The organism is Coriobacteriia bacterium, assembly GCA_014859305.1.
In the GTDB taxonomy this organism is placed as follows: domain Bacteria; phylum Actinomycetota; class Coriobacteriia; order Anaerosomatales; family Kmv31; genus Kmv31.
Genome location: JACUUM010000005.1, coordinates 1 through 55,543, shown reverse-complemented (window position 1 = coordinate 55,543; position 55,543 = coordinate 1). Strand labels below are relative to the sequence as shown.

58 protein-coding genes and 2 pseudogenes (1 of these 60 cut by a window edge) are annotated in these 55,543 nt (G+C 71.2%); 49 read left to right on the top strand and 11 right to left on the bottom strand.

Annotated features, from left to right (window positions below):
* The 3 genes from IBX62_01890 to IBX62_01880 form a co-directional block, all read left to right on the top strand.
* On the top strand, positions 1-223 hold the 3' portion of the coding sequence (locus tag IBX62_01890; protein MBE0475838.1) for a hypothetical protein. 20 nt of this gene lie to the left of the window's left edge; the window shows 223 of its 243 coding nt (coding positions 21-243); the start codon falls outside the window, past its left edge; its stop codon occupies positions 221-223.
* A 29-nt stretch (positions 224-252) separates the two neighbouring features.
* Positions 253-477, top strand: a complete 225-nt coding sequence (locus tag IBX62_01885; GenBank protein MBE0475837.1) for a hypothetical protein — start codon at positions 253-255, stop codon at positions 475-477.
* 124 nt (positions 478-601) lie between these two features.
* A complete protein-coding gene (locus IBX62_01880; protein MBE0475836.1) occupies positions 602-1,354 on the top strand; it encodes a hypothetical protein in 753 nt (250 codons plus the stop codon).
* On the opposite strand, the gene IBX62_01875 is transcribed toward IBX62_01880, so the two are convergent.
* The 3 genes from IBX62_01875 to IBX62_01865 form a co-directional block, all read right to left on the bottom strand.
* Complete coding sequence (locus IBX62_01875; protein MBE0475835.1) at positions 1,351-2,676, bottom strand: DUF1015 domain-containing protein; 1,326 nt, start codon at positions 2,674-2,676, stop codon at positions 1,351-1,353. The genes IBX62_01880 and IBX62_01875 overlap by 4 nt on opposite strands.
* Positions 2,677-2,816: 140 nt before the next feature.
* Positions 2,817-3,143 carry an AzlD domain-containing protein gene (locus tag IBX62_01870; GenBank protein ID MBE0475834.1) on the bottom strand — a complete coding sequence of 109 codons (327 nt, stop codon included), beginning with the start codon at positions 3,141-3,143 and terminating at the stop codon, positions 2,817-2,819.
* Positions 3,140-3,784 carry an AzlC family ABC transporter permease gene (locus IBX62_01865; GenBank protein MBE0475833.1) on the bottom strand — a complete coding sequence of 215 codons (645 nt, stop codon included), beginning with the start codon at positions 3,782-3,784 and terminating at the stop codon, positions 3,140-3,142. The genes IBX62_01870 and IBX62_01865 overlap by 4 nt, the downstream gene beginning before the upstream one ends.
* A gap of 203 nt (positions 3,785-3,987) precedes the next feature.
* Here IBX62_01865 and IBX62_01860 point away from each other — a divergent pair, with 203 nt between their 5' ends.
* On the top strand, positions 3,988-4,350 hold the full coding sequence (locus tag IBX62_01860; GenBank protein MBE0475832.1) for a hypothetical protein: 363 nt from the start codon (positions 3,988-3,990) through the stop codon (positions 4,348-4,350).
* A 34-nt stretch (positions 4,351-4,384) separates the two neighbouring features.
* Here IBX62_01860 and IBX62_01855 read toward each other — a convergent pair whose 3' ends face one another.
* Positions 4,385-5,074, bottom strand: coding sequence for a rhomboid family intramembrane serine protease (locus IBX62_01855; protein ID MBE0475831.1), 690 nt, complete (start codon positions 5,072-5,074; stop codon positions 4,385-4,387).
* Positions 5,075-5,171: 97 nt separating this feature from the next.
* Here IBX62_01855 and IBX62_01850 point away from each other — a divergent pair, with 97 nt between their 5' ends.
* The 10 genes from IBX62_01850 to ruvB all read left to right on the top strand — a co-directional run bounded on the left by IBX62_01850 (position 5,172) and on the right by ruvB (position 13,867).
* Complete coding sequence (locus tag IBX62_01850; GenBank protein MBE0475830.1) at positions 5,172-5,747, top strand: LemA family protein; 576 nt, start codon at positions 5,172-5,174, stop codon at positions 5,745-5,747.
* A gap of 9 nt (positions 5,748-5,756) precedes the next feature.
* Entirely contained in the window at positions 5,757-6,641 is an 885-nt protein-coding gene (locus IBX62_01845) for a M48 family metallopeptidase (protein ID MBE0475829.1), read from the top strand.
* A 33-nt stretch (positions 6,642-6,674) separates the two neighbouring features.
* A complete protein-coding gene (locus IBX62_01840) occupies positions 6,675-7,490 on the top strand; it encodes a prolipoprotein diacylglyceryl transferase (protein ID MBE0475828.1) in 816 nt (271 codons plus the stop codon).
* Between the two features lie 278 nt (positions 7,491-7,768).
* Entirely contained in the window at positions 7,769-8,830 is a 1,062-nt protein-coding gene (locus IBX62_01835) for a DUF3048 domain-containing protein (protein ID MBE0475827.1), read from the top strand.
* 314 nt (positions 8,831-9,144) lie between these two features.
* Positions 9,145-10,056 carry a pyridoxal 5'-phosphate synthase lyase subunit PdxS gene (gene pdxS, locus IBX62_01830; protein ID MBE0475826.1) on the top strand — a complete coding sequence of 304 codons (912 nt, stop codon included), beginning with the start codon at positions 9,145-9,147 and terminating at the stop codon, positions 10,054-10,056.
* Positions 10,050-10,640 (top strand): pyridoxal 5'-phosphate synthase glutaminase subunit PdxT, encoded by a 591-nt coding sequence (gene pdxT, locus IBX62_01825; GenBank protein MBE0475825.1) that lies wholly within the window; start codon positions 10,050-10,052, stop codon positions 10,638-10,640. Before pdxS ends, pdxT begins: the two co-directional genes overlap by 7 nt.
* 126 nt (positions 10,641-10,766) lie before the next feature.
* A complete protein-coding gene (locus IBX62_01820; GenBank protein ID MBE0475824.1) occupies positions 10,767-11,525 on the top strand; it encodes a YebC/PmpR family DNA-binding transcriptional regulator in 759 nt (252 codons plus the stop codon).
* Positions 11,526-11,615: 90 nt separating this feature from the next.
* Positions 11,616-12,200, top strand: coding sequence for a crossover junction endodeoxyribonuclease RuvC (gene ruvC / locus IBX62_01815; protein ID MBE0475823.1), 585 nt, complete (start codon positions 11,616-11,618; stop codon positions 12,198-12,200).
* Complete coding sequence (gene ruvA, locus IBX62_01810; protein ID MBE0475822.1) at positions 12,197-12,787, top strand: Holliday junction branch migration protein RuvA; 591 nt, start codon at positions 12,197-12,199, stop codon at positions 12,785-12,787. The genes ruvC and ruvA overlap by 4 nt, the downstream gene beginning before the upstream one ends.
* Complete coding sequence (gene ruvB, locus IBX62_01805) at positions 12,788-13,867, top strand: Holliday junction branch migration DNA helicase RuvB (GenBank protein ID MBE0475821.1); 1,080 nt, start codon at positions 12,788-12,790, stop codon at positions 13,865-13,867.
* A gap of 56 nt (positions 13,868-13,923) precedes the next feature.
* Here the strand turns inward: ruvB and IBX62_01800 are convergent, their stop codons facing one another.
* Together IBX62_01800 and IBX62_01795 are read right to left on the bottom strand one after the other, a co-directional pair.
* A complete protein-coding gene (locus tag IBX62_01800) occupies positions 13,924-14,418 on the bottom strand; it encodes a NapC/NirT family cytochrome c (protein MBE0475820.1) in 495 nt (164 codons plus the stop codon).
* Between the two features lie 78 nt (positions 14,419-14,496).
* Positions 14,497-14,847, bottom strand: a complete 351-nt coding sequence (locus tag IBX62_01795; protein ID MBE0475819.1) for a hypothetical protein — start codon at positions 14,845-14,847, stop codon at positions 14,497-14,499.
* 149 nt (positions 14,848-14,996) lie between these two features.
* Here IBX62_01795 and IBX62_01790 point away from each other — a divergent pair, with 149 nt between their 5' ends.
* The 5 genes from IBX62_01790 (at position 14,997) to IBX62_01770 (ending at position 18,441) form a co-directional block, all read left to right on the top strand.
* Positions 14,997-15,584, top strand: coding sequence for an isochorismatase family protein (locus IBX62_01790; GenBank protein ID MBE0475818.1), 588 nt, complete (start codon positions 14,997-14,999; stop codon positions 15,582-15,584).
* Between the two features lie 102 nt (positions 15,585-15,686).
* On the top strand, positions 15,687-16,532 hold the full coding sequence (folD, locus tag IBX62_01785; protein ID MBE0475817.1) for a bifunctional methylenetetrahydrofolate dehydrogenase/methenyltetrahydrofolate cyclohydrolase FolD: 846 nt from the start codon (positions 15,687-15,689) through the stop codon (positions 16,530-16,532).
* Positions 16,533-16,591: 59 nt separating this feature from the next.
* Positions 16,592-17,341 carry a hypothetical protein gene (locus IBX62_01780; protein MBE0475816.1) on the top strand — a complete coding sequence of 250 codons (750 nt, stop codon included), beginning with the start codon at positions 16,592-16,594 and terminating at the stop codon, positions 17,339-17,341.
* A gap of 209 nt (positions 17,342-17,550) precedes the next feature.
* Complete coding sequence (locus IBX62_01775) at positions 17,551-17,754, top strand: cold-shock protein (protein ID MBE0475815.1); 204 nt, start codon at positions 17,551-17,553, stop codon at positions 17,752-17,754.
* 105 nt (positions 17,755-17,859) lie between these two features.
* Positions 17,860-18,441: an epoxyqueuosine reductase QueH gene (locus tag IBX62_01770; GenBank protein ID MBE0475814.1), complete on the top strand. Its 582-nt coding sequence runs from the start codon at positions 17,860-17,862 to the stop codon at positions 18,439-18,441.
* 108 nt (positions 18,442-18,549) lie between these two features.
* On the opposite strand, the gene IBX62_01765 is transcribed toward IBX62_01770, so the two are convergent.
* Positions 18,550-18,786, bottom strand: a complete 237-nt coding sequence (locus tag IBX62_01765) for a hypothetical protein (protein MBE0475813.1) — start codon at positions 18,784-18,786, stop codon at positions 18,550-18,552.
* Positions 18,787-18,978: 192 nt separating this feature from the next.
* Between IBX62_01765 and queA the strand changes: the two genes are divergently transcribed.
* Positions 18,979-20,052, top strand: coding sequence for a tRNA preQ1(34) S-adenosylmethionine ribosyltransferase-isomerase QueA (gene queA, locus IBX62_01760; GenBank protein MBE0475812.1), 1,074 nt, complete (start codon positions 18,979-18,981; stop codon positions 20,050-20,052).
* A gap of 28 nt (positions 20,053-20,080) precedes the next feature.
* Here the strand turns inward: queA and IBX62_01755 are convergent, their stop codons facing one another.
* Together IBX62_01755 and IBX62_01750 are read right to left on the bottom strand one after the other, a co-directional pair.
* Entirely contained in the window at positions 20,081-21,130 is a 1,050-nt protein-coding gene (locus tag IBX62_01755) for a hypothetical protein (protein MBE0475811.1), read from the bottom strand.
* A complete protein-coding gene (locus IBX62_01750; GenBank protein ID MBE0475810.1) occupies positions 21,131-21,685 on the bottom strand; it encodes an RNA polymerase sigma factor in 555 nt (184 codons plus the stop codon).
* Positions 21,686-21,880: 195 nt separating this feature from the next.
* Between IBX62_01750 and tgt the strand changes: the two genes are divergently transcribed.
* The 9 genes from tgt (at position 21,881) to IBX62_01705 (ending at position 33,341) form a co-directional block, all read left to right on the top strand.
* Complete coding sequence (gene tgt, locus IBX62_01745; GenBank protein ID MBE0475809.1) at positions 21,881-22,999, top strand: tRNA guanosine(34) transglycosylase Tgt; 1,119 nt, start codon at positions 21,881-21,883, stop codon at positions 22,997-22,999.
* Positions 23,000-23,093: 94 nt separating this feature from the next.
* A complete protein-coding gene (yajC, locus tag IBX62_01740; GenBank protein MBE0475808.1) occupies positions 23,094-23,375 on the top strand; it encodes a preprotein translocase subunit YajC in 282 nt (93 codons plus the stop codon).
* The gene (locus tag IBX62_01735) at positions 23,376-24,056 is read left to right on the top strand and encodes an HD domain-containing protein (protein ID MBE0475807.1); all 681 of its coding nucleotides are present in this window, start codon (positions 23,376-23,378) and stop codon (positions 24,054-24,056) included.
* A gap of 79 nt (positions 24,057-24,135) precedes the next feature.
* The gene (secD, locus tag IBX62_01730) at positions 24,136-25,431 is read left to right on the top strand and encodes a protein translocase subunit SecD (protein MBE0475806.1); all 1,296 of its coding nucleotides are present in this window, start codon (positions 24,136-24,138) and stop codon (positions 25,429-25,431) included.
* On the top strand, positions 25,424-26,329 hold the full coding sequence (gene secF, locus IBX62_01725; GenBank protein MBE0475805.1) for a protein translocase subunit SecF: 906 nt from the start codon (positions 25,424-25,426) through the stop codon (positions 26,327-26,329). Before secD ends, secF begins: the two co-directional genes overlap by 8 nt.
* 93 nt (positions 26,330-26,422) lie before the next feature.
* Positions 26,423-30,109 (top strand): single-stranded-DNA-specific exonuclease RecJ, encoded by a 3,687-nt coding sequence (gene recJ, locus IBX62_01720; protein MBE0475804.1) that lies wholly within the window; start codon positions 26,423-26,425, stop codon positions 30,107-30,109.
* Positions 30,110-30,122: 13 nt separating this feature from the next.
* Positions 30,123-32,339 (top strand): bifunctional (p)ppGpp synthetase/guanosine-3',5'-bis(diphosphate) 3'-pyrophosphohydrolase, encoded by a 2,217-nt coding sequence (locus IBX62_01715; GenBank protein ID MBE0475803.1) that lies wholly within the window; start codon positions 30,123-30,125, stop codon positions 32,337-32,339.
* Positions 32,340-32,347: 8 nt separating this feature from the next.
* Complete coding sequence (locus IBX62_01710; protein MBE0475802.1) at positions 32,348-32,974, top strand: MBL fold metallo-hydrolase; 627 nt, start codon at positions 32,348-32,350, stop codon at positions 32,972-32,974.
* Between the two features lie 142 nt (positions 32,975-33,116).
* Positions 33,117-33,341: a hypothetical protein gene (locus tag IBX62_01705; GenBank protein ID MBE0475801.1), complete on the top strand. Its 225-nt coding sequence runs from the start codon at positions 33,117-33,119 to the stop codon at positions 33,339-33,341.
* Here IBX62_01705 and IBX62_01700 read toward each other — a convergent pair.
* On the bottom strand, positions 33,338-34,561 hold the full coding sequence (locus IBX62_01700) for a SpoIIE family protein phosphatase (protein ID MBE0475800.1): 1,224 nt from the start codon (positions 34,559-34,561) through the stop codon (positions 33,338-33,340). The genes IBX62_01705 and IBX62_01700 overlap by 4 nt on opposite strands.
* Positions 34,562-34,603: 42 nt before the next feature.
* Positions 34,604-35,080 (bottom strand): MEDS domain-containing protein, encoded by a 477-nt coding sequence (locus IBX62_01695; GenBank protein ID MBE0475799.1) that lies wholly within the window; start codon positions 35,078-35,080, stop codon positions 34,604-34,606.
* 308 nt (positions 35,081-35,388) lie between these two features.
* On the opposite strand from IBX62_01695, the gene IBX62_01690 reads away from it, so the two are divergent.
* The 20 genes and pseudogenes from IBX62_01690 to IBX62_01595 all read left to right on the top strand — a co-directional run.
* Entirely contained in the window at positions 35,389-36,717 is a 1,329-nt protein-coding gene (locus IBX62_01690; protein ID MBE0475798.1) for a histidine--tRNA ligase, read from the top strand.
* A gap of 3 nt (positions 36,718-36,720) precedes the next feature.
* Positions 36,721-38,490, top strand: coding sequence for an aspartate--tRNA ligase (gene aspS, locus IBX62_01685; protein MBE0475797.1), 1,770 nt, complete (start codon positions 36,721-36,723; stop codon positions 38,488-38,490).
* Positions 38,491-38,795: 305 nt separating this feature from the next.
* Positions 38,796-39,374, top strand: a complete 579-nt coding sequence (locus IBX62_01680) for a hypothetical protein (protein ID MBE0475796.1) — start codon at positions 38,796-38,798, stop codon at positions 39,372-39,374.
* A gap of 40 nt (positions 39,375-39,414) precedes the next feature.
* Positions 39,415-40,761 (top strand): replication-associated recombination protein A, encoded by a 1,347-nt coding sequence (locus IBX62_01675; protein MBE0475795.1) that lies wholly within the window; start codon positions 39,415-39,417, stop codon positions 40,759-40,761.
* Between the two features lie 283 nt (positions 40,762-41,044).
* Positions 41,045-41,440, top strand: a complete 396-nt coding sequence (locus IBX62_01670) for an ATP-binding protein (GenBank protein ID MBE0475794.1) — start codon at positions 41,045-41,047, stop codon at positions 41,438-41,440.
* Positions 41,433-42,215, top strand: a complete 783-nt coding sequence (locus IBX62_01665) for a SigB/SigF/SigG family RNA polymerase sigma factor (protein MBE0475793.1) — start codon at positions 41,433-41,435, stop codon at positions 42,213-42,215. The genes IBX62_01670 and IBX62_01665 overlap by 8 nt, the downstream gene beginning before the upstream one ends.
* A 25-nt stretch (positions 42,216-42,240) precedes the next feature.
* A complete protein-coding gene (locus tag IBX62_01660; GenBank protein ID MBE0475792.1) occupies positions 42,241-43,536 on the top strand; it encodes an AI-2E family transporter in 1,296 nt (431 codons plus the stop codon).
* Positions 43,536-46,160: an alanine--tRNA ligase gene (gene alaS, locus IBX62_01655; protein MBE0475791.1), complete on the top strand. Its 2,625-nt coding sequence runs from the start codon at positions 43,536-43,538 to the stop codon at positions 46,158-46,160. The genes IBX62_01660 and alaS overlap by 1 nt, the downstream gene beginning before the upstream one ends.
* Positions 46,161-46,166: 6 nt before the next feature.
* Entirely contained in the window at positions 46,167-46,589 is a 423-nt protein-coding gene (gene ruvX, locus IBX62_01650) for a Holliday junction resolvase RuvX (protein MBE0475790.1), read from the top strand.
* Positions 46,582-47,643, top strand: a complete 1,062-nt coding sequence (mltG, locus tag IBX62_01645; protein MBE0475789.1) for an endolytic transglycosylase MltG — start codon at positions 46,582-46,584, stop codon at positions 47,641-47,643. The genes ruvX and mltG overlap by 8 nt, the downstream gene beginning before the upstream one ends.
* Before the next feature lies 1 nt (position 47,644).
* A complete protein-coding gene (locus tag IBX62_01640) occupies positions 47,645-48,616 on the top strand; it encodes an ABC transporter ATP-binding protein (protein ID MBE0475788.1) in 972 nt (323 codons plus the stop codon).
* A complete protein-coding gene (locus IBX62_01635; GenBank protein ID MBE0475787.1) occupies positions 48,613-49,356 on the top strand; it encodes a hypothetical protein in 744 nt (247 codons plus the stop codon). Before IBX62_01640 ends, IBX62_01635 begins: the two co-directional genes overlap by 4 nt.
* The gene (locus IBX62_01630; GenBank protein ID MBE0475786.1) at positions 49,353-50,030 is read left to right on the top strand and encodes a hypothetical protein; all 678 of its coding nucleotides are present in this window, start codon (positions 49,353-49,355) and stop codon (positions 50,028-50,030) included. Before IBX62_01635 ends, IBX62_01630 begins: the two co-directional genes overlap by 4 nt.
* Positions 50,031-50,104: 74 nt before the next feature.
* Complete coding sequence (locus IBX62_01625; protein ID MBE0475785.1) at positions 50,105-50,662, top strand: YqeG family HAD IIIA-type phosphatase; 558 nt, start codon at positions 50,105-50,107, stop codon at positions 50,660-50,662.
* On the top strand, positions 50,652-51,548 hold the full coding sequence (aroE, locus tag IBX62_01620; GenBank protein ID MBE0475784.1) for a shikimate dehydrogenase: 897 nt from the start codon (positions 50,652-50,654) through the stop codon (positions 51,546-51,548). Before IBX62_01625 ends, aroE begins: the two co-directional genes overlap by 11 nt.
* 29 nt (positions 51,549-51,577) lie before the next feature.
* On the top strand, positions 51,578-53,218 hold the full coding sequence (gene tadA, locus IBX62_01615) for a Flp pilus assembly complex ATPase component TadA (GenBank protein MBE0475783.1): 1,641 nt from the start codon (positions 51,578-51,580) through the stop codon (positions 53,216-53,218).
* A 462-nt stretch (positions 53,219-53,680) separates the two neighbouring features.
* Positions 53,681-54,019 carry a roadblock/LC7 domain-containing protein gene (locus IBX62_01610; GenBank protein ID MBE0475782.1) on the top strand — a complete coding sequence of 113 codons (339 nt, stop codon included), beginning with the start codon at positions 53,681-53,683 and terminating at the stop codon, positions 54,017-54,019.
* 30 nt (positions 54,020-54,049) lie between these two features.
* Positions 54,050-54,535, top strand: a pseudogene (locus IBX62_01605) (DUF4388 domain-containing protein).
* Positions 54,536-55,051: 516 nt separating this feature from the next.
* A pseudogene (locus IBX62_01600) lies at positions 55,052-55,318 on the top strand (hypothetical protein).
* Between the two features lie 45 nt (positions 55,319-55,363).
* The coding region (locus IBX62_01595) for a hypothetical protein (GenBank protein MBE0475781.1) at positions 55,364-55,543 on the top strand (180 nt) is incomplete at its 3' end.

Sequence of the window (55,543 nt, the reverse complement as noted above, 5' to 3'; positions counted from 1 at the left end):
GCGCGGCTGCGACGACGAGATGCAGTCGGCGTGCCCGCATCCGAACGAGCTGCGCGACAGATGCCCCGCGAAGTGCGCCTTCGCCAACTGCGACAGTGCCGCCCACGAACTGACCATCGAGCCGGAGCTGGTGTTCGATCCGGCTGTGGACAGGAGCGCCGCGATCCGCGAGGAGTGCGTCTTCTGCGCGTTCTTCCTGAGGTACGGGCCGCGTGCCGGGTAGGCGCTCGGAGCTGGAAGGGGGAGGACCACGTGTGGAAGCGCCGCGGTTCGGGCTGGGACGACCTCTACGCTCTGCTGCGCGACGTCTTCTGCGGCGCCGCGGTCACGTGCTTCCTGTGGGGCGTGCATCGCATCGGCACCTCGCTGAAGACCGATGCGCGGCTTCGTGCTCTCGACCAGGTCGGAGACGCCTTCACGGCCGAGGAGCGTGAGGCACTGATCGAGAAGATCCGTTCACGCTCCCTCCATCTCTAGGCCGCCCGTGAGGTCGGATGAAGAGCCTCCTCGCGCCGCGCCTCGCCGGGACCCGCGGCCCGCCGGTGTCCACCGTCGCGCCCACGAGGGGTCGGACGGCGGAGCGAGCCTGGCGGCCGGGGAGTTGCGGCGCTTCGGCGAGGAGCTCGCGGCGGCGGGCGTCATACAGGTCGGCGGCGCGTTCACCGACATCCCGGAGGCCGACGCTCTCGTGAAGTCGCGGCCTGAGGCGTTCCTCATCGGGCTGCTGTTCACGCAAGGGATCCCGGCGGAGAGGGCCTGGGCGGGTCCGTGGCTGCTGATGCGGCGGCTCGGCCACCTCGACCTCGCGCGCATGGCCGACGAGCCGGAGGCCGTTCGCGCGGCGCTCCAGCGCTCGCCGATGCTCCATCGCTTCAAGGAGACCTTACCTCGCTGGGTCGTTGCCGCGGCGCGCAAGGTGCTCGACGAGTACGACGGCGACGCCTCGCGCATCTGGACGCCCGGTTCCCGGGTGCTGGACGTCGTCGAGCGGCTTCAGGCCTTCCAGGGCATCGGGCGCAAGAAGGCGGTCATGGGCGCCGAGATGCTGGTGCGATGCCTCGGTGTGTCGCTGGCCGGAGTCGAGTGCGGGCAGGTGGCCTACGACGTCCACGTGCGTCGCGTCTTCCTGCGTTCCGGGCTCGTGGAGCGCGACTCGCCGGAGGACGTCGAGGCGGCCGCGCGCACCGCGAGTCCGGCGGAGCCGGGGCTGATGGACCTGCCGGCATGGCTGGTGGGGCGGCAGTGGTGCCGGCCGAACCGGCCGGCCTGCGAGGCGTGCCGCCTCGCCGCCGCGTGCCCCCGCCGGGTATGGCTTCGCCCCGAGGGCGTCGGGGCCCGCCGGCGCGAGCGCTAATCCGCCCTCCGGAAGAGCAGGCCCGAACGGAGCTTCGGGTGGAAGTAGGTCGACTTCTGCGGCATGGTCTCGCCGGCGAGGGCCACCCGGCGCATCTGCTCCATGGGGATCGGCCGCAGCAGGAACGCCACGTCGTGCACGGCCGCGGCCTGCAGCGCCTCGTCGGCATCCTTCGCGAACTCCAGGCGATCAAGCGTCTCCGGACGGTCCGGGTGTATCCCGAGGAGCGGGTCGAGCACGAGCTCTTGCAGCACCGCCACATCGAGCGTCTTCCAGGCGTGAGAGCGCGAGCCGGTCATCGAGTCCGCCCACCCTTCGCGCGCCACCGCGAGCCTGACCCGCTCGTCTCCCCGAGCCTTCAGGAGGAACGCCGGTCGTTCCGCGGTCAGGAGCGCGTCGGCGGCCCGGTCCTCGGGTGCCTCGGTGACCTCGAAGCTCTCCTCGAGAGAGGCCCGGAACGCCGCCGGGTCGAAGCGTCCCGCGGCGTCGGCCACCCGATGGGTCGGGAGCACGGCAAGGCCGGGGTCCTCCATGTTCGTCAGCGTCATCATCACGAAGTCGTAGCGTGGAGCGTCGGGCTCGTCCGTTCGCCCGCGGCCGGGGCCAGGAAGTCGAGGCCCCGGCCGTTGCGGCTGCTCCGCGCGCCGCTCGTCGCGGTAGGCCAGCGCCACGGTGTAGCGGTGGTGGCCGTCGGCGATGAAGACGCGCTCGCCGGCGAATGCGGCGGCGAGCGCTCGGAGGTCCTCGGGCTCGCGCATGGCCCAGGCGCGGCTCGTGACGCCGTCCTCGTCGGTGGCGGTGAGCAGCGTCTCGCCGTTCTGCGCCGCGTCGATGACCGCGTCCATGACGCCGGCGGGGTCGTGGTAGAGGCCGAAGACGGAGCTGAGGTTCGCGCGCGTCGCTCGCAGGAGCTCGAGACGGTCCGACAGCGCCTTGGGGAGCGTGCGCTCGTGGGGCAGGATCACTCCGGCCTCGAACGGTTCCAGCGCGACCGCCGCCACGAGACCGCGACGCCGGACCTCGTGCCCGTCGCGGTCGAAGCGTTGCTCGAGAACGTAGACCGCCGGTGAGGCGTCCTCGGCCAGCACTCCGCCCTCCAGCCACTCGCGCCACCGGGCCGCACCTCTCGCGTAGCGGTTACCGGGCGCCTCGGGATCGAGCGGTCCTTCGGGGAGTTCGAGGGCGACGACGTTGCGCGGGTCGCGCGAGAGGAGCTCCTCGCGCAGTGCCGGCGTGATCACGTCGTACGGCGGCGCGGTCAGCGGCGTGACGTCCCCGGTGCGGGCGTAGGTGACGGCGCGGAAGGGGCGGACGTCGGCCACGGGCGGTCTCTCCTCGTTCGGCTGGCGGTACGAGCGTCCAGTCTAGCCGACGCGAGGGGCGGGGGCCACAGCCTCCCCTAGGAGAGCCCGGGGCAGCGGCGCCCACCGTCCGCGCGGCCGCCCCGGGGGCCACCGGATCCTCACGCGAGCGCGGCGCGCGCGATGACGAACAGCACGACACCTGCCAGCGTCGCCCCGAGGAAGCTGCGGGTCCGCGCGTAGACCGCCGCGGTGGGCACGGCGGCGAGCACGTAGGGGTTCGCGGGCGAGAGGGCCCATCCGCCCTCGGGACGAAGCACCGCGACCGCGACCAGCGAGGCCATCACCGAGACAGGCACGAACGAGAGCCACCTGTGGACCGGCTCCGGCAGCCGGAGCCGGGAGACGACGGCGATGGGCAGGAACCGCACGCCGAAGTTCGCCAGGGCCATCCCGACGATCACGGCCCAGGCGACGCGCTCGCTCATCGGGACGTCACCGCCCCCGCCGTAGCGGCGAGCGCGGTGGCCAGCAGGATGTACCACGCCCCCGGCAAGGCGGCGGAGGCGGTGAGCGCGACGGCGGCGGCCAGCGCCGCGACCCACAGGTGACGCCGGGACTCGACCTGCGCGACCAGCAGCGCCGTGAACATCGCCGGCATCGCGAACTGGACCCCCCAGGCGCCGGCGTCGCCCAGAGAAGCCGCGGTCACCGCGCCCAGTGCCGTACCGCTCACCCATCCGGTCCAGGCGACCACGCCCACGCCGAGCATCGAGGCGCTGGTGGCGAGCCCCCGGCGGGCGTCGGTGACGTTGACGGCGAACGTCTCGTCGGTGAGCGTGAAGGCGAGGGAGGACTGCAGGGGCGCCGACGCGCCCGCGAGGTAGGGCGACAACGTCGCCCCGAACAGCACGTAGCGGAGGTTCACGACGGTCGTGGCGGCGACCACCGCGACCGCTCCCGCTCCCCCCCGCAGCAGTTCGAGCGCGACGAACTGGCCGGCTCCGGCCAGCGCCGTGGCGCTGCATGCCACCGCCTGGCCCGCCGTGAAGCCGATGGTCGTCGCCAGAACGCCGAAGGCCGCGCCCACCGGGAAGTAGCCGAGGAAGATGGGGGATCCGAGGCGCATGCCTCGAAGGAAGCTCTCTCGGTACGGCGTTTGCATCCTCTCCAAGCCATCGCGTGCCCGCCGGACTGACCCGACGAATCCTAACATGAGGGGACTGGACGAGTGGGTATGGGGAGCCGATACAATCAGACAAGGGCTTCCAGCTCGCATCCGGGAAGCCGGCGGCTCCGGAAAGCACGCGATCGACGCACCGGAGGCTGGCGATGGAGTTCACGGTCAACTGTCCCCACGACGGGCAAGTAGAGGTCTCTCTCGAGGACGTCTCCCGCGTCGTGCTCCGCGACGCCGACCGCGTCGAGATCGTGTTCTGCTGCCCCCTCTGCGGGGCGTCGATCCCGCTCACCCTCCGCGTCCCGAACCTGCTGATGGCTGCCATAGAATCCGCCGAGGACGATGCCGAGGCGCTGGCGGCCTCGGTCGCCGTGCCCGTCTCGGAAGGCACCCCCGAGGTCGCAGCGCTCGAGGGCGAGGACGACCCGAGGGTGCGCGCGTACTGCGAGTACTTCCGGCGTCAGCTCTCGCGGGTCAACTGCGTGCAGGACATGCTGCACGAGATCGACGGCTGACCGGCCCACGGCGTCCCTGCGTCCCCCCCGCCGCTCACCCGTATGCCCGGAATCCCGTCCGTCGCCTCTGCGAGAGCCACACAGGCAGCATCATCAGCGCCCCGGCGGCGAACCCTCCCAGGTGGGCGAACCACGCGACACCTCCGACCTGGGCCGTGCCGGGCGCCAGGGCGATGAGCCCGTTGGCGAGCTGCAGCACGAACCAGAACCCGATCACGAAGGCCGCCGGCACGCGCGCCACCTCGATGAAGAAGAAGATCGGTATCACGGTGAGGACCGCCGCGCCGGGGTAGAGGAGCAGGTAGCCGCCGAGCACGCCGGCCACCGCGCCGCTCGCGCCGAGGTTGGGGATGACGCTGCCGGTGTCCACCAGGCCCTGGGCCAGGGTGGCAGCCACGCCAGCGAGCAGGTAGAAGCCGATGAAGCGGGGCCGGCCGAGGCGGTCCTCGACGTTGTTGCCGAAGATCCAGAGGTAGAGCATGTTCCCCCCGATGTGCAGCAGGCCTGCGTGCATGAACATGGCGGCGAACACGGTCAGCCACTGCCGCGGGTCCCAGGGTGCGCCGAAGAACCGGGCGGGCACGAACGCCCAGCGCGTGACGAACTCGACGATCCCCGGCCCCAGCGAGACCTGATAGGCGAACATCGCGACGTTCGCCGCGATGAGCGCCACGGTGACCCATGGGAACCGGCGGGTCGGGTTCTCGTCGCGCAGCGGGATCATCCGCCCCTCCTCCTTTTGCTAACATCGCATGTAGCGTTGTGAGTGTACCCGAGCTGGGCCCCCGTCCCTGGCGGGGCGCGGAGGCAGGGAGGCCGGAATGAGCGTCCTCGGTGGGGTAGGGCTCTTCGTGTGCAGCGGTATCGCGCTCGTCGTGGTGGCGATCGCGGTGTTCCTCATCGCGCTGTACAACCGGCTCGTCACGCTGAGGAACCGCGTGGACAACGCGTGGTCGCAGATAGACGTCCAGCTCAAGCGCCGCTACGACCTGATCCCCAACCTGGTCGAGACCGTCAAGGGCTACGCCGCGCACGAACGCGAGACGCTCGAGAAGGTCGTCCAGGCGCGGCAGATGGCCATCGACGCGAAGTCGGTGGCGGAACAGGGCCAGGCCGAGAACATGCTGACGAGCACCTTGCGCAGCCTGTTCGCCGTCGCGGAGGCCTACCCGGACCTCAAAGCGAACCAGAACTTCCTGCACCTGCAGGAGGAGCTCTCCGGCACCGAGAGCAAGATCGCCTACGCCCGTCAGTTCTACAACGACTCCGTCATGACGTTGAACACGGCGATGCAGAGCTTCCCGGCGAACATGGTCGCGGGGCCGATGGGGTTCTCGCCGAGGGAATACTTCGAGATCGAGGTGGCGGCCCGAGAGGCCCCGCAGGTCTCGTTCTAGTCGGTAGGCGTGTACGATCAGATAGCATCCAACAAGCGTCGAAGCGCGCTGCTGATCGGTGTCTTCGTGGCGCTCATCGTGCTCCTGGGCTGGGTCTTCGGCGAGCTGACGGGGTACGGGTACGTGGCGCCGCTGCTCGCGTCGGGGGTCGCCGCGGCCATGGCATGGGGCTCCTACCGGTATTCCGACCGCATCGTGCTCTCGATGAGCCGTGCTCGCCCCGCCGACCCTCGTGCCGACCAGTACCTCGTGAACACGGTGGAGGGTCTGGCGATCGCGGCGGGCGTCCCCAAGCCCGCCGCCTACGTGGTCGAGGACCCCGCGCCGAACGCCTTCGCCACGGGCAGGGATCCGGAGCACGCTGCGATAGCGGTCACGACGGGGCTGGTCGAGAAGCTCGACCGGCTGGAGCTCGAGGGCGTGGTCGCTCACGAACTCGCCCACGTGCGCAACTACGACGTCCGGCTGCAGACGCTCACCGCGGTGCTGGCGGGGACCGTCGTCCTGATGGCGGACTGGATGCGCCGCTGGATGTGGTGGGGCGGCCGCGGACGCAGGCGCGGCGAGTCGGGCGCGGGCATCGCCTTCCTCGTCCTCGGCCTCGTCTCGGCGATCCTCGCCCCTCTGGCGGCGCTCGCCATCCACTCGGCCATATCGCGGAGACGCGAGTTCCTGGCCGACGCCGACGGCGCCCTGCTCACCCGGTACCCCCCCGGGCTGGCGGGCGCGCTGCGCAAGATCGCCGAGGACCCCAACCGGCTCCGGGTGGCCAACAAGGCCACGGCTCCGCTGTGGATCGCCAACCCTCTCCGCGACTACGGCGGCCGCGTGAACGCGATGTTCGAGACGCACCCTCCCATCGAGGAGCGCATCCGGCGTCTGGAGGCGATGTAGGTGGCCGCCGCCGCGCTGCACGCCGTCGCCGCGCTGCCCTTCCCGGACATCGACCCCGTCGCGGTCAGGATCGGCCCCTTGAGCCTGCACTGGTACGGACTGGCTTACGTGGCGGCGTTCGCGATCGCCGGCTTGCTCTTCCGGCACCTCGTACGGCGCTGGAACGTAGGCCTGAGCGACGACGACGTCATGGAGGTCGTCGTGTTCTCGATCGCCGGCGTGCTGATCGGCGCGCGCCTGGGCTACGTGGTCGTCTACGGCGGGGGGCAGTACTGGCGCGATCCGCTCTCGGTCCTGGAGGTGTGGGACGGAGGGATGTCGTTCCACGGCGGGCTCGTCGGCATCGTCGCCGCCGGACTGCTCGTGGCGAGACGGCTGAAGGTGCCGTTCCTGCGGATGGCCGATGCCGCCGCGGTCGGGGCGCCCGTGGGCTTCTTCCTGGGCAGGATCGCGAACTTCGTGAACGCGGAGCTGTGGGGACGGCCGACGGACCTGCCATGGGCGGTCGTCTTCCCCGGAGCGGGGCCGCGACCGCGCCACCCCAGCCAACTGTACGAGGCGCTGCTGGAAGGGGCGGTCATCTTCGTCGTGTTGTGGAGCCTCTCGCGGCGTGAGCGCCCGCGCGGGACGCTGCTCGGGTGGCTGCTCGTGATGTACGGCGCCTTCCGGTTCGCGGTGGAGTTCGTGCGGGAGCCCGATCCGCACCTGGGGCTCGTCCTCGGCCCGTTCACGACCGGTCAGATCCTGAGCGTCCCGATGCTGCTCGCAGGCGTGGCGCTGCTGGTATGGGTCAGGCGCGGATCGAGCCAGGGGCCTTCCAGCACGGCTCACGGCGGTCGAGGCACCTGACGGCCTCGCTCGGCGCGAGCGACTCGAGCGGGTCGCAGTGCGCGCAGAAGAAGCGAGGGAACGCCCCGACGAGATCCTTCAGGTCGGGGTCCGAATATGCCGCCGGATCCGGCTGCTCGACGATGTGGAGGAGTTGGCACGCCATCTGCGGTCCTTATCGGCAGGATACGGGATGACTGTAGCGCCCGGGGGGCGGGCGGCGCAACGAGGCGTCGTTTGACCCGCGTCTTCGGCAGACCGTATCCTTCCGGCGGTACCTCTCGAAGGAGAAGCCCTCGATGACGCTCCCCCGGCCGGCGAAGACGGCACTCCTCGTCGGTGTCCCGCTCGTCGTCGCACTCGCGGTCGCGATCGTCCCCGCGTGGAGGAAGAAGGAGCCCGAGGTCACGTCGAAGTGGCCGTGGGCCGATGCCGAGCGCGTGCTCGACAAGCCGGCCGAGCCCCCGCGGTGGCCGCTGACGGGCCTGGACGCGCCCGACGTGGTGTCCGTGCGCTCGCGCGTGGTCTCGGTGAAGATCGAGAACTCGGCGGAGGCGCGCCCGCAGCTCGGCCTGCGGGATGCCGACGTGGTCTACGAGATGCTGTCCGAGGGCGGGATCTCGCGCTTCAACGCGATGTTCCACTCGCGCATACCGGAGGCGGTCGCCCCCGTCCGCAGCGCCCGGATGCCGGACCTGCAGATCGTGCCGCAGTACAAGGCGGTCTTCGCCTACTCGGGCGCGAACGGGGACGTCCTGAGACGGATCAAGTCCTCGGGCATCGACGAGATGGAGTTCGGTGTCAACCCGGTCGGTTACTACCGGGGAGCGGGCCGCCGGGCGCCCCACAACCTCTTCCTGGACATAGCGAAGCTCCGCGAGCAGGCGGTGGCCAAGCGCAAGTTCGCCGAGAAGACCGAGGTGAGAGGGCTGACCTTCTCACCCAGCGTGGAGACGAGCGCAGCGGCCTCGCGCATCGTCATCCCATTCTCTCCCGCGAACCGCGTCGAGTGGACCTACGACGCGCCGTCGAGCGCCTACGCCCGGGTCAACAACGGGAAGGCGCACACCGATGCCGGCAGCGGCAAGCAGATCACCGCGACGAACGTGGTGGTGCTGTGGGCCAAGACCAAGAAGCTGAGGCTCCGCGACTCCACGGGGTCGCCGACGCTGGACATGGAGCTGGTGGGCAAGAACCGCGCGGCGGTCTTCCGTGACGGGGTCCGTATGGACGGGACGTGGGAGGCGAAGGAGGACGCCCCTCCGGCCTTCCGCGCAACCGACGGGACCCTGATCACGCTGCGACCCGGCAACACCTGGTTCCAGGTCGTCCCGACCTCGGTCAACATCGCGTTCGACTAGCGCGCCCCCGTCGCGGAACCGAACGGGCGGTCGCGACGGGGGACGATGTTCCCCCGGGGAGTGCGCTTTCCTTGTACGCACGGGGGCGCGCCAGGTAGAATCGCATGGTCACAAGGCCCGTCTGACCCGGACGCCGGCGGGTCGTCCCTCCGGTCCCTCGAAGGAGCCCTGATACCGTGTCTGAGAACGCCAAAGCCACCGGCACCCCTCGTGTGAAGACGGGGCTCGCCGAGATGCTCAAGGGCGGCGTGATAATGGACGTCGTCGACGCAGAGCAGGCCAAGATCGCAGAGGACGCCGGCGCCGTCGCCGTGATGGCGCTGGAGCGTGTGCCCGCCGACATCCGGGCCACCGGCACCCCTCGTGTGAAGACGGGGCTCGCCGAGATGCTCAAGGGCGGCGTGATAATGGACGTCGTCGACGCAGAGCAGGCCAAGATCGCAGAGGACGCCGGCGCCGTCGCCGTGATGGCGCTGGAGCGTGTGCCCGCCGACATCCGGGCCGCCGGCGGGGTGGCGCGCATGGCGGACCCCGGCAAGATCGAAGGGATCATCGCCGCCGTCTCCGTCCCGGTCATGGCCAAGTGCCGCATCGGCCACTTCGTCGAGGCCCAGGTCCTCCAGTCGCTCGGCGTGGACTACGTCGACGAGTCGGAGGTGCTGACCCCGGCCGACGAGGAGCACCACGTCGACAAGTGGGACTTCACCGTCCCGTTCGTATGCGGCGCGCGGAACCTCGGCGAAGCGCTCCGCAGGATCGCCGAGGGCGCCGCGATGATCCGCACCAAGGGCGAGCCCGGGACCGGCAACGTCGTGGAAGCGGTGCGCCACATGCGGGCGATGCTCGACGACATCTCGTGGCTCCACGGCCTTCGGGGCGAGCAGCTCTTCACCGCGGCGAAGGACCTGCAGGCCCCCTACGACCTGGTGAAGTGGGTAGCGGAGAACGGGAGTCTGCCGGTGGTCAACTTCTCGGCCGGAGGCATCGCCACGCCGGCGGACGCGGCGATGATGATGCAGCTCGGCTGCGACGGTGTCTTCGTGGGGAGCGGCATCTTCAAGAGCGGCGACCCGGCCAAGCGTGCCCGGGCGATCGTTGAGGCGACCACCCACTTCGAGGACGCCGGGATCGTCGCGCGGGTCTCTCGCGACCTGGGCGAGCCGATGGTCGGCATCAACATCTCCGAGATCCCCGAGGCCGAGATCATGCAGACGAGAGGCTGGTAGCGTTGCGGGTAGGCGTGCTCGCACTGCAGGGAGCGTTCCGCGAGCACATCCTGGCGCTGGAGGCCCTCGGCGCGCGCGTGGAGGCGGTGAGGCTGCCCGACCAGCTCGAAGGCCTCGACGGTCTCGTGATGCCCGGCGGGGAGTCGACGGCCATCGGCAAGCTCATGGAGGCGTACGGCTTCTGCGAGGCGATCCGCGCGCGGCACGCCGAGGGGATGTCGGTATGGGGGACGTGCGCGGGTGCGATCCTCATCGCGTGCGAGATCGTGGACCCCGCCCGGGGTCAGCGGCCGCTCGGGCTGATGGACGTGACCGTGCGGCGCAACGCCTACGGCCGCCAGATCGACAGCTTCGAGGCCGACATCGCCTTCAGCGGGCTCGAGGGGCCCGACACCTTCCGGGGCGTCTTCATCAGGGCGCCGTGGATAGAGCGGCTCGGCGAGGGCGTGGAGCCGCTCGCCGTCCACGACGGCGTGGTCGTCGCCGCGCGCCAGTGCGACCTTCTGGCGACCACGTTCCACCCCGAGCTCACCGGCGACCCCCGCGTGCACCGCTACTTCCTCGAGCAGGTCATGCGAGCGTAGGCGACGTCCCATGCCGTCTCGCGGCTGCTGGTGCGCCCGGTGCGGGATTCGCTATCCTGGCGCCGGACCCCTCTTGCGCGCCCGCCGCGGCGCGCCCGCTGAAGAACCTGGAAAGGGACGACCGGGATGTCCGGACACTCCAAATGGGCCACTACGAAGCACCGCAAGGCGGCCCAGGACGCGAAGCGCTCCGCGCTGTTCAGCAAGCTCTCGCGCATGGTCACGGTCGCCGCCAAGACCGGCGGCGACCCCAACCCGGAGAACAACGCGGCTCTGGCCGCCGCGATCGCCAAGGCGAAGAGCTACTCCCTGCCCAAGGACAGGATCGAGACCGCGATCAACAAGGCGTTCGGAGCGGGGGAGGCGGCCGACTTCGAGGAGGTCGTCTACGAGGGGTACGGACCCGGCGGCGTGGCCCTCTACGTGGAGGCCCTCACCGACAACCGGAACCGCACCGCCGCCGACGTGCGTTCCGCCTTCACTCGCGCCGGCGGGTCGTTGGGCGCGGCGGGGTCGGTCGCGTTCCAGTTCGCCCGCGTGGGCGAGGTCGTGATCGAGAAGGGTGCCGGCGTCGACCCCGACGAGCTGCTGCTGCTCGTGGCCGACGCCGGGGGCGAGGACCTCGAGGACAACGGCGAGGAGTACGTGGCGCTGACGGTCCCAGCGGACCTCGGCGCGGTCAAGGACGCGCTGGAAGCCGCCGGCGTGCCCGTGAAGGGCGCGGAGCTGGCCATGCGCCCCACGACCCCGGCCGTGCCCGACCTGGAGACGGCGAAGAAGGTCATGCGCCTGGTCGACGCGCTGGAGGACAACGACGACATCCAGGACGTCTACCACAACATGGAGATGACCGAGGAGCTCGCGCAGCAGTTGCAGGCGGGTTAGGGAGGCGCTCCTCGGCGCCGGCGTGGACTCCTCGCAGCCGTTCGCCTACACTGAACATACGTTCGATTCCCGCGATCGCGAGGGGAGCGCGTGATCATCCTCGGCATCGACCCCGGGCTGGCCAACACGGGATGGGGCGTCGTCGAGCGCGCGGGGGACCGCTTCGGTTGCCTGGGGTACGGATGCCTCGTCACCGACACCGCCGCGGGCCTCGCCGAGCGGCTGCGCGCGCTTCACGACGGCCTCGCCGAGCTCCTGCACGAGCACGCGCCCGACGAATGCGCCGTCGAGAACGTCTACTTCTCCGCCAACGCCCGCACGGCGTTCGCGACCGGCCAGGCCCGGGGAGCCGCGCTCGTGGCGGTGGCGTCCGCCGGGGTCCCGGTGGGCGAGTACGGCCCGGGCGAGGTGAAGCTGGCCGTCACGGGCACGGGGTCGGCCGACAAGCGGCAGGTCGCGTACATGGTGCGCGCCATCCTAGGCCTGGCCGAGGAGCCTCGCCCCGACCACGCCGCCGACGCCCTGGCCATCGCCGTCTGCCACGCGAACGGACGAGCGGGAACGGCCCGGCGCGGGGCTGCCGGCGCGCGGCAGTCCGCAGCGGGCCGGGCGGGCCGAGGCTGGGCGGCGGCCGTCGAGCGGGCCGAGAGCAAGGCGGCGGGAGGCGGGCGATGATCGCCTTCCTCCGCGGCCGTGTGACCGCCCGCTCGCTCGCCGGCTGCGTCATCGACGTGGGCGGGGTGGGGTACCGCTTGGCCATGTCCACCGCCTCGCTCGCCGCGCTGCCTTCCGAGGGCGGGGAGGCCACGGTGCTGACGCACCTGCACGTCCGCGCGGACGAGATGTCGCTCTTCGGCTTCGCCACCGCCGAGGAGAAGACGCTGTTCGAGCAGCTCATCACGGTTTCGGGCGTCGGGCCGAAGGTCGCCCTCGCCGCGCTGTCGGCGATGCCGCCGGCGGCGCTCGTCGAGGCGATCGTGCGGGAGGACGCCGCCGCCGTCGCCGCCGTCCCCGGCATCGGGAAGAAGACGGCGCAGCGTGTGGTGCTGGAGCTGAAGGACAAGCTCGGCGCCCCCGAGGACCTCGGTGCGGGCGGGACGCGCGGGGCAGCGCTCGGCGCGGCCGCGGAGGCGCGGGAGGCGCTGTTGTCGATGGGCTTCTCACCGGCCGAGGTTGGCGCCGCGCTCAAGGGTGGGCCCGCCGGAGCCGACGCCGCGGCGCTGCTGCGCCGCGGGCTGAGGCGCCTGGGGGGTGCGGCGTAGGTGGGCGCCGAGGACCTGCGCGACCCCGGAGGCCGGTCGGAGGAGGACTCCGAGCGGCTCGTGTCGGCGGGGTTCACCGAGGACGACGTCGAGATCGATCGCAGTCTGCGTCCGCGTACGCTCGACGAGTACCTCGGCCAGGGCCGCGTGAAGGAGAACCTGCGCGTCCTGCTCCAGGCCGCCAAGGCGCGCGGCGAAGCGCTTGACCACGTGCTGCTGTCCGGTCCGCCGGGACTCGGAAAGACCACGCTGGCCGGCGTCATCGCCAACGAGCTCGGCGTGCACCTCCGCACGACGTCCGGACCCGCCGTCGAGCGCGCCGGGGACCTCGCGGCCATCCTGACGAACCTGGAGGAGCGCGACGTGCTCTTCATCGATGAGGTGCACCGGCTCAACCGCGCCGTGGAGGAGGTCCTCTACCCCGCGATGGAGGACTACTCGATCGATGTCGTCATCGGCAAGGGTCCCGCCGCGCGCAGCCTGAGGCTCGACCTGCCGCGCTTCACGCTGGTGGGCGCGACCACGCGGACCGGCCTTCTCACGGGGCCGCTCCGCGACCGGTTCGGCATGTCGCTGCGGCTCGACTACTACACACCCGAGGAGCTGCAGGCGATCGTGCGGCGGTCGGCGGGGATCCTGGGCGTCCAGGCCGACGAGGAGGGCGCCGCCGAGATCGCCAGGCGGTCGCGAGGCACGCCGCGGCTGGCGAACCGGCTGCTCAAGCGGGTGCGCGACTACGCGGAGGTGCGCCGCGAGGGGGCGGTGGACGAGGATGTCGCCGCCGAGGCGCTCGCGTTCTTCGAGGTCGATCACGTGGGGCTGGACCGGATGGATCTCACCATCCTGGGGACGCTCGCCCACAAGTTCTCAGGGAAGCCCGTCGGCTTGGGCACGCTCGCCGCGGCGGTGGGCGAGGAGCCGGACACGCTGGAGGACGTGTACGAGCCGTACCTGCTGCAACTCGGCTTCCTGATGCGCACGCCCAAGGGGCGTCAGGTCACCCCGCGCGCCTACGAACACCTCGGGTTGCGCGCGCCGGAGGGGTCGGGTGACGCGAGCGGGCAGGGGGGGCTGTTCTGACGTGACGGGGACCGCCCGCCGCTGACGGAAGGCTGCGGAAGCGGCGTCGCGTGCCGTCACCCCCGGTCGTGGATCTCGTCGTAGTGGCACTCCGCGCAGTCGGATCCCCGGTCGGGGTGTCTGGCCGGCAGCGGGTTCTCGACGGCCCGCCGGGCGCCGCGCTCGAACGCTTCGAACTGCTCGCGGTGGCACCGGTGCAGACACCTGGATCCGGGCACCGGGCTCGCCTCGGTGATGCGGTCCGGCCGCTCGGTGACGTGCACCCACACGTCGCGCAGCCCGTCCACGACGTGGGCCTTCAGGAAGCCGACCGGGCCCGGCGCGGCATGGCATTCGGTGCACCCGACCTCGGGGTGCGGCGACCTCGCCCACGCGTCGTAGGACGGTCCCATCTCGTGACAGACGCGACCGCTGCAGAACCGGGGCTGCTCGGTCACGTAGAAGCCGCCGCCCACCAAGGCGATGAGCAGCACTCCCACGCCGAGCCAGATCAGCAGGCCACGCCCCCAGGTCGCCGGCCGCCCCGCGCCCGGCTCCCGCGCCTCACCCATCGGCCGCCTCCTCGGTCCGCACCCCGGACGAGCAGTACGTACCCATCCGCGCTCCCGCGGGTGCCGGGCTCGGCGGCACTATGCCCTGGCCTCGGCCTTCCACAGTCCGTGCAGGTTGCAGTTCTCGACCGCCGTGATCAACGCACCGTCGTCGGCTTCCACGACCACCGAGACGTTCGGCCACGCGACGCCCGCGGCCAGGTCGAACTGGGCCACGTTGGCGTGGTCGACGTACACGTGCAGCCAGTCGATGAAGTGGTCGGGCTGGTTCGGGTGCGGGAAGTAGTACCCGACCTTCACGTCCACGCGAAGCTTGCCGTCCTCTGTGCGTTGCAGGTCGATGTGCGGCGTGTGCTTCTTCTCGAAGTCGTTCGCGGCGTCTATGTCGGTGATGTGGTTCATCGGCCCCATGATAGGTGCGTTCGCCATGGCTCCTCCTCCAGCAGGTCCGGCAACACGGGCGCTACCCGCGCGCCCAGCCTTGTTGATACCCGGGGTCGGGGCTGCGGTAGAATCGGAGCTTGCCGTCCGGGTGCGGAGGGGGACGGACCGCGCCGGCGCCCGACGAGGAGGTCCCGTTGAGCACACGTCAGCCGCTCGTCGTCCGCGACCGCTTCGTGGTCGTGATCGTGGACGTCCAGGAGCGCCTCGCCGCAGCGATGCGGCGGCGCGACGAGGTCGTGCGCGCGGCGTCCAAGCTCGCGCGCTCGGCGGCGCTCGTGGGCGCGCCCATCCTGGTCACGCGGCAGAACCCCGAGCGGCTCGGCGGGACCGTGGGCGAGCTCGAGGAGGTCCTCGGAAGGCTCGCGGCAGAGGGCGCGACCGTCCGGGTCGTCGACAAGACGGCGTTCTGCTGCACGTCCGAGGACGCCTTCGACGCGGCCCTGCGCGAGACGGGACGGACCCAGGTCGTGCTCGCGGGCATGGAGACGCACATCTGTGTCGCCCAGGCCGCGCTCGCGCTTGCCTTCGCCGGCGCCGACGTCCAGGTGGCTGCGGACGCGACCTGTTCTCGCGCCGAGCGCGACCACGCCGTGACGCTCGACAGGCTGCGCGCCGCCGGCGTCACGGTGACCGTCTCGGAGTCGGTGATGTACGAGGCGGTGGGTCGCGCGGCCACCGACGAGTTCCGCGAGCTGCTGCGGATCGTGAAGGAGGCGTCATGACCGCCAAGGGGCCGTCGGATGCGCGGAGGGGCGGCACCTCGGAGACGGCGGGCGGCGCCGCCGGCGCCGACGTCCGCCGGTCGGTGCGGAGGTCGTTCTGAGATGGCGGCGACGATCATCGACGGCAAGGCCGTGGCGGCGCAGGTGGAGGCCGAGGCGCGAGCGGAGATGGAGTGGCTCGCCGGCTTCGGCGTGACGCCGGGCCTGGCGGTCGTTCTGGTTGGGGAGGACCCGGGCTCGAAGACGTACGTGGACCTGAAGGAGCGCGACTGCGAGAGGCTCGGCATCCGCTCGTTCGACACGCGCCTTCCGGAGGGGACCTCGCAAGCCGAGCTTCAGGCCGAGGTAGAGCGGCTCAACGCCGACCCGGCCGTCCACGGCATCCTCGTGCAGCTGCCGCTGCCGGCCCATCTCGACGCCGAACGCGTCATCGAGACGATCTCCCCGCCGAAGGACATAGACGGGTTCCATCCGACCAACCTCGGCAAGCTGCTCCGGGGGCTGCCCGCGCGACGCGCCAACACCCCCGCGGGTGTGATGCGCATGCTCGAGGCATACGACATCGACCCGGTCGGCAGGCGCGCCGTGGTCGTCGGCCGCTCGACGATCGTGGGCAAGCCGATGGCCCTCATGCTGCTGGAGGCCAACGCGACCGTGACTGTGGCGCACTCGCGCACCCGCGACCTGCCGGCCGTGTGCCGCGAGGCGGACATCCTGGTGGTGGCGATGGGCCGAGCAGCGATGGTGGACGCGGGCTACGTGAAGCCCGGGGCGGTCGTGGTCGACGTCGGGATGAACCGCACGGAGAAGGGGCTGATCGGCGACGTGGCCTTCGAAGAGGTCTCCGAGATCGCCTCGGCGCTCACGCCCGTGCCGGGCGGCGTCGGCCCGATGACGCGGGCGATGCTGATGCTCAACACGGTCGCGGCGGCGCGGCTTTCGCTATGAGCCCGGGCGGCCGGCCGCCATGCCGGCGGAGTCAGGTACCGGACCGGAACGAGGCGCTCATGAAGCGGACCCTGCTGCTGTCGACCATCCTGGCCGTGATCGTCGGCTCGACGCCCGTCCTCGCCGCGGAGAGCGTCCAGGTCCCCGCCATGGCGGTGCAGGTCTGGCCGGAGGGCGAGCCGGGGCAGATGCTCGTCGTCGTCTCGGCGGAGATCCCGCCCGGTGCCGAGCTTCCCGCAGCAGTGGACCTGCCGCTGATCGAGGGGGCGGAGCTCCTGTGGTCGGGGGAGGTCCTCGGGGGAGACCCGAACGCCGACATCGAGCGCGAGGGGACCCTCGTGGAGGCGACGGGCGGGCAAGCGCTCAGGATAGGGTTGGAGTCGGGCCGCGTCGCACAGTACGAGGCGGTGACGGGCCGTCTGGCCGTAGACGGCGACGAGGTGTCGGGGACGGTGAGGTGGCTGCAGAGCGTGCGGACTCCCGTGACCCGGTTCTCGGTGCGGCTGCCCTCGGGGGCGCGTGAGATCAGCGTCCGTCCGGCCGCCGTTCTCGACCCGCGGCGCAACAGAGCGGGCGAGCTGCTCTACACGCTGCCGGACCGGGAGATCGAGCCGGGGGACGAGGTGAGCGTCGACGTGTCGTACCGTCGCGCGGCCGCTGTGCTACCCGCAAGCGGCAGCGGGCAGGGTGGTGGTGCGGGGGGCGGTTCCACCGTGCTCATAGTGGTGCTCGGTGCGGTGGCGGCCGCCGCCGGAGCGCTGGCGCTCATGGTGCATCGTCGCTCCACCGCGGAGCAGGCGCAGCCGTGATGTGTGCCTGACGTGCGGGAACGGGGTCGGGAGGCTCCTTGCCGTCGGTCCCGGGCTTGTGCGAGAATCCGTGTCAGCCGGGCGCAGGAGCCCGGTATCGGATCGCGAGGGTCACCGAGCCACCGGTGACGCGGCCGGGCAAGCCGCGCGGATGTCGCACTCGCACGAGCGTGACCCCGAGCAGAGGCGGGGGCGGAAGGACGGCTTGCATGGCTGAGGGTACTGTCAAGTGGTTCAATCCGGACAAGGGTTACGGGTTCATCTCGCGGGAGGACGGGGACGACCTGTTCGTCCACTACTCCGAGATCCAAGGCGAGGGGTTCAAGACCCTCGACGAGGGTCAGGCGGTGTCTTTCGAGGTCACCACCGGGCAGAACGGTAAACTGCAGGCGAGCAACGTCCGCAAGCTCTAGTCCGCGGATCGCGGGAACCACACGGGCGGCCCGGCGGGCCGCCCGTTGTCGTTGGGGCGGTCGGTGTCCCGGAGGGCGGGCCGCCTTCGGGGCACGGAGGCGGGCGTGGGCGAACGGATGCGGAAAGGGGGCACCGTGAGGATAGCGCTGCACGCGTGCTGCGGGCCCTGTCTGCTCGAGCCCCTGGCCGCGCTTCTGTCCGAGCACGAAGTGCTGGTGGTGTACGCCAACCCGAACATCCACCCCCTGCGGGAGTACGAGCGCAGGCGGGACACGCTGACGTCCTACGCCGAGGATCGGGGACTGGAGGTCGTGGAGGCGGCCTACGACCCCTCGGCCTGGGTGGAGGCGGTCGCCGGTGCCGCGGGGGACCCGGGCCGGCGATGCGAGCGCTGCTTCAGGCTGCGTCTGGGCATGGCCGCCCGGGAGGCCGCGCGCACCGGTGCCGAGGCGGTGGCGACGACGCTGACTGTCAGCCCGCACCAGGACCCCGAGGCGATCGCCCGCGCAGGTGAGGAAGCATGCGCCGAGCACGGGGTGCGTTTCCTGGCGACCGATTTCCGCTCCCGGTACCCGGAAGCCGTCCGGCGCTCCAGGGAGCTCGGCATGTACCGTCAACGCTACTGCGGCTGCATACTGAGCGAAGCCGAGGCCGCAGCCGCAAGCCGAAGCCGCGGGGCGCGCTGACGGGCGGGAAGGAGAGGACCCGGCACCTCCGCGACGGGCATCGCCGGAAGGCCGGGTCCGTGCGTATCGGAGGAGCGAGGCGCAACTGCGGCGCTGCTCCTCGGCGAGCTACTTCTTGAGGTAGATCGTCTCGCCGCGGCGGACGACGGAGACCTGCGCGAACCTGCCGTTCATCCGCTTGGCCTTCAGGAGGCCCTGGTGGATCGTCGCGGGCTTCTTCTTCGGCACCTCTACGCGCACGGATGCGTTCTTGCTGCCGAGGAAGTCGTCGAGCACCTTCTCGTACACCGTCGCCTTGGAGATAGGCGGGATATCCTCCGGTATCAGCTTGTACTTGGCGTCCATGCATACCTCCTTCCGTGACCACTCCCCTATCCGCGCAGGGAACGATGACGCAACGATGAGCGGAATGCAAGCCCAAGGAATGACCGTCGACTTAGCGTAAGCATGCGCTGAAGCCTGCATCCGCCTTTCACGACACTGTTAGTACCCATTGGACGGCCGAGTGGCCGACAGGAGGCGAAGTCCCTCGGCCTCATGGCGTATACTCCCTTCGGCCGCCCCGATGAGAGGCACGCCGTGCTCACCGAGGACTTCGACTACGACCTTCCCAGCGGGCTCGTCGCGCAGCACCCCGCCCAGCCACGGGACTCGTGCCGGCTGCTCGTGCTGGACCGCGTCAGCGGCCAGGTCGACCACCGCGTCTTCGCCGACCTGCCCGAGCTGCTGTCCGAGGGCGATCTGCTGGTGGTCAACGAGACGCGAGTCATGCCCGCGCGGCTCAAGGGCGCCAAGGACGCCACCGGCGGCGCGGTCGAGGTGTTGCTCCTCCGGGAGCGCTACGAGGACACCTGGGAGTGCCTCGTCCGGCCGGGGAGGCGGCTGAAGCCCGGCGCGCGGATCGTGTTCGGCGACGGCGGCCTCACCGCGCTCGTCGTGGACCAGCTCGAGGGGGGCGGGCGGCTGCTGCATCTCGCCTACTCGACGCCCACCCTGATGGATGCCGTCCACGAGCTGGGCGAGATCCCGCTCCCGCCGTACGTCACCGAGCCCCTGGAGGACCCGGAGCTCTACCAGACCGTCTTCGCCCGGGAGGAGCGCTCGGCGGCCGCCCCGACCGCGGGCCTGCACTTCACCCCCGGGCTGCTGGAGCGCCTCGGCCGCGGGGGAGTGCGCGTGGCGCGCATAGGACTCGACGTCGGCATCGACACGTTCCTCCCCGTCACCGAGGAGAACGCCGAGGACCACCGGATCCACGCCGAGCGCTTCCACCTGAGCGAGGCCGCTGCGCGCGAGACCGCCGAGGCCGGCAGGCGCGGTGGCCGGGTCGTCGCGGTCGGGACGACGGTCGTGCGCGCTCTCGAGTCCGCCTACGACCACGAGAGCGGAGAGGTGGTTCCCGCCGAGGGGCGCACGGACCTCTTCATCCTGGCCGGTTTCCGTTTCAACGTCGTGGACGCCCTGGTGACGAACTTCCATGCGCCGCGGTCCACCCTGCTGATGATGGTGAGCGCATTCGCGGGACGCGAGAACGTGATGGGGGCGTACCGCACGGCCATGCGGGAGGGCTACCGCTTCCTGTCCTTCGGCGACGCCATGCTCATCCTGTAGAAGCCGGCGCTGCGCCGTCGCGCCGCCTTCAGAGAGGCTCCCACCACGTCCAGAAGGGGTTGCCGGCCGCGGGGTCCCCCGCGGCGGTATCGGGAGCCACGGCGAAGCCCTCCTCGGCACTGCGGCCGGGCGGGGTGAACACGGTCACCCCCGCGTCGTCGGCACCGGCGGGGGAGAACGTGGGCGAGCCGTCCGGAGACGCGGGCTCCGGTAGGCTCCCGGGCAGCCTCGGCCAGTCGCCGAAACGTTCGATCGTATCGGACGCCAAGGCGTAGTCGCGGCCTCCCAGCGTCCGCTTCACGAGCCGGAACGCAGTCCACCGCCCCGCCTCGTCGGCTATGAGGATCGTCTCCGCGTCGTCCGGGTCGCGGTGCACGGCGACGCTCTCCGCCGGCCCCGACCCGTCGCGGGCCGTCCTGGCGCTGCCGGCCAGCTCCGGCGGCTGCGTCGTCTCGCGCGAGCCCAGCACGCGGTACGCGCGGCCCTCGAACGCGACCATCTGGGGGGCCGGCGACGCGACGTCCCCCTGCCGCGAACGTCCCCCGGTCGCGCTCTCCGCGTCGCCGGGGTAGCCCTGCTCGCCGGCGGTGTCGAAGGGAGACTCGGCGTCCAGGGCCGCCGGGGCGCCGGAGGAGCCGTCGCGGATCATCGGCGTCGTCATGAGCGTGATGCCGTAGTGGGTGAGGAGCCCGAAGCCGACGATCAGCGCGGCGGCGGCCGCGAGGCGGCCGGGCGAGCGCCACGGCGGCGGCCGCGGGCGAGGGGCCGGCTCGGCTTCGGGCCCGTCCTCGGCGGGCACCTCCTCCACCCGTCCCGCGGCGCCCTTCGTCCACCTCGCCGTCGCCACGGCCGCCGCCGCGAGGGCGGCATCGTCCTCGGCGACGCGGCGCATGACGGAGGGCGCGAGGGACGCGGGGGCGACGGGTCCGGGCACACGCAGCGACTCGAGGCCCGCGGCGAACGCGCGGCAGGGCGCGCACGCCGCGCAGTGACGCTGGACCTCGGCGAGTCGCCGTGCCTCGACGGCCTCGGCGTCGAAGGCCTCGGAGAGGGTCTGCTGCGCGCTCAGGCAGTCCACCTATGCGGCACCCCCCTTCGCCTCGGCCTCACCCAGTACGTGCAGCAGCGTCCGCCGCGCGCGGAACACGCGGGACTTCACGGTGCCCACCGGCACGGCGAGCGCTTCGGCGGCCTCCGCGTAGCTCAGCCCGAAGAGCGTCACCGCCCCGAGCGCGTCGCGGTCCTCCGGAGCCAGCGCCGACATCGCGGACTCCAGCGCGCGCGCCTCGGTCACGCCCTCGGCGAAATCCGGCGTGGCGCGCTCGGGGGCCGTCAGCGGGTCGACGGGCAGCGGCCGGCGCTTGCCCGCGCGGAACATGTCGAGGCAGACGCGGCGGGTGACGGTGTAGAGCCACGTGGAGAACGACGAGCGCCCGTCGAAGGTCGCCAGCGAACGGTACACCTTGACGAACACCTCCTGGGCCGCGTCCTCGGCCGCGTGGGGATCGCCGAAGAAGCGCAGGGCGTGACCGTACACGGCATCCGCGTGCGCCCGAACGAGCCGCTCGAACGCGTCCGTGTCGCCGAGTCTCGCCGCTTCCACGTCGGCGGTGTGGTCACCGTCGCGCCGCATGCGCCCCTTCAGTCACGGGCCGCTTCCGTCTAGACGTCCCGGGCGGCCGTCCGGTTCACGCGCGAGCCCGTACAAACGCCGCGCGCTCCGAGAAGCATAGCACCGCCCCGGCCACCGGGCGGCTCCCCGGCTGCGCGAGCGGCGCCCGCCGGGCGTTCTCGCGCCGGCCTCGCCCGACCGGTAGAATCAGCCCCCGTGACGTCGACCTTCCACATAGACGCGCGCGATCCGCGCACCGCGGCTCGAGCCGGCGTGCTCGTCACCGCCCACGGGGAGGTGCGCACGCCCGCGTTCATGCCGGTGGGCACACGCGCGACCGTCAAGGGGATGACGCCCGAGACGTTGGCCGGTATCGGAGCGAGCATCGTGCTCGCCAACGCGTACCACCTCTTCCTGCGCCCCGGACACGGGCTCGTGGACCGGGCCGGAGGGCTCCACGCGTTCATGAACTGGGACCGGCCGGTGCTGACCGATTCCGGCGGGTTCCAGATCTTCAGCCTCTCGGACACGTTGAGGGTGAGCGACGAGGGCGTCGAGTTCCGCTCCGTCGTGGACGGGACCACGCACGCGTGGACGCCCGAGGAGAACATGGCGATCCAAGAGGCGCTCGGCGCGGACGTGGCGATGGTGCTGGACGTGTGCCCGCCGTACCCTGCCGAGGAGAGCGTGGTCGCTCGAGCCGTGAGGCGCTCCGCCTCGTGGGCCGCGCGGTGCAAGGCCGCGCACGCCTCGCCGGACCAGCTCCTCTTCGGCATCGTGCAGGGAGGGCTCTACCCGCACCTGCGCGCCGAGAGCGTCGAGAGGACCGCCGGGATCGGCTTCTCCGGCTACGGCATCGGAGGCTACTCGGTGGGAGAGCCCCACGATCGGATGCTCGAGAGCTTGGAGCCCGTGGCCGCGGCGCTGCCCTCCGACGCGCCGCGGTACCTGATGGGGGTCGGCAGCCCCACCACCATGCTCCGCGCGGCCGCGCTGGGCGTCGACCTGTTCGACAGCGTGCTGCCCACGCGCACGGCGCGGCTGGGCACGGCACTGACCTCACGCGGCCGGATGAACATGCGCAACGCGCGCTGGGCCGACGACCTCGCGCCGCTCGACGTGGCGTGCTCCTGCCCGGCGTGCGCGGGGTTCAGCCGCGCCTACATACGCCACCTCGTGAACGCCAAGGAGATGCTGGGCGCGATCCTGCTCACCACTCACAACCTATGGTTCCTGTCGCACCTCATGGAGCGGGCGCGCGAGGCGGTCCTCGGGGGTAGGTACGGGGTGTTCCTGCGCGAGTGGCTCGAGGGGCCGGGCGCCGAGGATTTCTGAGGCGGACGGAGGGAGCGCGGCCAGGCGGTGGTGTATGATTGCGGTTCGCCCGCGGGGCCGTCCGGCTTCGGGAGCGCGGATCCCGGGAGGTGCAATGAACCAGACGTTCACGATCGTCTATCTCGCCGTCATCGTCGCGGCCTTCTACTTCCTCGTCATCCGTCCGCAGACGCAACGCCAGCGCCAGCAGGCCGCGCTCACCGCCTCGTTGCGCGAGGGCGACCGCGTGCTGACGGCCGGGGGCGTCTACGGCGTGGTCGTGAGCCTCGGGGAGGAGAGCCTGCGCCTCCAGGTGGCCGACGGCGTCGTGGTCGAGGTGGCGAAGGGCGCCGTGGTGCAGCGCGCCGAGTTCGTGGCCGGCGCGGTGGGGGAGTAGATGGGGCAGTCCGAGTTCAGGACGGTCAGCCTGGAGGAGATCCAGACCGACGTGGGCGTGCTCGCCTACCTCGAAGCGGGTGACGACTACCTCGGCGCCATCGGCTACACGGAGCACGGGTTGCGCCACGCGAACCTCGTGGCGCACATCGCAGGCAACATCGTGCGGCGGCTCGGTTACGCCGAACGCCAGGCCGACCTCGCGGCGATGGCGGGGTTCCTGCACGACATCGGCAACTGCATCTCCCGCGAGGACCACGGCGTCTCCGCGGCGCTGCTCGCCAAGTCCGTGCTGTGGCGCCTCGGAATGGACCCGCGCGAGATCGCCGTGATCATGAACGCGCTGGGCAACCACGAGGAGGAGTTCGGCATCGCCACCACGGTCCCCGGCGCGGCCGCCATCATGGCCGACAAGTCCGACGTCCACCACACGCGCGTGCGCAATCCCGACCCCAAGACGTTCGACATACACGACCGAGTGAACTACGCGGCGAAGCGGTCGTTCCTGCGCGTGGACTCGGACGCACGCCTGTGCACCCTGGAGATCGACATCGATATCGAGAGCGTGTCGGTGATGGAGTACTTCGAGATATTCCTGTCCCGCATGCAGATGTGCCGCAGGGCGGCGGTCGTGCTCGACTCGACCTTCAGTCTTGTCATAAACGGCACCAAACTGCTTTAGTCTTCTTCGGCGCCGGGGCCGCCCGCGGCACTCCTCGCCGGCGTCCTCAGGGTTCTTCCGCACTACCGGAAGGCAGGAGATGGATCCCAGGCAACGCAACGTGCTGTTCGTCGCGGCCATGGTCGTCCTGGCCGCGCTGGCCTGGTGGCAGTTCTGGCCGCCGGGCGCCCAGATACGGCAGGGGCTCGACATCCAAGGCGGTGTCTCGGTCATCCTCACCGCCGAGGAAGTCGGTGTGACCCAGCAGCAGATGGCGCGTGTCGAGACCGTCATGCTCAATCGCGTGAACGGCCTCGGCGTCTCCGAGGCGACCGTGCAGCGCCAGGGCGACCGGTCGCTGCTCGTGCAGCTTCCCGGCGTCCGTGACGTGGAAGGCGCGCTCGAGGCGCTCGGCAGCACCGGCCGGCTCGAGTTCGTGGACGTCGCGAGCCTGCCGGCGACCGTGCAGGCCGGCATCGAGGAGGGGGCGCAGATCCCGGAGGGCACCCCCTACGAGCCCGTGCTGACCGGGGAGGTCATACAGCGGGCGGCCCCGGGTACGGACGACCTGGGCAGGATCGTCGTGAACCTGAGCATGGACCGGCGGGGCGCCGAGGCCTGGGCGCAGTACACCGGAGCCAACGTGGGCGAGCGCGTCGCGATCGTGCTCGACGGCACCGTCCAGTCCGCGCCGCAGATCAGGGAGCGCATCCCCACGGGCGAGACGCAGATATCCGGCGACTTCACGCCGGAAGAGGCGAGGCGGCTCGCCGCGGTGCTGGAAGCGGGTGCCCTGCCCGTCTCGCTGGAGTTCTCGGAGTCGCGCGTCGTGGGCCCGACCCTGGGACAGGAGTCGCTTCGCCAGGGCCTGCTGGCGGGTCTGGCGGGCCTGGGGCTCGTGGCGGTCTACATGCTGGCGGTCTACCGGGGCCTCGGCGTGCTCAGCTGGGTCAGCCTGGGCGTCTTCGGCTCGATCTTCCTCGGGATCCTGGCCGTGATGTCGAAAGCGGGCGTGTTCACGCTGACGCTGCCCGGCATCGCGGGCATCGTGCTCACCGTCGGCCTGGCAGCCGACTCGGCCATCCTGATGTTCGAGCGCTTCAAGGAGGAGGTGCGGCTGGGCAAGACCGCCCGCAGCGCCGCTGTCTCCGGCACCCGGCACGCCTACGGGACGAACCTCGACGGCGACCTCGTCACGTTCGTCACCGCGCTGGTGCTGTACGTCCTGTCGATCGGGCCGGTGAGGGGGTTCGCGCTCACGCTGATGATCGGCCTGGCCGTCGACCTGTTCGTCGCCTGGTTCCTGACACGGCCCGCGATGATCCTCATCGCCGAGTCGGCGGCGTCCAAGACGCCCTGGCTCCTCGGCCTGAGGGGAGGTGGGACCCGTGCCTAGGATCGAGTTCATCGGCAGGAGCCGCTGGCTCCTCGCGTTCTCGGCGGCGCTGGTGCTGTTCTCCGTGGTGGCTCTCGCGGTCCGGGGACTCACCTTCGGCATCGAGTTCCAGGGCGGCACGGTGATGCACTTCATCGGCGCGGACGACACCGGCGTCGAGGACGTCCGGCAGGCGCTCGACGACGCCGGGGTCCCCGAGGCGGCCAACGCGACGATCCAGCGCACCGAGGAGGGCGAGTTCATCGTACGCACGGCCGAGTCGGACCCGGACGCGGCCGCGGAGGCGCTCGACCGGCTCTCCGGGATCCTCGGGCTGCCGGAGCAGGAGCCGAACGTCACCACGATCGGGCCCGGGTGGGGCCGCAACATAACGAACGCGGCGTTGCTGGCGCTCGCTGTCTCGCTCGGGGCGATCCTGCTCTACATCGCCGTTCGCTTCGAGTACAAGATGAGCGTCATCGCCGTGGGCACGCTGGTCCACGACATCGTCATCGTGCTCGGCGTCTACGCGCTCGCCGCCCGGGCGGTCACGCCCAACACCGTCGCGGCGCTGCTGAGCATCCTGGGATACTCGCTGTACGACACGGTCGTGGTCTTCCACCGTATCCGCGAGAACTCGCAGCACCTGGTGAAGACGACCTTCTCGCACATGGCCAACGACTCCTTGAACCAGGTGCTCATACGCTCGCTCAACACGTCGGTGACCTCGATCATCCCGGTCATCGTGCTGTTCTTCTTCGGCGGGGAGACCCTGCAGGACTTCGCGTTCGCGCTGATGATAGGGATAGCGCTGGGCGTGTACTCCTCGATCGGTTTCGCCACGCCCCTGTACGTCATGTGGAAGGAGACCGAGCCCAAGTACCGCGCGCTGGCCAAGCGGGCCGGCCGCACCTCGTAGCCCGAGGGCCCGTCCGTCACTCGCGGCGGGGAGCGGCCGATCGCCGGCCGCGCCCCCCGTCCCGTGTCGGAGGCGTCGAGTAGGATCGTGACCATGACGGAAGCCGCTTGTCCCCGCAGCCCCTGGCGCCTCGCGCGCGTGGACGAGGCCGCCTGCCGGCGGCTGGCCGAGGAGGGCGGCTTCTCGCCGGTCATGGCTCGCTTGCTCGCCTCCAGGGGCATCTCGGAACCGGCCCGGGCCCGGGCGTTCCTGGCGCCGTCGCTGGACCTGTCCTGGCGGCCGCCCGAGGAGCTGCCCGGCATGCCCGAGGCGGCCGCCGAGGTCGCCGCGGCGGTACGGGAGGGGAAGCGGATTGTCGTCTTCGGCGACTTCGATCTCGACGGCATCTCGGCGGCGGCCGTGGGCGCGTGCGGTCTCGGGGCACTCGGCGGAGAGGCCGTGGCGCTGGTGCCGCATCGTTTCCGGGAGGGGTACGGTCTCTCGGAGCCGGCCATCGAGCGGATCCTGGCCGAGCGCCCGGGGCTCGTCGTCACGGTGGACTGCGGGATCTCCTCCGCCGCGGAGGTGGACCGCCTGCTCGCCGCGGGCGTCCGGGCGGTGGTGACCGACCACCACGAGCCGGGCGCCGGCGTGCCGCGAGGCGTGCCGGTCGTGGACGCCAAGCTCGCCGGGCGCGAGGCGCCGGGGTGCGACCTCGCCGGCGCGGGCGTGGCGCTGAAGCTCGTGCAGGCCGTCGGGCGCGCCCTGGGCGACACGGAGGGCTGGCGGGAGCTGACCGACCTCGCGTCGCTGGGCACGGTGGCCGACGTCGTGCCGCTGCTCGGCGAGAACCGCGCGCTGGTGGCCGACGGGCTCGCACGCATGCGCTCCCGTCCGCGGGCCGGCGTGGCCGCCCTGGCGCACGTCGCGGGCGTCGAGATCGACTCCGTCGTCTCGGAGCAGGTGGCGTTCTGGCTGGCCCCGCGCCTCAACGCCGCGGGGAGGATGGCCGACCCGGCGCTGGCCCTCGAGCTGCTGCTCGCCGAGGAACCGCTCCACGCCGCCGAGCTGGCCCGCACGCTCGACGAGCACAACCGGCTGCGGCAGGCGGCGGAGCAAGACCTGTTCGAGGAGGCCGAGGCGCTCGCGCGCGAAGGGCTGCGTCCCGGCGACCGCGCCCTCGTGCTCGCCGGTGAGGGGTGGCACGACGGCGTCAAGGGGATCGTGGCGGCCCGGCTGGCCTCGGCCTTCGGCGTGCCGACACTGCTGTTCCGCACCGAGGACGGGGCGGCCGTCGGCTCCGGCCGGACGTGGGGGCGCGTCGACCTCTACGAGACGGTGTCCGCTGCGGCGGACCTCCTGGACCGCTTCGGGGGCCACGCCGCGGCCGTGGGCCTCAGCCTGCCCGCCGATCGCCTGGACGAGTTCCGCGAGCGGATGGCCGGCACGCTGGCGACGCTTCCCGAGAGCGCGTTCGCCGTCGAGACCGTGGTCGACGCCGAGGTCGCGCTGGAGACGCTCTCGCTCGAGCTCGAGGCCGAGATCGCGCTGCTGGAGCCGTTCGGGCACGCGAACCCCCGCCCGCTGCTCGCGACGCGCGGCGTGTTCATGAACGGCCGCCGCCGGGTCGGGCGCGACGGCACCCACCTTCGGTTCGACGCGTTCGACGGAGCCGTCTCGGTCGGGGCGATCGCGTTCCGCTGCCGGGACATAGAGAGCCTGACGGAGTGCTGCCAGGCGGTCGACCTCGCATACCAGCTCAACGCCGACGAGTGGCGGGGGCGGCGGCGGGTCGCGATGCAGGTGCGCGAGGTGCGCCCGCGGCCCGCTCCGCGGGACGCGCCCGCCGCCGAGCTGGTCGAGGACCTCTTCGCCCGCGCCGAGGAGGTGCTGGCCCGCGCCGAGGAGGCATACGCCGGCATCGGAGAGGCCGACGCGTTCCACAGCAAGCTCGCCGGCGTCACGTTCGAGGGGCGGCAGGACGTCGTCGCTCGTCTGCGGCCGGGCACGCCGCTGCGGCTCGACCGCCAGCCGGACAACTCCCACGACCCGAACGCCTGCGCGCTGTTCGACGCGGCCGGGGACCAGGTCGGCTTCCTCAACCGGCACCTCGCCGCGGCGCTGGCGCCCGTCCTGGATGCCGGCGTCGAGTACGACGTCGAGGTGACCGAGGTGACCGGCGGCGAGCCGCCGGCCGGATCCGCGGCCGAGGAGGGCCCGCGGAGCCTCGGCGTGAACGTGCTCCTGTCGCGGCGCGACGCCTCCGCCGAGGCGTCCGAGGCGGTCGAGGCGGCGCTGGAGCGGCGCGCTGCGCTGGCGGGGCTCGCCCCGGACGCGCTGGAGGCGGCGCTCCTGCGCCACTTCATCGGGGAGCGCGAACCGCACTCCGCTCAGCGCGAGGCTCTCGCCCACCTGGACCGAGGACGCAGCTGCCTGACGGTGATGGCGACGGGCCGGGGCAAGTCGCTCATCTTCCACGTGCACGCGGCGCGCCGCGCGATCGCGTGTGCGGAGGCGTCCGTCTTCGTGTACCCGCTGCGCGCGCTCGTCGCGGACCAGGCGTTCCACCTCGAGGAATCGCTCGCGGCGATCGGCGTGTCCTGCCGCACGGTCACGGGCGAGTCCACGCTGACCGAACGGGACGCGCTGTTCTCGCAGCTCGCCGAGGGCCGCGCCGACGTGGTGCTCACCACGCCGGAGTTCCTCGAACTCGACTCCGCCCGCTTCGCCGAGAGCGGGCGGGTCCGCTTCCTCGTGGTGGACGAGGCCCACCACGTCGGCCGGACGGCGGGCGGCCACCGTCCGGCATACGGGCGGCTCGGCCGCGTGCTGGAGGTCCTCGGCGGTCCGGTCGTGTGCGCCGTCACAGCGACCGCCGGGGACGCCGCCGCCGGCGCGGTGCGCGAGGTCCTCGGCATCGAGACCGTCGTCGCGGACCCGACGGTACGCGAGAACCTGTCGCTGGAGGACCGGCGCGGAGCCGCCGGGCGCGCCGAGGAGAAGGACGTCTACCTGGCCGCGCTGGCGGCGAGGGGCGAGAAGCTGATCGCGTACGTGAACAGCCGCGAGCAGTCGGTGCGCATCGCTCGCACGCTGCGCGGTCGCGTGCCCGGAGTGGCCTGGCGGGTGGCCTACTACAACGGCGGCCTGACGCGATCCGCCCGGCACGCCGTCGAACGGGCGTTCCGAGACGGCGAGATCACGGTGGTCGTCGCGACCAGCGCCTTCGGCGAGGGCGTCAACGTCGCGGACGTGCGGCACGTCGTCCTCTACCACCTGCCTTTCAACGACGTCGAGTTCAACCAGACGTGCGGACGGGCGGGACGCGACGGCGCCCCCGCCGCGGTCCACCTGCTGTTCGGGCCGAACGACGCCAGGCTCAACGAGATGATCCTCTCCTCGTCGGCGCCCTCGCGCGAGGATCTCGGCGCGCTCTACCTGACCTTGAGGGAGATGCAGGCCGGGAGCGAGGGAGGGCCGTTCGAGGTCACCAACGCCGAGCTCGCCGAGCGGGTCCGGCGGCGGGACCGCCGGAGCAGGCTGACCGACCGCGGCGTCTCCGCCGGCATCGGCGTCTTCCGAGAGCTCGGGCTCGCCACGGGAGAGGGGAGCGGGTCGTACCGGCGCCTGCGGGTGCCCGACGCGCAGCGCAGGGTCGACCTGACGTCGTCGGTGCGCTACGCGGAGGGGCTGCGGGAGATCGAGGCGTTCGAGTCGTTCCGCGCCTGGGTGCTCGGCGCACCGGCCGAGGAGTTGCTAGCACACCTCAACCGCCCTATCCTGCCATCACCCGTCGCCTGAGAGGACGCGAGCCATCAAGGTGCCCGCAACGCTGGAACAGATAGAAGAGCAGGTCAAGACGTACAACCCCGAGGCGGACCTCACCGGTCTGGACGAGGCGTACGACTTCGCCGTGTCCGCGCACACCGGGCAGGCCCGCAGGAGCGGCGAGCCGTTCATCAACCACCCGGTCGAGGTCGCCCTCATCCTCGCGGAGCTGAACCTGGACACAGCCACGCTGAAGGCGGCGCTCCTGCACGACGTGGTCGAGGACTCAGGGGTGGGCCTGAAGGAGCTCCGGGAGCGTTTCGGCGAGGAGGTCACCGATCTGGTCGACGGCGTGACCAAGCTGGGCAAGATCAAGTTCTCCTCCCTGGCCGAGGCGCAGAGCCAGAACATGCGCAAGATGCTCATCGCCATGGCCAAGGACATCCGGGTCATCCTCATCAAGCTCGCGGACCGGGTGCACAACATGCGGACGCTGGCCAGCCTGCCGCCCGAGAAACGCCGCCAGAAGGCCATCGAGACGATGGAGATCTACTCCCCGCTGGCCCATCGGCTGGGCATCTCGTCGATCAAGTGGGAGCTCGAGGACCTCGCCTTCTACTACCTGGACCCGCGGACGTACCACCGCATACAGAAGATGGTCGCGGAGAGCCGCGCCGCCCGCGAGGAGTACCTCGGGCAGGTCACCGACCAGCTCCTTCGCGAGCTGGGCGCGATCGGCGTGGAGGCCCGCATCTCGGGCCGCCCCAAGCACCTCTACAGCATCTATCAGAAGATGTCGCAGAAAGGTAAGGACTTCTCGGAGATCTACGACCTGATCGCGCTGCGGGTGATCGTGGACTCGGTCAAGGACGCTTACGGCGCGCTGGGAACGGTGCACTCGATCTGGAAGCCGGTCCCGGGGCGCTTCAAGGACTACGTCGCGATGCCCAAGTTCAACATGTACCAGTCCCTGCACACCACCGTCATAGGCCCGGCAGGCCGTCCGCTCGAGATCCAGATCCGCACCGAGGACATGCACCGCACGGCTGAGTACGGCATCGCGGCGCACTGGCGCTACAAGGAGGGCGTGCGCGGCGACGAGACCTTCGACGAGCGGCTGGCGTGGCTGCGGCAGATGCTCGAGTGGCAGACCGAGCTCAAGGACCCGCGGGAGTTCATGGAGGCGCTCAAGATCGACCTGTTCGAGGACGAGGTCTTCGTCTTCACGCCCAAAGGCGACGTCGTCTCGCTGCGCCGCGGCTCCACGCCGCTGGACTTCGCGTACGGCATCCACTCCGAGGTCGGCAACCACACCGTCGGGGCGAAGGTGAACGGGTCCATCGTGCCTCTGTCCTACGAGCTGCAGATGGGCGACCGGGTCGAGATCCTCACGCAGAAGAGCGCCTCACCGTCCCGCGACTGGCTCAACCTCGTCAAGTCCTCGCGCGCCCGCTCCAAGATCCGGACGTACTTCAGCAAGGAGTCCCGCACCGACGACCTGCAGCGCGGCCGCGACGAGATGAGCAAGGTCCTGCGCAAGCACGGCATCGGGATGAACAACTCGGTGACGACCCGCGCGCTGGAAGCCGTCGCCGAGGAGATGAACCTCCAGGCCGCGGACGACCTTCTGGCCCACGTCGGGGCGGGCAAGGTGTCGCCCAAGCAGATCGGCACCAAGGTGCTCAAGGTGATGGCGCGAGCCGAAGGCAGGGCAGCCGAGCCCGAAGCGCCGCCGCTGCCGCCGACGGTGCCGATGATGCCGCCACGGGAGAAGCGGCGGCGCGTGGGCGCGGGTGTGCGCGTGCGCGGCATCGACGACGTGCTTGTTCGCATGGCGCGCTGCTGCAACGCCGTTCCCGGCGACGACATCGTCGGGTTCGTCACGCGCGGCCGCGGCGTGTCCGTGCACCGCCGCGACTGCCCGAACTGCGCCGAGCTGCTGCGGTCGCCGGAGCGGATACTGGACGTCGAGTGGGATACGGGCTCCGCGGCGAGCTACCAGGTGGAGATCGTCGTCGAGGCGCGCGACAGGATGCGGCTGCTGCAGGACATCTCGACAGCCATGGCGGAGGCCGGCGTCAACATCCTCTCGGCCTCCGTGACCACGGACCGCCAGGGCATCTCGAACATGCGCTTCCTCTTCGAACTCTCGGACATGGAGCAGCTGAAGACCGTGCTCGCCAACGTCCGCAAGGTCGAGGGCGTCTTCGAGGCCACCCGCAGCATGGCCGAGGGTTCCAGGCGCAAGGACGACAGAGCGTGAGCCCGGGCGTGAGCGTCGAGCGGCTCGTGCTGGGCGAGCTGGGGACGAACTGCTTCCTCGTCGGCGACGGGGCCGGCGGCCCGCTCGTGGTGATCGACCCGGCCGGCGGGGCGCCGGACCTGCTCGAGGCCATAGACGGCCGGCCCGTGGCGGTCGTCGTGCTCACGCACAGCCACTTCGACCACCTCGGCGCCGCCGAGGCCGTCTGCTCCTCCACCGGGGCGCCACTCGCGATACACGCCGAGGACGCTCCGTACGTCACCGACGCGGGCGGAACCGGCGCGCTGCTGTTCGGGTTCGCGCACACGGCGCCCGCGCCGCAGCGCCTGCTGGACGACGGCGACGCGATCGAGGCCGGCAAGCTGCTGCTGCGCGTGCTGCACACACCGGGGCACACGAGCGGAGGCATCTGCCTGCTGGCCCAGGGTGAGAGCCGTCTGTTCTCCGGCGACACGCTCTTCGCCGGCTCCGTCGGGCGCACCGACTTCCCGCGCGGCGACAGCCGGGCACTGGCGCGCTCCATCACCGAGCGGCTGGCGCCGCTGCCCGACGAGACCGTCGTGCACCCCGGGCACGGTCCGGACACCACCATCGGCCGCGAGCGCCTCGTCAACCCGTTCTTCCCGCGCGCCTGAACGCGGTCCCCGGCGTCCGCTCGCCGTTCGGATGCCGCCGCTCGTCGCCTCACGATCTGGAGAAGCCGCATCCGGCACGCTTCTCGCGTGCAGCCGCGGCATCCGGGACCACGGGGAACGCTTCCGTCGGGGGAGGCCCATCGTGCACAGCGCCCTGACGCCGGCCGACGCGGGATTCGTCCTCGCCTTAGCGGGGACGATCGCGCTGCTCTTCGCCGAGCCGCTCGCCCGGCTGGACGCTCGCCTGCCGTTCCCGTTCTCGCACATGACCGACGAACGGCGCTCGCGGCGGATGGTGGAGGTATCCTCGGCCGGATGTCTCGCGCTCGGCGCGCTCCTGCTCGCCGCTGCGCGCGTCCTAGGCTAGGCCGTCGTCCGCTCGGACGCCGCCTCGCGCTTCAGGGAGAGAGCGACGATCGCGACGTCGTCGCTCAACCGACCCCTGGCGTGCCGCTCCGCCGCTTCGAGGAGCCCGTCGGCGAGCGCAGTCGGGTCCGCGGGGGCTCGGGACAGGTGGTCCAGCAGACCCTCCGCGCCGAGGAGGTCGGAGCCGTGTCGCGCCTCGGTGACCCCGTCCGTGTACAGCACGAGGCATTCGCCCGCACCGAGGCCGAACACGGTCTCTTCGTACGTGTACGGATACGTGCCGAGGGGCGGACCGGTCGGGACGTCGATCAGCGTGCTGGCCGACATCGCTGCGATCGCAGGCGCGGGATGGCCGGCGCTCGAGTACCTCACGACGCCGGTCGCGGCATCCAGGGTGCCGATGCCGACGGTCGCGAACTGGTCTCCGAGCCCCTCCTGGAGCAGGATCCGGGCACCTCTGCTGAGCGCCTCGGCAGGTCCGAGGCCGACGTGCACGAGCGTCCTCAGCGTGCTCCGCACCGTCTCGGTGAACCCCGCCGCGTCGACGCCCTTGCCGCTGACGTCCCCGACCATGAAGACTACGTCGTCCTCGGTCAGCTCGAACACGTCGTAGAAGTCGCCGCCCACCTGCGCGGTCTCGAATGCGGTCCGGTACACGACGCCGATGTCGAGCTTCTCGACGACGGGCACGGGCCGCAAGAGGCTCTCCTGGAGCGTGCACGCGATCCGATGCTCCGCCTCGTACGCGTCCTGCAGCCTCTCGTGGGCCCGTCTCTCCGAGGTCACGTCCTGACCGGTCGCCACGATGTACCTGCCGCCTCCGTGGCCGTTCGTGACGGCGACGACCGACCATGCCACGATGAGTTCGCGGCCGTCGTGGCAGGGGAGCTTCGCGTCGAACGCGACGGTGTCGCCGGCCTCCCACACCCGCGCCAGCCTCTCCAGGACTTCCGAGCGAGAGACGCCGAAGGACTCCCACAGGTAACGTCCCTCGATCTCGTTCCGAGGGCGCCCAGCGATGTCCTCGCAGGTGCGGTTGCACCTGACGACCCGCCCCTCGGGGTCGATCGTCACGACGAACGCGCTCGTCGCGTCCAGCAGGGCCGAGGTGAAGCGTGACTCGGCGGCGAGGGCGGTCCTGGCGCGCGTCACCTCGGCGCTCTCTATGAGGGTCCACGTCCCACCCTGCCTGATGAGGGAGGACTCGTGGCACCCGACCACTTCGATGATCTCAGATGCCCCGCATCTGTCGACGGAGTACGTTCAAAGGACCAGGATCGGGAGATCCTCCACGGCGCCGTCGATGGCCCGCTCGTACTCCGCGAAGGCGTCCCAGTGCTCGCGATCGAGCCAGGCCGTGTTGCCCGTCACGCGCGCCCCGTCGAATCCCGCCCGCACCGCTGCCTCCACCTCGGCGGCCCAGGAGGCGAAGACCCTGTGCATGTCGAAGCTGCCGCTCTCGAGGTACCACTCGTCGTGAGGGATGATGGTGATGCGCCCCTCGGCCACCATCCGATCGAATCCCTCGACGCGCTCGCGCATGGCCTCGGCCGCGTCGTCCAACGTGAGCGGGGGGGACGTCACCCACACGCAGCGCTCGTTCGCCTCCAGGCCGGCCACGAAGTAGGGGACGAGGAGGTCCTTCAGGTCCGCCGGCGTCTCGTAGAACGAGCACAGGTGCGTTCCCCACGGGATGTCGTCCAGCGGAGGGAGACCGCTGGTGCGGAGGTTCGAAGACATCGGCGCCGTCTCCCATCTCTCGATCCGGCTGCTCGCGCGCTCACACCGGCCGTGCCGAAGTCCCGGTGGCGCCCGAGCCGCGGCTGTCGCTGCCTCGGGAGTGCCAAGTATACGCTCGTTCGCGCCCTTCGAGCACGCGGGATCCGCCTTCCGGCCGGATCCGGGAACCCGGGCGAGCCGGCGGCTCGGTCCTGGTCCCCCGCCCGGCCTTGCCTCATAATCGGGTGGCCGCCGCACCGGCCGCCCCGGCGCTCACCGCCCGGCCGGTCCGACCCGTTCCGAACGTAGAGCCCGGAAGGCACCCGGAGATGGAGTACCGCGCACCCAAGGGCACGGCCGACCTGCTCCCGCGCGAGGCGCGCGTGTGGGAGCACATGGTGGGCACGGCGCAGCGTATGTTCGCCCGCTACGGCTACGAGCCGGTCTACACGCCGCTGTTCGAGCACACCGACGTGTTCGTGCGCGGCATCGGCGAGGGGACCGACATCGTGGCCAAGGAGATGTACACCTTCACGGACAAGGGCGGCCGCAGCATCACCCTGCGCCCGGAGGGGACCGCGCCGGTCGTCCGAGCCGCGCTCGAGCACGACCTCGTGCCGCGTGGCGCCGGGGCCAAGCTCTACTACATCGGCCCGATGTTCCGCTACGAGCGCCCTCAGAAGGGCCGCATGCGCCAGTTCTGGCAGATCGGCGTCGAGGCCCTCGGGATGGCCGAGGCGACCGCTGACGCCGAGGTCATAGCGCTGCTGTGGCGCTACTTCGAGATGCTCGGGCTGCCCGCGGGGCGAATGCGGTTGCTGGTGAACTCGATGGGGGACGCGATCTGCCGGCCGGTCTACAGGGACCGCGTCGCCGGGTTCATCCGGGCGCACGCCGAGGAGCTGTGCGAGGAGTGCCTCCGCAGGGCCGAAGCCAACCCGTTGCGGGCGTTCGACTGCAAGAACCCCGGGTGCCGGGAGGCGATGGCGGCGGCTCCTCGACTGCGCGACGAGCTGTGCCCCGAGTGCCGGGAGCACATGGAGGTCGTCAAGGCGCACCTGGAGGCCCTCGCGATACCGTACGCGGAGGACCCGACGCTCGTGCGCGGGCTCGACTACTACACGCGCACCGTCTTCGAGATACAGGCCGAGGGGTTGGGCGCCCAGAACGCCATCGGCGGCGGAGGGCGCTACGACCGCCTCATGGAGGAGTACGGCGGGCCGCCCACTCCCGGGCTCGGTTTCGCGCTGGGGTTCGAGCGCACCGCGCTGGCCCTTCAGGCCGCCGGCGTGGAGGTCCCGGCCCCGCCGCGCGCGGAGGCGTACGTGGCGGCGCACCCCGACTCCCGTCGAGAGGCGTTCCTGCTGGCCATGCGGCTGCGCGAGGCGGGGGTCGCGGCGGAGGCCGACCACCAGGGCAGGAGCCTGAAGGCGCAGTTCAAGCAAGCCGACCGGTTGGGGGCGCGATACGTCGTCGTGGTGGCGCCCGAGGAGCTCGCCGCGGGAGAGGTCACGGTGAGGGACATGGCGACGCGCGCCGAGCGCAGGGTGCGCATGGAGGACCTCCGCGCGGCCGAGACCGCCGAGGAGACCGCGACCGAGGGTGTCCCGCGGTTCTTCGCACTGATGAGGCAGCTCATGCCGGAAGGGGAGCGGTAGCGGATGCTGGACGCACGGTATTCGACGCGCAGCCACCTGGCGGGGCCGATGCGCCCCGAGCACGTGGGCGAGAGGGTGGTGCTCGCGGGTTGGGTGCACCGCCGTCGCGACCACGGAGGGCTGGTCTTCGTCGACCTGCGGGACCGAACGGGCGTCGTCCAGTGCGTCTTCGATCCGGTCGACTCGGGCCAGGCGTTCGTCACCGCCGAGCGCGTGCGGCCCGAGTGGGTCGTCGAGCTCACGGGCACGGTCAGGCGCCGGCCCGAGGGCACGGAGAACCCGGGTATGCCCACCGGCGAGGTGGAGGTGCTCGTCTCCTCGGCGCGCGTGCTCAACACGGCCGAGACGCCTCCGTTCGAGGTCGAGGCCGGCATCGATACGGACGAGACGACGCGCCTGCGATACCGGTACGTCGACATGCGCCGCCCCGAGGTCGCGAGCGCGCTGCTGCTGCGCGACCGCGTCGCCCAGCGGTTCCGCAAGGAGTTGGAGCGGCGCGGCTTCGTGGAGGTCGAGACGCCGATGCTCGGCAAGTCCACGCCGGAGGGCGCGCGCGACTTCATCGTGCCCTCCCGCCTCAGCCCCGGCCGGTTCTACGCCCTTCCGCAGTCGCCGCAGCTGTTCAAACAGGTGCTGATGGTCGGCGGGATGGAGCGCTACTACCAGATCGCGCGCTGCTTCCGGGACGAGGACCTGCGCGCGGACCGGCAGCCCGAGTTCACGCAGGTCGACCTCGAGATGTCCTTCGTGACGGCGGACGACGTGATCGCGCTGACCGAGGACGTGCTGCACGAGGTGCTCGCCGAGGCCGGCGCGGCCGTGCCGATGCCGCTTCCGCGGCTCACGCACGCCGAGGCGATGGACCGGTACGGCTCCGACCGGCCAGACACCAGCTTCGATGTGGAGCTCGCGTGCGTCACGCAGGTCTTCGGCTCCACCGGGTTCAAGGTCTTCCGGAGCGCGCTGGACGCGGGTGGCCGCGTGAAGGCGATCGTGGCACCGGGGGCCGGGGACTGGCCGCGCTCGCGCATCGACGCGCTCAACACGCTGGCCGTCGAGGCCGGCGCCGCCGGGCTCGCGTGGGTGGCGCTGACCAGCGGGGGAGAGGTGAGGTCGCCCATCGCCAAGTTCCTCACCGACGACGAGATGGCGGCGTTGCGTGAGAAGGCCGGCGCCGGCGCCGGCGACCTGCTCCTGATGGTCGCCGGCGCGCACGACACGGCCAACGAGGTCCTCGGCGTGCTCCGGCTGCACGTCGCCGACGAGCTCGGCCTGCGCGGGACGGGCTTCCACGCGCTGTGGGTCGTCGACTTCCCGATGTTCGTCTGGGACTCCGAGGAGGAGCGCTGGGACGCCAGCCACCATCCGTTCACGATGCCGTTCGAGTCCCACCTGGACAGGCTCGAGGAGAGCCCCGGCGACGTGCTCTCGCACAGCTACGACCTCGTCATCGACGGGGTGGAGATCGGTGGGGGCACGATTCGCATCCACGATCCGGAGCTGCAGCGCCGCGTGCTGTCGGTCCTCGGCCTGGATCCCGAGGAGGCCGAGGACAAGTTCGGCTTCCTGCTCGAGGCGCTCTCGGCGGGCGCGCCGCCCCACGGGGGGATCGCCCTCGGTTTCGACCGGCTGGTGATGCTGCTGGCGGGCGCACGTTCGATCCGCGACGTCATCGCCTTCCCCAAGACCTCCTCGGGAGCGGACCCGATGACCGGCGCGCCCGACTCGGTCTCGAGACGGCAGCTAAAGGAAGCGCACATCCGCGTCGATTGATGGGGTGTCCCGCGGCGACGGCGCCCGGGCCGGCAGGCGCTCGGCGGCGTGCCGTCCCGGTTGTCGCTCCTCACGGGGAGAAGGTAGACTTGCGGATGAGCTTCGCCTTGCACGTGCCTTCGGCCATGCGCGGTAGAACCAACGCGATGTGAACGGGAGCCCTACATCGCCCGGCGGAACGGAATCCCCCCTCTGGGGGGAAGCGAGAAACCGGCGTGCGGGCACCCACCTGCTGAGGGCAGGTTCACCCGGGCCGGAGCACGTCAAGGCGGGGTTCAGACGCAGACGTAGCTAAGGATGCAGCCATGCGCAGACTCGTCGTAGCACTCGTCGTGGTAGTGTTCGCCGCCTCTCTCGCCGGCTGTGGCGGTGGCGGGGACGCCGAGCAAGCTCAACAGCCCGAACCGGGGAACCAGGCGGCTCCGGCTCCTCCTCCCTCCGCGCCGGCCGGGGAGGCCCTCATCGACAGGACGCCTCTGGAGGCCGTGCTCTTCTCCCGCTTCCCCTCCGGCGACGGCCGTTCCATGATCGCCACCGATGTGCCCGAAGCCGTGACGGAGAGGCTGGAGGCCGAGCAGCCGATGCTGCTGTTCTTCTTCGACAAGGCGCAGAAGACCACGGACGATCAGCGGGTCGAGATCGACGCCGTGATGAAGTCGTACCGGGGCACGATCGACAAGCTCTCCTTCGACGTCGGGCAGGACCTCGACGACGGTAAGCACGACGACACGGACGCTCAAGCGGTCGCACTGGCTCGCGCGGTCGAGGTCAGCTTCACGCCCTACATCGTGGTCGTGGACGGGCAGGGGCTCATCACCTGGCGGTACCGCGGCTTCGTGGACCGCGGCGTGATCGAGCGCGAGGTGCTGCGCGCCACCCAGTAACCCGCTCGTACGTCCGCGTCCCTCGGGTAAACTCCCGGGCATGGACGACCTCTTCTCGGATGCAGTGGACGAAGCAGCGCGGCGCAACGCGCCGCTGGCCGTGCGCATGCGCCCCGCCTCGCTCGCCGAGTTCGTGGGGCAGGACGACGTGCTGGGGCCCGGCACCTGGCTCCGCAGCGCCATCGAGTCCGACACCCTGACCTCGCTCATCCTGTACGGACCTCCCGGGTCGGGCAAGACGAGCCTCGCTCGGGTCATCGCCGCGACCACCCGGGCGAGCTTCACGGAACTGACCGCGGTCTCCTCCGGCGTGGCCGACGTGCGCCGCGCGATAGATGAGGCCCGCGAGCGGCTGGGGATGACGGGTCAGCGGACGATCCTGTTCATCGACGAGATCCACCGCTTCTCGCGTTCCCAGCAAGACGCGCTGCTGCATGCCGTGGAGGACGGCATCGTCGTGCTCGTCGGCGCCACCACCGAGAACCCGTTCTTCGAGGTGAACTCCCCCCTGATCAGCCGCTCCCGGATCGTCGAGTTGCGCGCCTTGTCCGACGACGAGGTGCGCGCGATCGTGCTGCGCGCGCTCACCGACGAGCGGGGGCTCGCGGGGACGGTCCGCGCGACGCCGGAGGCCGTGGAACGGCTGGTCGTGACCGCGGGAGGGGACGCCCGCATCGCGCTCACCTCGCTGGAGCTCGCCGGGGCGATCGCCCCGGCGGGAGCGGACGGCGCGCGGGAGGTCGGGATCGAGGAGGTGGCCGAGGCCACCGCGACCCGTACGCTCACGTACGACAAGACCGGGGACGTCCACTACGACGTCGTCTCCGCCTTCATCAAGTCGATGCGCGGGAGCGACCCCGACGCGGCGGTGTACTGGCTCGCCCGTATGGTGCACGGGGGCGAGGACCCCAAGTTCATCGCCCGCCGGATGCTGATCTTCGCCGCCGAGGACGTGGGCAACGCGGACCCGCGGGCGGTGCTGGTGGCCCATGCGGCGGTGAAGGCGGCCGAGTTCATCGGCTGGCCCGAGGCGCGTATCAACCTGGCTCAAGCCGCCGCCTACCTCGCGCTGGCGCCCAAGAGCAACGCGGCCATCGTGGCGATAGACTCGGCGCTCGCCGAGGTGCGGGAGGGGCCCGCGAGGCCCGTGCCGGACCACCTGCGCGACCGTCACCGCCCGGGAGCGGACCGGTACCCCGCGTACCGTTACCCGCACGACTGTCCGGATGCCCGCGTCGAGCAGCAGTACCTGCCCGACGGGCTCGTGGGGCGGCGCTTCTGGCGGTCCGGCGAACGCGGCTGGGAGGCCCGGCGGGCCGAGGAGCCCGGCGGCGGGAGCCGGCCGGCTCCGCCTGGCGGCGGGCGCGTCGACGACGGCGGGGTCTGAGCCGCTCGGGGCCGGCCCCGAGCTCTTCCGACCGTCCCGTCCGGGGCTGCCGGGCGTTATGCCGGTCGAGCCGCTTGGGTACCTACGGGACGGCGCCGGACGGCGCCGGCGCGTCCGTGGAGGAGCGCCTCGCGGCCGGGAGCCGCCCCGTCGCCCGCCGTGCGGCCTCCGCGGGGAGGACAGGATCCCTCATCGGCCGGCGGGACGCACGAGGCGCGAGCCCTTCCCACAGCATGTAGAATCATGTCCTGCACACGTCCGTGCGCGATGGTGGAGGGATCGGATGTCGGATCGAGTCGTGTTGTCAGTGCCCCCGAAGGGGGAGTTCGCCAAGACCGTGCGCATGACCGCCGCCGCCCTGGGGAGCAGGATCGGCATGACCTTCGACGAGGTGGACGACATGCGCATCGCCGCCGAGGAGGCCTTCGTGTACGCCTGCGACCGCGCCTCGGCCGGGGTCCCGGTCGACATAGCGTTCGAGATGGGATCGGACGCGCTCGAGATGCTCGTCGGCCCGATCCCGGCCGGCGCCGGAGACGGCGACGACCGCGAGGGGTCCCGCTACGCCTCGTTCATCCTCGAGTCGGTGGCCGACGAGTTCGAGATGCTGGCGGAGGAGGTGGGCAGCTACGTTCGGGTGGTGAAGCGAGCGGGCCGGACGGAGGGGTCACGTGGCTAGACGCGCCCGTCAGCAGTCCAGGAAGCTCTCCTGGGACAAGGCGCATACCAAGGAGCTGTTCAGACGGTACCGGCTGCATGGCGACGAGGACGCACGCGACGAGCTGATCACGATGTACCTCAACCTCGTGAAGTACCTCGCCAGCCGCTTCCGCAACCGCGGGGAGCCGATCGAGGACCTGGTGCAGGTCGGCACGATCGGGCTCATCAAGGCGATCGACCGGTTCGACATCGACCGCGAGGTCGAGTTCACTACGTACGCGACGCCGACGATCATCGGCGAGCTGAAGCGATACTTCCGCGACAAGGGCTGGGCGATCAAGGTGCCGCGGCGGCTGCAGGAGCTGTCCTTCCGCGTGAACCAGGCGATGGACCAGCTCACACAGCGTGAGCAGCGCTCCCCGACGATCGAGGAGATCGCCGAGCATCTGGAGGTCAGCTCCGAGGAGGTCCTGGAGGCGCTCGAGACGTCCGAGGCGTACAATTTCGTCTCGCTGGAGGGCGACCGCAACACCGACGGCGCCGACTCGTTCAGCATCCTGGAGTACATCGGCAAGGACGACCACCTGATGGCGGTGGTGGACGACCGCACGACGCTCGCAGCAGCGCTCAAGGACCTCACCGCGCAGGAGCAGCGCGTGCTCTACCTGCGTTTCTTCCAAGGCCTCACCCAGACCGAGATAGCGAAGCAGCTCGACATCTCCCAGATGCAGGTCTCACGGCTTCTGCGCCGGACGCTGCGGGTGCTGCGAGAGAACATCGTGCACGAGGCGTGAGGCGACGAGGGCGGAAGGAGCTTCGATGGCGCTCCCGGTGACGGCCGAGGACCGTTGGCGCGGGCTGTTGGTCGCGACGTGGGCCCTCATCGGGCTCGGTCTCATCCTGTCCGCCGCCTTCTGGCTCGTCTGGCGCATCTCCGGCGCGCTCACGCCCTTCGTCATCGCGTTCGTGTTCGTGCTCGTGCTGCGCGCTCCGGTCAACCGGCTGCAGGCGTCGGGGATGCCCCGCGTCGTCGCGGTGGCCGTGTGCTACCTGCTCGGCGCCACGGTGCTGGCGCTCTTCGGCGCGCTGATCTTCCCGCCGCTGGTCTCCCAGCTCAGCCAGTTCGCCGCCGAGGCGCCGTCCTACTACACCGCCCTCCAGGAGTTCGTGAGCGGGCTGTTCGACAGGTACCAGGCGCTCGCGATGCCCGACTGGGTCGAGCCGTTCGTGGAGAACGCGACCCGTACCGTGGGGAACCAGCTCGTGGCGTGGTCCTCGTCGCTGGCGAACTTCCTGCTGGCCGCAGGCAGCGGGACCGTCGGCTTCCTGTTCAACCTCGTGCTCGCCCTGGTCGTCGGCTTCTTCCTGCTGCGGGACCTGCCCTCGATGCGCGAGGAGCTGCTCAACCTCTTCGGGAAGCGGCGGCGAGTCGAGGCACAGACGGTGTACGTCCGGGTCATCACCGTCCTGGGCGGGTACCTCCGCGGGCAGCTCATCATCGCGTCGATCGTCGGGGTGCTGACCACGCTCGGCCTGTGGATCGTCGGCGTGCCGTACGCGCTCGTGATAGGCATCGTCGCCGGCGTGTTCAACATCATCCCGTACTTCGGCCCGATCGTCGGAGGCGTGCTGGCCGCCATCTCGTCCGGGTTCGCGATCGCCGCGGGAGCGTCGCCGTGGCTGCTGTTCTGGGCTGTCGTGGTGGTGTTCGTCGTTCAGCAGCTGGAGAGCACCTTCCTGGCCCCGCGCATAATGTCCGAGCAGGTCGACCTCCATCCGGTCCTCGTGATATTCTCCTTGCTCGTCGGTGGGACGCTCTTCGGCTTCGTGGGCCTGCTGCTGGCCATCCCGGTCGCGGCTGTGGCCAAGGGGCTGTTCGTCTACTACTTCGAGAAGCACACGAGCGAGACCCTCATCACGGAACGGGGCGCCATCTTCGGTCAGGGCAGGAGGTCCCGCGCCGGCGAGCGGGGTGAGGCGCCCCCCGTCGACGGCCCCGAGGGTGAGTCCGCCGGGTCTCGGGGCGGGCCCGACGCCGGACCCGCGATCCACGGCGCGGAGGCCGACAGCGAGACCCGCCGGGACGGGCCGAGCGCCGACGAGGAGAGCGAGTAGTGGATTCCTCCCGCATCCGTGAGAGCTTCCTGAGCTTCTTCGAGGGCAAGGGCGCGCGGCGGCTGCCGAGCTCCTCGCTCGTGCCCGACGACGCTTCGCTGCTGCTGACCACCGCCGGCATGGTGCAGTTCAAGCCGGTCTTCCTCGGCTTGCGCGAGCTGGGTTTCGGCCGCGCCGCCACCGTGCAGAAGTGCGTGCGCACCACCGACATCGACATCATCGGTACCACCGGGCGCCACCACAGCTTCTTCGAGATGCTCGGCAACTTCAGCTTCGGCGACTACTTCAAGAGCGAGGCGTGCGCCTGGGCCTACGAGTACAGCGTGGACGTGCTGGGGCTCGACCCGGAGCGGCTGTGGTACTCGATCTTCGAGGAGGACGACGAGGCCGAGGGGGTCTGGGTCCGGGAGGTCGGTGTGCCTCCCGAGCGCGTGGTGCGCATGGGAGCCAAGGACAACTTCTGGTCCGCCGGACCGACGGGGCCCTGCGGCCCATGCTCGGAGCTCTACTACGATCAGGGTGAGGAGGTCGGGTGCGGGCTGGACACGTGCGGGCCGGGCTGCGACTGCGACCGGTTCCTCGAGTACTGGAACCTCGTGTTCATGCAGTACGACCGCACCGAGGACGGCACGCTGGAGCCGCTGCCCAAGAAGAACATCGACACCGGCATGGGCCTGGAGCGGCTCGCCTCCATACTGCAGGGCGTCACCTCGAACTTCGAGACCGACGTCCTGCGGGCGGTGATGCGGGTGGCCGAGGACGTGTCGGGCACGGCCTACGGCGCGGGCGAGCGCTCTGACGTCTCGCTGCGCATCATCACCGATCACGCCCGCGCCGTGACGTTCCTGATCGCCGACGGGGTGCTGCCCGCCAACGAGGGACGCGGCTACGTGCTCCGGCGCCTGCTGCGCAGGGCGGTGCGCCATGGGCGGCTGCTGGGGGTCGAGGAGGAGTTCCTCGGCGGGCTGACGGACAAGGTCGTCGAGCTCATGGGCGACGCGTACCCCGAGATCGTGGAGCAGCACGCGCTGATATCGCGGATCGTCGAGAGCGAGGAGACGCGGTTCGGCTCCACGCTGCGGCAGGGGATGGCCTTCCTGGAGGACGCGATAGCCCGAGCCAAGGAGGCGGGGAGCTGGACGTTCGACGGGCGCGTGGCGTTCGCCCTGCACGACACGTACGGCTTCCCCGTCGAGCTCACCGCCGAGATCGTCGCCGAGGCGGGCCTGCAGATCGACATGGAGGCGTTCGACGCCGAGATGACGGCGCAGCGCGAGCGCGGCAGGGCGGCCGTGCGCGACGAGGGCTGGACCGGGTTCGGCAGCGTCTTCGCCGGCATAGCCGCGGCCGCGCCCGAACCGCTGCAGTTCGTCGGGTACGAGGCCGACGAGGCGGAAGCGACGGTGATAGGCATCGTGGCCGAAGGCCGCCCTGTCGAGCGTATCGGGGCGGGGACCGCCGCCGAGGTCGTGCTCGACGTGACGCCGTTCTACGGCGAGCAGGGCGGTCAGGTGGGGGACAGCGGATACCTCGCCGGCGAGGGCTCGCGCTTCGAGGTCGGAGACGCCCGTCTGCCCGTGGAAGGGGTGACGGCGCACGTAGGCAAGGCGGTCGAAGGCGAGCTGGCGGTCGGCGACCGCGTGCACGCCGGGATCGACGTGCTGCGCCGCGAGCGCATCAGGCGCAACCACACCGCCACCCACCTGCTGCATTGGGCGCTGCGCCTGGTGCTCGGCGAGCACGTCCGGCAGGCGGGCTCCCACGTGGGCCCGGAGAGGATGCGCTTCGACTACACCCACTTCGAGGCGCCCACCCGCGAGCAGCTCGACAAGGTCGAGCGGCTCGTGAACGCCAAGATCATGGAGGCGCACCCCGTGCGCGCGTACGAGACCTCGCTGCGCTCCGCGAAGGAGGCGGGCGTGACGGCGCTCTTCGGCGAGAAGTACGGGGAGTTCGTGCGGGTGCTGGAGATAGGCTCCTTCTCCAAGGAGCTGTGCGGCGGCACTCACGTCGCCGCCACGACCGAGATCGGGTTGCTCAAGATCGTCTCCGAGAGCTCGATCGGCGCGAACACCCGCCGCATCGAGGCCGTCACGAGCTTCGACGCGCTGGAGGCGATGCGCGCCGAGGAGGACGTGCTCCGCCGTGCCGCCGAGGAGTTGCGTTGCCGGCCGCAGGAGGTCGCCGACCGGGTGGAAGCCGTCCTGCGCCGGGCCAAGGAGGCCGAAGCGGCGCTGACGGAGGCGAAGCGCCGCGGGGCCAGCGGCGAGGTCGACGAGTTGGCCGCAGGGGCGCTCGACGCCGGTTACCCCGTGGTGGTGGCCCGAGTATCGGCCGCGGGCGCCAGGGAGCTGCGCGACCTCTCCGACCAGATCCGAGCCCGGCTCGGCGGAGGAGCGGTCGTGCTGGCCTCCGAGTCCGACGGCGGCGCGCTGCTGCTGGCCGCCGGGTCCGACGACGCCGTCGGCGCGGGCTTCGACGCAGGTGCGGTGATCCGCGCGATGGCGCCGGCGGTGGGGGGCGGAGGCGGCGGCAAGCCGGCGATGGCGCAGGCGGGCGGGAAGGACCCCGCGGGGATCGAGGAGGCGCTCCGCATAGCGCGAGAAGCGCTCGGGGGGGGATGAGCGCGGGTGCGCGTGCTGGCGCTTGACATCGGTGAGCGCCGGGTCGGGGTCGCCGTCTCCGACCCCGAGGGCCGCGTCGCCACCCCGCTGAAGGTGCTCGACGCCTCGGTCGTCGCCGATCCTCGGCCGTTGCGGCGACTCGTGGAGGACTACGACGCCGATCTCGTGCTGATCGGGTTGCCCCTCACACTGGCTGGCGAGGAGGGGCCTCAGGCCCGGCGCGTCCGCGAAGCGGGGGAGAGGCTCTCCGCCGCGCTCCCCGTCCCGGTACGCTATCGCGACGAGCGGCTCTCCTCGGCCGAGGCGCGCAAGGCGATGGCCGACGCCGGAGCGGGCGCGCGCGACGCGCGCGGCTCGGTGGACATGGTCGCCGCCGCGCTGGTGCTGCAAGGCTGGCTGGACGCGATGAAGGACGCCGAGGATGCCTAGGGTGAGAGCGCGCATGGGCGCCGCGGGAGTACTGCTGCGCGTCGCCGGCCTCGCGGCGGTCGTCGCGCTGGTGGCGGCCGCGGTGGGATGGTGGTACGTCATGGAGCGGTCCGAGCACCGCGTCGAGCCGGGCAAGCCGGTTCAGGTCGAGATCCCGTCCGGAGCGGGCGCGGCCGAGATCGGCGAGCTGCTCGCGGAGCGAGGCGTCGTGCGCAGCGCCGTGCGCTTCCGGCTCGAGGTCCGGCGTGCCGGAGCGGGTTCCGGACTCAGGGCCGGCGTGTACGAGCTGACCACCGGGATGTCCTACGACGCTGTGATCGAGCGGCTGCGCTCCGGGCCGCCGGTCGTTCACGTCACGCTCGCCGTGCCCGAGGGCTTCACCGTCGAGCAGGTCGCCTCCCGGGTCGAGACGGTCTGCGGGATACCGGCGGCGGAGTTCCTGGCGCTGGCCAAAGGCGGCGGCGGCCGGTTCGAGGCCGGTCACCCCTACCTCGCGGACGCCTACCAGGGCTCGCTGGAGGGCTACCTGTTCCCCAAGACGTACCGCGTGCCGCAGGGGGCCGGCGCCGAAGACGTGATCGGCATGCTGCTCGAGCAGTTCGACAAGGAGACCGCGTCGCTTGACCTCCGCGTCCCGGAGAGCAGAGGGATGAACCTGCACGATGTCGTGACGCTGGCTTCGATGATCGAGCGCGAGACGAGCGTCGCCGAGGAGCGGGCGCTGGTCTCGTCGGTCATCTACAACCGGCTGCGCAAGGGGATGCGCCTCGAGATCGACGCCACCATCGAGTACGTCCTGCCCGGCAACCGCTTCCGCCTGCGCAACAGCGACCTTGAGACGGACAGCCCGTACAACACATACCGTCACGACGGCCTGCCGCCGGGAGCCATCGGCAACCCGGGTCTCGAGTGCCTAAAGGCGGCCTGCGAGCCTGCCGACACGGACTACATCTATTACGTGCTCACCGGCAAGGACGGATCGCACACGTTCGCAAGGACCTGGGACGAGTTCCTCGCCGCGAAACGAGAGTCGAAGCGGGTCTTCGGGAGGTAGCATGGATCCAACGCCGGCCGTCCCTGCCGTGCGCATCGAGCACGCCCGTAAGGTCTATCCCGGGCAGATCGGCGTCCCCGCCAAGGAGGCCGTCGCCGACGTCTCGCTCAACGTCGAGCCCGGCACGATCCACGGGCTGCTCGGCCCGAACGGGGCCGGCAAGACGACGACCCTGAAGATGCTCGTCGGGCTGGTCCGCCCCACCTCCGGCACGTTCTCCGTGCTCGGGCGGGACCCGCGGAAGCCCGCGGGGAGGGCTCCGCTGGGCTTCCTGCCCGAGCAGCCCTACTTCCCGATGCAGCTCACAGCGGCCGGTGTGATGCGCCTGCACGGGCGCCTGTGCGGGCTATCGGCGCCGGAGATCCGAGAACGCACCGGGACGCTGCTGGAGACGGTGGGGCTCGAGGGGAAGGGGCGGGAGCAACTCTCGAGGTTCTCGCGCGGGATGCTCCAGAGGCTCGGTCTCGCGCAGGCGCTCATCGGCCGTCCGCGGGTGGTGCTGCTCGACGAGCCGGCCGGGGGGCTCGACCCGGTCGGTCAGCGCGACGTCCGGAACCTGATGCTCGAGCTGCGCTCGGAGGGCGTCACGGTCCTGCTCAGCTCGCACCAGCTCTCGGAGGTCGAGGCGGTGTGCGACCGCGTGACGGTGCTGAAGGCGGGAACGGTCGCTGCCGAGGGCCGGCTCGACGACCTCCTGAACTTCGTCGGCAGGACCTCGATACGGGCCGATGGGCTTGGAGAGGAGTTGCCGCCGGGGATCCGGCGGGTCGTCGAGGACGTCGCCCTGTCGTCGGGGACGTGGATCTTCTCGGTCCCCGACTCGCAGGTGCGTGGCGTCATCGATGCGATAGACGATGCGGGCGGACGGGTGGTCGCCGTGGCACCCAAGCGCGCGAGCCTCGAGGAGTACTTCGCCGGCCTGCTGGAGCAGCGGGACCGGGGCGAGGGGCCGGCGGAGGAGGAGGCGGCATGAGGGGGACGTCGTGGGCGCGCGTCGCCGCGATCGCCCAGGGCGTCGTGGCCGACGCCCTGCGGCGCCGCGTGCCGTACGTGGTGCTGGCGTTCGCGGGGCTCCTGGCGGTGGCGATCCCGTCCCTGCCCAGCTACAACGAGGGCGTCGACGCGGCCGTGTACCGTGAGGTGGCGTTGGCCCTCACGTTCGTCGCCGCGCTCGTCGTGACGCTGTCCCTGACGGTCAACAGGGTGCCGTCCGAGATCGAGCGCCGCGTGGTCTACTCGGTGCTGGCACGTCCCGCCTCCAGGACCGAGTACGTCGTGGGCACGTGGGCGGGGGTCGCGGTCGTGATGGGCGGGCTCATCGGGGCGTTCACCCTCCTCGAGCAGGCGTTGGGGCTGGCGGTCTACGGGGATCCGATGTGGCGGCTCTGGCAGGGGGCGCTGGGCGTCTGGATGGAGGTCTGCGTGCTCTCGGCGTTCGCCCTGGCGCTCTCCGCCGCGACCGGCGCTGTCGCGGCCGCCGCGGGCTCCCTCACTCTGCTCTTCGTGGGACACTCCCGCTCGGCGCTGTTGTCGGAGGGCTCCCCGCTCGCGCTCGTGTACCCCTCGCTCGAGGCGTTCAACGTCATAGACCCGGTGGCGCACGGCGCGGGAGTGCAGCCGGCCTACGTGGTCACGATGGTGCTGGCGTTCGCCGCCTGGGTCATCGCGCTCCTCGCGCTGGCGGCGCTGCTGTTCAACAGGAGGGACCTGTGACCGACGAGCTCCTGCGCGCGCGCTTCGCGCCGGCGGCCGTCGCCGCGCTGCTGGCCGTCGCGCTGCTCATGCAGACCCCCGCGGCGGTGCTCTCGGCGTCCGCATCCGCTGGAGGCGACGCTGTCGGGCGCGCGGGTTGGGCCTACATGACGGGCCTGCGGCGGTTCGCCGCCGCCGTCCTCTGGAACCGGATGGAGCCGCTGTTCCACGAATACTATGAGTACAGGCCGCTGGCGGAGCAGACGCACCTGCTGCCGACGACGTGGATGGTCGTCACGCTGGACCCGCAGTTCGAGGAGGCCTACTACGTGACCGGGTACCTCCTCTCGAAGCGGGGACGGGCCCAGGAGGGACTGGAGCTCGCGGAAGCCGGCGTGCGCGAGAACCCGCGCTCCGGCACGATGCGCGCCAACTATGCGCAGCTCCTGCTCTTCGCGGGGCGGCGCGACCGCGCCGTCGAGCAGGCGGACGAGGCCCTGGCCATCGGGACGTGGCGCGACGAGGAGTGGCGGTACGAGGGCTACGCCGTGATGCGGGACATCTACCGCCACGCCGGGCTCGAGGAGAGGGCGGAGCGGCTGCAGGCCGAGCTCGACCGCATCGCCGAGGAGCACCCCGAAGCCGCGGCTCCCGAGGCCCACGACCACGACGGCGACGGCGTGCCCGACCACTAGGAGCGGGGAGTCGGCCGCCGGCCGGCGTGCGTCGGTTGCCGGCACTGGCGGCGAGAGCGACGCCGACGCATACTGTGGCGATGCGACCGTTCATCCCGGACCTCTACTACACCGACGTCCACGCCGTCGACCTCGACGATCTGAAGTCGCGCGGCGTGCGCGCGCTGCTGGTGGACCTCGACAACACGCTGCTGCCGAGGGACAGCAACGCGATGACCGCCGAGCTGCGCGCGTGGGCGCGCCGGCTGGACGCGGAGGGCTTCCGGGTATGCCTGGTCTCGAACAACTGGCACGGACGCGTCAGCGCCGTCGCCGCCGAGCTCGGGTTCGAGATCGTCCCGAAGGCGCTCAAGCCGCTGCCCTTCGCGTTCCGCCGCGCGATGACGCTGCTCGACGCGAGTCCCGCAGAGACCGCGGTCGTGGGCGACCAGCTCTTCACCGACATCCTCGGGGGCAACGCGCTGGGTCTGCTGACCGTGCTCGTGCAGCCGCTGTCGAGCACCGACCTGCCTCACACGCTGGCCCTGCGCCTCATAGAGCAGCGGCTTCTGGCCGATAGGAAACCGACGGGGGCGCCGAGTCTACCCCCGCACGCGGAACCGTCCGAGGAGGGTCCGGGCGTTGAGCCGTAGGATAGGAGCGCGAACCAAGCTCGCCGGGGTGGTCGGGTGGCCACTGGGCCACACGCTCTCGCCCGCCATGCACAACGCCGCCTACGAGGCCCTCGGGCTCGACTGGGTCTACCTGTCCCTGCCCGTTCCCGAGGAGGGCCATCTCATCCGGGTCTTCGGATGCCTGAAGGTCCTGCCCTTCGTGGGCGTCAACGTGACGATGCCCTACAAGCAGGCGGCCCTGGTCCTGTGCGACGAGGTGGCGATGCAGGCCCAGATGGCGGGCGCGGTGAACACCGTGCACGTCTCGGAGGGCCGTCTGATCGGCTACAACACCGACGGGCGCGGCCTCCTGGAGGCGCTGTCCGACGCAGGCGTGGAGGTCGCGGGCAAGAGGATCGCGCTGATCGGGGCGGGTGGCGCGGCGGGCGCCGCGTTCGTGGGCTTCGTGCTCGCGCGCGCCGCGAGCATCGCCGTGCTCAACCGCTCGGTGCGGCGCGCCGAGGAGCTCGTGGAGCGGATGCGGCCTCACCTGAGGGACACCGCGGCCGAGGTCCTGCCGCTCGCCCCGTCGTCGGCGGAGGCGGTGCGGACGGCGGACCTGGTGGTCAACGCCACCTCGGTGGGGATGCGAGCCGACGAACCGAGCCCGGTGCCCGTCGAGTGGCTCCATGCCGGGCACGTGGTGTGCGACGTCGTCTACAGGGGGCAGCCCACCGCGCTCCTCGCCGCGGCGAAGGCGGCCGGCGCGACGACCGTCGACGGGCTGCAGATGCTCGTGCGGCAGGGCGCGATCGCGATCGACATCTGGAGCGAGAACACCACCGCCCCCGCTCCCCGCGACGTCATGCTCGCCGCCGCCCGGGAGGCAGCCGGCGACTCCTCCGATCGTGGGGCCGAGCAGTGATCGCGGCGAGCGGCAAGCGGCTCGGCAAGATGCTGGTCACCGCGGGCCTGATCACCGACGAGCAGCTGGAGGACGCGCTCTCCGAGAACGGCCGGCGCAGCCTCACCGCTGCGCTCGTCGAGAAGGGCTTCGCGCAAGAGAGACAGATCGCGCAGGCCGTGGCCGAGCAGATGGGGCTCGCCTTCGTGGATCTGGGAGCCGTCGAGCTCGACCCGAACGCCGCCTCCGTGCTCTCCGCCGACCTGGCCAAGCGCTACAACGTCCTGCCCCTGCGCGTCGACGAGGACGAGCTCTTCGTGGCGATGAGCGACCCGGCGAACATCTTCGCCATAGACGACCTGCGCATCGTGACCGGCTACGAGGTCCAGCCCGTGGTCGCCGCCGAGAGCGAACTGGTCGACGCCATAGAGAAGTACACCTCGATGCACCAGAACGTCGACGACATGGTCAGCGGTCTGGAGGACATGGGCGGAGCCGCCCCCGAGGAGGAGGAAGAGGAGGAGGCCTCAGACGAGGAGGCGCCGGCGGCCAAGCTCATGAACCTGGTCATCACTGAGGCGATCCGCCAGGGTGCGGGGGACATCTACATAGAGCCGCAGGAGAACGAGCTGCGCGTCCGGTACCGCATCGACGGCGTGTGCACCGAGATACTCCGAAGCCCCAAGAGGCTGCACCGGCAGCTCATCAGCCGGCTCAAGATCTCCTCGGGCATGGACATCGCCGAGAAGCGCGTCCCGCAGGACGGCCGGTTCGGGGTGGTGCTGGACGGCCATACGGTCGACTTCCGCGTCGCGGTCCTGCCCGTCGTCCACGGCGAGATGTCCGTCATCCGGCTGCTGCGGCGCGACTCGATCATGATGTCGCTGGAGGACCTCGGCTTCCTCGAGCAGCCGATGTCCCGGCTCATGGAGGCGATCAGCAAGCCCTACGGCGCCATCCTGGTCACCGGGCCGACCGGCTCGGGCAAGTCGACGACGCTGTACGCGGCGATAAACAAGACCAACGACATCCGCACCAACCTGATCACCGTCGAGGATCCGGTGGAGTACCGCCTCGCGGGCCTCTCACAGGTGCAGGTGAACGAGAAGGCCGGGCTCACGTTCGCCGCGGCGCTCCGCTCGATCCTACGCCAGGACCCCGATGCCGTGATGATCGGCGAGATCCGCGACAAGGAGACGGGCACGATCGCCATCGAGGCCGCCCTGACGGGTCACCTCGTGCTGTCCACCCTGCATACCAACGACGCTCCCTCGGCCGTCACGCGCCTCACCGAGATGGGCATCGAGCCCTTCCTGACCGCCTCCGCGGTCAACTGCGTGCTGGCGCAACGCCTCGCGCGGCGGCTGTGCGAATGCAAGGAGGCCTACACTCCCCCCGAGGAGTCGCTCCAGCGGGCCGCGTTCCCCTTCGAGCCGGGCAAGCCGCCGAAGCTCTACCGGGCCGTGGGCTGTAAGAAGTGCGGCGGGCTCGGATACAAGGGCCGGATGGGCGTGCACGAGGTGCTGACGATATCCGAGACCATCGAGAAGCTCGCCGTGGAGAACGCCTCCGCCGACGAGATCAAGCGTCAGGCCGTGGCCGAGGGGATGATGACGCTCCGCGACGACGGTTTCGAGAAGGTGAGGACGGGACTCACCTCGATAGAGGAGATCCTGAGGGTCGTGGTATAGGGCGGGGGCGTGTTGTGCCGTTTCCCGGCTTCGTGAGAGACTGGTTGACGGCTGTCCAGCCCGACCCGCCCCTCGAAGAATCCGGCGCCTTCCGGCCCCCGGCCGAGCGCCGGGAGTGGGAGGTGCTTTCGCATGTCAGACAACGGCATCGGCGACTACTTCATCAGCGACGTGGACGACGAGGTCCTCGACGAGGAGGAAGAGACGATCGTCCCGCCGGTCGTGGTCCCGGTCGCTGCTGCTGCCGCTCCGAAGCCGGCGCCGCAGCCGGCTTCGCCGCAGGCCGCTCCGAAGCCCGCGCCGCCGCAACCCGCGCCGCCGCAACCCGCGCCGCCGCAACCCGCGTCGCGCCCGGCGCCGCCATTGAGCGCCCCGGTCTCACAGGCCCCCGCGGAGCCGGTGCCACAGCGTCCCGCGGCCGCGGTGCGTCCTCGGAGCCGCGAGGAGCGCCTCGCGGATGCGCTGGACGCCTTGATCGCCGACTCCCCCGACGTCCAGGCAGCCGCGCTCGTGAGCATGGACGGCTTTACGATGGCGGCCGCGCTGCCGCCGGCCATGCAGGAGGACCGGGTCGGCGCCATGGCCGCGGCGATCCTCGGGCTGGGTGAGCGAGCTGCGACGGAACTGGGTCGAGGCCGCCTCTCGCAGGTCTTCATCGAGGGCGACGACGGCTACGTCCTTCTGATGTCGGCGGGGGAGAGGGCCGTCCTGACGGTGCTGGCGAGCGCCGAGTCCAGACTCGGGCTCATCATCTACGACATGCGCAACGCCGCCCGTTCCGTCGCCGAGATCCTCGGCTAGGACTGCGGGGATAAGGAGACCGCTTCACCCATGGCGCTACGAGGGAACCTCAAGGACTTCAGCCTCCCTGACGTCTTCCAGCTGGTCACGTTCAGCCGGAAGACCGGCGTGTTGCGGATCCGCCGTGTCGACGAGGCGGAGGGCAGCGTGTGGTTCCGCGAGGGCGACGTCTTCTTCGCGCAGAGCAACTGGCAGCACGAGCCGCTCGGGCAGCGACTCGTCAGAGCGAACAAGATCACGTCCCAGGCGCTGCAGCGCGCACTGGAGGCCCGCTCCTCGGAACCTCGGGGCGGCAGGCGTCTGGGACAGATCCTCGTGGACGAGGGCTACATCAGCGACAAGGTGCTCGAGGCATTCGTCCAGGAGCAGATCCAGGACACGATCTTCGACCTGATGCGCTGGGACGAGGGGGAGTTCGACTTCGAGGTGCTCCCCGAGACGGTCGACGAGGACATCGGGCTTTCGGTCTCGATCGAGAACGTGATCATGGAAGGCAGTCGCCGACTCGAGGAGTGGACGCGGATCAAGAAGAAGGTCCCCTCGATGGACGTCGTCTACAAGATGGCGACCGCTCCCGGCGAGGGGACGTTCGAGATCTCGCTCAAGCCCGTCGAGTGGAACCTCCTGCTCCTGGTGGACGGGACGCGGAGCGTCTCCGAACTCGCGTCGCAAACGGGACGGACGGATTTCGAGGTGGCGCGCGTCATCTACGGTCTCTTCTCGGCGGGCCTGCTGGAGATGGCCGCCGACGACGAGGTGGAACGGCTCCGGGCCGAGCGCGCGGAGCGCGAGGCGCGGCACGAGGCGCTACGCAGGGAGATGGAGGAGGCCGCCGCCGCCCGGACGCGCAGGGCCGCGGAGCGGGCCGAGGCACGTGGAGCGGCCGCGGCGGAGCCGGGGGCTCCGGCGCGCGGTGTCGAGGAGCGGGTCGAGGGTCCGCGGGAGGAGCCGGAGTTCCTCGCGGGCACCCCCCAGGAGGCGACCGCACAAGACGTCGCCGCCTTCGAGGAGATGCTCGGGATACTGCACGCACCGGAGCCCGAGCCGGAGCCGGAGCCCGAGCCGGCGCCGGTCCCGGAGCCCGAACCCGAGCCGGAACCGGAGCCGGAGCCCGAGCCGGAGCCCGAGCCGGTGCCGGTCCCGGCGCCGGAACCCGAGCCCGAGCCCTAGCCGGAGCGGGAGCCCGAGCCGGAGCCCGAGCCCGAGCCGGCGCCCGAGCCCGCACCGGAGCCCGAGCCCGAACCCGAGCCCGAGCCGGCGCCGGTCCCGGAGCCCGAGCCGGCGCCGGAGCCGGAACCGGGCCCGGAGCCTTCTCCGGAACCCGCGCCGAAGCCTTTCGGCGCGGTGTACGAACCGATGTCGGAGTCGCCGCCGGAGGCCGAGCCTGAGGGGCCCGGTTTCGCGCCTACCGGCGACTACGAGCGCGACCTGATGGCCCTGGGCCTCGGCGAGCTGCCGGCGGAGGGCGCGCCGGAGCTGGCGGAACCCGCGCCCGCGCCGGAGCCGGAGCTGGCGGAACCCGCG

What these genes read in the sequence shown, in the direction of transcription:
- IBX62_01870 (MBE0475834.1), bottom strand. Translation starts at nt 3,143, where the DNA reads ATGAGCGAGCGCGTCGCCTGGGCCGTGATCGTCGGGATGGCCCTGGCG.
- IBX62_01865 (MBE0475833.1), bottom strand. Translation starts at nt 3,784, where the DNA reads ATGCGCCTCGGATCCCCCATCTTCCTCGGCTACTTCCCGGTGGGCGCG.
- IBX62_01860 (MBE0475832.1), top strand. Translation starts at nt 3,988, where the DNA reads ATGGAGTTCACGGTCAACTGTCCCCACGACGGGCAAGTAGAGGTCTCT.
- IBX62_01855 (MBE0475831.1), bottom strand. Translation starts at nt 5,074, where the DNA reads ATGATCCCGCTGCGCGACGAGAACCCGACCCGCCGGTTCCCATGGGTC.
- IBX62_01850 (MBE0475830.1), top strand. Translation starts at nt 5,172, where the DNA reads ATGAGCGTCCTCGGTGGGGTAGGGCTCTTCGTGTGCAGCGGTATCGCG.
- IBX62_01835 (MBE0475827.1), top strand. Translation starts at nt 7,769, where the DNA reads ATGACGCTCCCCCGGCCGGCGAAGACGGCACTCCTCGTCGGTGTCCCG.
- pdxS (MBE0475826.1), top strand. Translation starts at nt 9,145, where the DNA reads ATGGCGCTGGAGCGTGTGCCCGCCGACATCCGGGCCACCGGCACCCCT.
- IBX62_01820 (MBE0475824.1), top strand. Translation starts at nt 10,767, where the DNA reads ATGTCCGGACACTCCAAATGGGCCACTACGAAGCACCGCAAGGCGGCC.
- ruvA (MBE0475822.1), top strand. Translation starts at nt 12,197, where the DNA reads ATGATCGCCTTCCTCCGCGGCCGTGTGACCGCCCGCTCGCTCGCCGGC.
- IBX62_01800 (MBE0475820.1), bottom strand. Translation starts at nt 14,418, where the DNA reads ATGGGTGAGGCGCGGGAGCCGGGCGCGGGGCGGCCGGCGACCTGGGGG.
- IBX62_01795 (MBE0475819.1), bottom strand. Translation starts at nt 14,847, where the DNA reads ATGGCGAACGCACCTATCATGGGGCCGATGAACCACATCACCGACATA.
- folD (MBE0475817.1), top strand. Translation starts at nt 15,687, where the DNA reads ATGGCGGCGACGATCATCGACGGCAAGGCCGTGGCGGCGCAGGTGGAG.
- IBX62_01780 (MBE0475816.1), top strand. Translation starts at nt 16,592, where the DNA reads ATGAAGCGGACCCTGCTGCTGTCGACCATCCTGGCCGTGATCGTCGGC.
- IBX62_01775 (MBE0475815.1), top strand. Translation starts at nt 17,551, where the DNA reads ATGGCTGAGGGTACTGTCAAGTGGTTCAATCCGGACAAGGGTTACGGG.
- IBX62_01765 (MBE0475813.1), bottom strand. Translation starts at nt 18,786, where the DNA reads ATGGACGCCAAGTACAAGCTGATACCGGAGGATATCCCGCCTATCTCC.
- queA (MBE0475812.1), top strand. Translation starts at nt 18,979, where the DNA reads ATGGCGTATACTCCCTTCGGCCGCCCCGATGAGAGGCACGCCGTGCTC.
- IBX62_01750 (MBE0475810.1), bottom strand. Translation starts at nt 21,685, where the DNA reads ATGCGGCGCGACGGTGACCACACCGCCGACGTGGAAGCGGCGAGACTC.
- yajC (MBE0475808.1), top strand. Translation starts at nt 23,094, where the DNA reads ATGAACCAGACGTTCACGATCGTCTATCTCGCCGTCATCGTCGCGGCC.
- IBX62_01735 (MBE0475807.1), top strand. Translation starts at nt 23,376, where the DNA reads ATGGGGCAGTCCGAGTTCAGGACGGTCAGCCTGGAGGAGATCCAGACC.
- secD (MBE0475806.1), top strand. Translation starts at nt 24,136, where the DNA reads ATGGATCCCAGGCAACGCAACGTGCTGTTCGTCGCGGCCATGGTCGTC.
- recJ (MBE0475804.1), top strand. Translation starts at nt 26,423, where the DNA reads ATGACGGAAGCCGCTTGTCCCCGCAGCCCCTGGCGCCTCGCGCGCGTG.
- IBX62_01695 (MBE0475799.1), bottom strand. Translation starts at nt 35,080, where the DNA reads ATGTCTTCGAACCTCCGCACCAGCGGTCTCCCTCCGCTGGACGACATC.
- IBX62_01690 (MBE0475798.1), top strand. Translation starts at nt 35,389, where the DNA reads ATGGAGTACCGCGCACCCAAGGGCACGGCCGACCTGCTCCCGCGCGAG.
- aspS (MBE0475797.1), top strand. Translation starts at nt 36,721, where the DNA reads ATGCTGGACGCACGGTATTCGACGCGCAGCCACCTGGCGGGGCCGATG.
- IBX62_01680 (MBE0475796.1), top strand. Translation starts at nt 38,796, where the DNA reads ATGCGCAGACTCGTCGTAGCACTCGTCGTGGTAGTGTTCGCCGCCTCT.
- IBX62_01675 (MBE0475795.1), top strand. Translation starts at nt 39,415, where the DNA reads ATGGACGACCTCTTCTCGGATGCAGTGGACGAAGCAGCGCGGCGCAAC.
- IBX62_01670 (MBE0475794.1), top strand. Translation starts at nt 41,045, where the DNA reads ATGTCGGATCGAGTCGTGTTGTCAGTGCCCCCGAAGGGGGAGTTCGCC.
- IBX62_01660 (MBE0475792.1), top strand. Translation starts at nt 42,241, where the DNA reads ATGGCGCTCCCGGTGACGGCCGAGGACCGTTGGCGCGGGCTGTTGGTC.
- mltG (MBE0475789.1), top strand. Translation starts at nt 46,582, where the DNA reads ATGCCTAGGGTGAGAGCGCGCATGGGCGCCGCGGGAGTACTGCTGCGC.
- IBX62_01640 (MBE0475788.1), top strand. Translation starts at nt 47,645, where the DNA reads ATGGATCCAACGCCGGCCGTCCCTGCCGTGCGCATCGAGCACGCCCGT.
- IBX62_01635 (MBE0475787.1), top strand. Translation starts at nt 48,613, where the DNA reads ATGAGGGGGACGTCGTGGGCGCGCGTCGCCGCGATCGCCCAGGGCGTC.
- tadA (MBE0475783.1), top strand. Translation starts at nt 51,578, where the DNA reads ATGCTGGTCACCGCGGGCCTGATCACCGACGAGCAGCTGGAGGACGCG.